Raw genomic sequence first — 47,127 nt, 5'->3', positions numbered from 1 at the left:
ATGGCTATGTCAGTCCAGAAGCATTTGAACTAAAGAACATTGCTTAGTGACGTGTCCAGTTTTAGTGCTAGGGATCATTCTTTTGCCGCCAAACAACAAAATACAGGTCAGTTACCGTCTGCAAATAGACCTCACCCCCAACTCAAGTTATCATAGCGCTATTATTTATTGCTTGAGTTGTGCCCTTGTTAAGCTATCGCCATTCCTACCATGCTGGCAATTTTGCCGATGTACTAAAACACCTTGTTGCGCTGCGTATTTTTCGTCATTTAAATGCCAAGCCTAAGCCCTATTTGTATTTAGACACTCACAGCGGCCCCGGCGGTTATGCCCTTAACTCTGAGCATGCACAAAAAACGCAAGAATACCTCACTGGCATTGCCAAACTTTGGCAACAAGGGAATTTACCCGAGCCATTGCAAGACTACGTTGACCTAATCAAAGACTTTAACGAAGGCGGCGAACTAGCCCACTACCCTGGCTCACCATCTATTGCCAAAGCTGTGCTGAGTGAACACGACAGACTAAACCTGTTTGAGCTACACACCACTGAGATTGAATTACTAAAACAAACCTTTCCTCGTGAGCGTCGCACGGCGGTTGAGCATGGCGACGGCTTTAAAGGCTTAATTGCCAAAGTGCCGCCAAAAGAGCGCCGCGGCTTTGTGTTAATCGACCCGCCGTATGAGATAAAATCTGACTACGACAAAGTGGTAAGCACTGTAATTGCTGCTCATAAGCGTTTTGCAACGGGCGTCTATGCCATTTGGTATCCCGTAGTAGAGCGTTATCGCATTAAGCAGATGGAGCAAGGCTTTATTAACAGTGGTATTCGCAACATTCAATTGTTTGAGCTGGCGATTAAACCAGATACCAATGAGCGCGGCATGACCTCAAGCGGCATGATAGTGATTAACCCGCCATGGAAACTAAAAGCGGAAATGGACGCCTGTTTGCCCCTGCTGGCTGAGTTACTTGGCGACAACCAACAAGGTTTTTTCCGCAGCGAGCAATTGGTACCGGAATAATTTACTAGTCGCACTGGCGCGTTTGCCTACAACGCGCCTTGCTGTTCAGCGGTGACAGAGGAAATTAAATCGACGATGAAAACTGCTGGTTAGGCCATTTCACAAACAGGTTAGCGCAGCTTGAATTGCGCAGCTGTCATGCCGTATAACACTCGGTCATCAAAGCCAGTATCTACTTTATAATAATTTTTTTGTGTTCCTTCTAAGGTGTAGCCACACTTTTCCATCACTTTATAAGAGCCCACATTACTCAGGTAGCAGTCAGCGGTTACTTTATGAGCGCCTAGCTCTGTAAACGCAAGCTTGGTCATAAAGGCACACACTAAAGACGCAATACCTTGACCCCAAGCATGCTCCGCAAGTTGATAACCCACTTCAAAGTTACCTTGCATAAACATAACCTTAGGTAAGCCTGCCATCCCCATATAAGCGCCATCGAGATCTCGAATGATAGCCGTTGGACTTTCAGGCCATTCGCCTTTTGCTATCGCTTGTTGTACGTTTTCGATGATCGGGTTAAAAAAACCTTCATATAATTCAACTGGCGCGGGTGCGAAAAAAAGATATTTAGTTACATTTGGATTATCCAACATAGCAATAATGTCTTTAAGATCGTCTTGAGTGATCAGCTTGATCGTTAGTTTGTCACTTAGCGGGACGGCTTTACCTTGTTTGAATAGTGATATAGACACTGGCTGTTTCCTTGGCTTTTGAATATGGGCCAAGGATAATGGGCGATTGTTGTCGAGGATTGAACATTTGCGACATTTGCGACATTTGCAGCAAGGCTAATATCCCGCAACCTAACAGCAGCCCTACTCAAAATCACCATAGGCATCAATCACTAAGTCTCGAGCATTCAAATAACCTGATGGTGTCACCCCAATAACTTGCTTCATTTTCCTGATCAAATGAGGCTGATCGCTGAAACCAAACTGGCTTGCCATTTCAGCCCAATTGGCCTTATTTGGCTGTTGATGCAAATGCATAAACAGCGCTTCAAACTTGACGATGCTTTGATACTGCTTAATGCCTATCCCTACCGTTTTCTTAAACGCTCGCTCTAACGTTCGCTTTGTTGTAAAGCACTGTTGAGCCAAATTATCGCTGGTAAATAAACCATTATGTTGCTCTATTAAGGCTAATGCTTTTTCAACAAGAATAACCGACCTGTCCCTTTGAACCGATTTCATCAGCGGCTGTAGATCTTGCTCTACACGCTCCAATATGGCCGCTTTTTCACCCTCCACAATCAGTGACTGGTAATCACTTGACGAGAGTAGATGAGCAAGCCAATCAAGCTCTAAACATTGGTCAATCACCCCCGACTCTTGCTGTTGCAGCTGATATAGCGCCGTTGGTGTAAATCGAATGCCCAACCGAGTTAATGGAGCGTCATCATTTAAGATAAGGGTTTGTGTACTGGGTGTAATAAGGTGGGAGCCGGTCCCGACAAAGTGACTCACTTTGTTCTGGTAATCATAAGTTTGAGTTGAAGGCGTGATAATGTAATGTGCGTTCACATTCGGTATCAACTGGGGCATAAACGCTATCGACTCGCCCTGCTTTACCTCTAGGTACCAAACCCAATCAACAAGGTGTTTAATCGACTCAATTTGATGTTTCCAAGTAATCATGAGGCTCCCTTAACGACGTATCAGTATATACCCAATCTACTTGAAGATGCATGTTTCAGGTTGATTAGATACATCGACCATCAAGAGTCAATCAATTAACGCTTACCCCTCTGTTACTTAACCTCAGTTTTGCTTAAGCCTATTACGAATGGATAAAGTATATTTTTACTGCAAAATTTCGTTTTCAGGGATAAAAACGCAAAGCGTATAGGGACATATTTACCGCGTTTTTGCAGGGGAAATATACTATTTTGCTTACCCAGAACTCGGGTTACTTATTTTGTCTCCGTAATGATGAAATGATATCGCGCTTGATTTTTCGTTGGGAGAACTTATCTTAATAAAATATGAGCAAATATTGTTGGCGTTATTGTGCAACAGTAAAATTGATGAAGGATAGGCCGGGTTTTATGCACCACACCATACGAATAGAAAACGAGTGGTTAACAAAGCTTATGTTTAGTAAATCAATCTTAAAATGTTGTTAGATTATAACCCAATGCAAGGCGCTGTCGCTGATGACCGCGCGTATATAACGCGGCAACCGCTCCCCCCATTAAATCGTTGGGTGCAATCATACTGGCAGCTAAAAGTAGCTAAAGGTCAATTTTTATATCATAGCGTGCCAGATAACTGTGTAGATTGGATAATTAATCTAAACAGCGCCAGCGATAACTTTCTTGTTCCACCGTTTCTCTCATCTACCTTGTTTCATATCGACGGGCCGGCGTCCTTTTTTGGCATTCGTTTTCGAATTCTCGGCCATCGTGGCCTGATTGCTATCCCATTAGGAGAATGGGGAATGGCAGGTAGTGTAAAAGCGGCAGACTTATTACCCACTGCGATTGTTTGTTCGGTATTTGAGTCCCTTGAAAATTCAAAGTGCTTTGACGAATGTTGCAATAACCTGTCGAAAGTCATGCTGTCTGCAGTCAAGTTTGCCGATGTTGATGTTCGTCTGGCGCGCTACATCAGATACTGTTACAAAAATGTTAGCTCCCACCTTGATCTATCAGATAGCCAGTGTGCTGAGTTTGGCGTGTCTGCACGCCAGCTAAGAAGGTTAACCAAGCAACACCTTGGACTGCTTCCTAAAGACTTTGGCAAGGTAATGAAATTTCAGAGCACTCTCAAAGGGATGAATACACTGGCGTGTAACCAAGCATACCTAGATCATTTTTACGACCAACCGCATTTCATTCGCGAGTTTAAACGTTTGTCTGGGGTAACTCCTACTCAGTTTTTAAAGATGTCCGTTTTATACAATCACTTCTCTGTTGATTGAAGAATAATGTATTGCACTTAATCAACAGTTAGAGAGAGTAAGTAAGATGATTGAAATTGAAGCGATGTTCCCTGTGATGGTAACGACAAACTTGGAAGCGGTGAAAACGTTCTATGAATCTGTGTTTGGATTTAATGCTGTGTTTTTTGACGCTGACTTTTACTTGCATTTGGTATCACCAAGCTCAGGCGTCCAGCTTGGATTCTTAATGCCGGAGCATGCAACTCAACCTGAGTTTCTGCGGCCACTGATGTCCCCTGAGGGATACGTGATATCGCTAGAGGTTAAAGATGCCGCTCAGGCATATGCCGAAGCACAAAAAATGGATTTGACAATTGCGATGGCGCTAAAAGAAGAAGTTTGGGGACAAGTACATTTTATGCTACAAGACCCAAGCGGTTTTCGAATTGATGTCGTTCAGCATTTAGAAGCTTCAGGCAATTAGTCAGCTCAAAAATCCATACCAATAAGTATATACCCAATCAACTTGAAGATGCATGTTTCAGAGCGCCACCGTGTTTTCAATACTAGGCACGCTAATGCAGGAATGTAGGCACCTTTTAAATTAGCGTAACAACGTAGTGGAAATACGGTGGCGCTCCCAAAGGGCAAGTTTTACACGCGTTTATGCTGTGTTATTGATTTTGATAAGGGGAAGCCATTACCTGCAATCAATGCCTTGCCTAAACGTGTGTAAAATCTTGCTGAAATCAAGCATCTCCAGGTTAATTGGGTATAGGTGTCGCGAAGCCGACATTTATACTTAATTCAGCCGTTTGCAGCGCAAATTATGTTCGGTCGTTACCGCGTTAGCCAAGCAGCCAATCGATTTTACCTCTGATATGTAAATAGAATACGTTAACTCAGCATGGGACTTGATCACTCCCACATTTCCAGCGGAGTATAAAGCCATTGCTGACTCGCGCGCCTAAATCGCCTAGACTAATGCGATGAACAATTAACTCACTGAGAAGGTTATGATTTTAGACTTTGCTAAGCTTTCGCCAAATCAGATTTATCACACTTTAACTCAAACCATCGTGCCGCGCCCGATAGCTTGGGTGTTGTCGAAAAATGCTCAAGATACGCTTAATTTAGCGCCATTTTCGTACTTCACCGCCATTAGCTCAAACCCGGCTATTTTGATGTATGCCGTGGGTAAAAAACCTACTGGCGAATATAAAGACTCCGCCACCAATGTGGAGTTAAACCAAGAGTTAGTGATCCACATTGCCGATACCAGCTTGGCTGCAGTGGTCACTGAGTCAGCCTCTTCATTGCCAAACGATGAGTCAGAGTTACAACTAGCCAACTTAACCCACCTTAATCTGGTGGAATTCACCGGCTCAAGTTTGCCGCGTATTGAGCAATGTAAAATTGCTTTCGCGTGTAAACTACACAAGGTAGTAGAAATGGGCGAGTTGCCAATGAAGTTGATGTTTGTGGAAGTGACACGCGCTTATCTTGATCCGCAAGTGGCCACTCTTAGCGAAGATGGCCGCCATAAAATAGATGCCCTCGCACTGGATCCCCTCGCCCGTTTAGGCGGCGCAGAATACGCAAATTTAGCCAGTGTATTTAAATCAGAGCGACCTAAATAGCCGATTAACTTTTAAATATTAACGAGTAAAATGCGCCATCGCTGATCATGCCAAACGGCATTCACATCAGCGACTGCGCATTAATAGGAAAATAAAATAGCCACCGCCGATTATCGAGACCAAAATACCGGCAGATATTTGTCCCGGATAAACAACAATTTGTCCTAGCCAATCTGCGGTTAGCATTAATAATGCTCCCAATAATGCAGCAACTACTAGTTGCGGCTTAACTTGTTTAGCACCCAGCATAATGGCCATGTGCGGAGCCAGTAAACCCACAAATGCCACGGGTCCCATCGTCGTGGTGACAATAGCACATAACATGGCGACACAGCTCAACAGTAAGACATAAGCCCAACTTACATTTAACCCTCGGGCAGTGGCAAAGCTTCGTCCAACAGAAATCAACGTAAGCCAGCGCGATGCGCTTATGCTCAATCCAGCTAACACCAGCACCACAGCAAGTAACATTAATGCGTGTGAGCCTTGCGCTCGATAGGCTGAGCCAGATAGCCAGGTTAAAATAACGTATTCGTCTTCACCGCCGCGCGTTAACGCAAAATGCACCAATGCTTCGATCATCGCGGTTAATGAGATTCCCGTTAAAATCAGCATTGACGGCGCATACTGGTGCTTTTTGCCCAAGAGTAGCAACAAAGCCAGCACCAGCATGCTGCCACTGAATGCCACCAATGGCCCGGATTCATGAATGGAGACACCAAACAATAAACTACTGCCCACTAAGGTAAATGTGGCGCCGGCACTGATCCCCAATAAGTCAGGGCTGGCTAAAGGGTTGTACACTAAGCGTTGCAACATTGCTCCCGCGATGGCTAACCCTGCTCCAGCGGCTAAGGTGGTGACCATTCGCGGCCAACGAACCGACCAGACAAATTCATTTGGCAAGAGCAATGAAACGCCATTGCCACTGTAGCTAAACAAGGTATATAACAATGTTGCTAGTACCAAGCATGCGCCTAACAACCAACCCGTATAACGCCCCAAATGCGCGCGGCCGTCAGGTAAACTAATGGATAAGTTGTCTTGCGCCTTAAAATGATGACGGGCGATCCAAATTAATGCAGGTGCACCAATCATCGCGGTCGCGGTGCCACTAGGAATAATGTCGACACTGTAAGCTCCTACCCAGAGAGCCAAACTATCGGTAGCACAGAGTAATATCGCGCCCAGCATTAAGCTAAACCAAAGCTCATCTCTTGCGGTGCGAGCACCTAATATTCGCGCAACATTGGGCGCTAATAAACCAATAAAGCTAATAACGCCAACCGCGGTGATCACACTCGCGACGAGCCATAAACCAATCGCAATAAAGCCAAGAAACATTGGCACCACACTTACGCCACGCGCAGTTGCGCCTTGCTGGCCGAGTTTAAGCACCGTTAGCAAACGCGGGGCAAACAACAAGATAGCCAGGGCAACGGTAATTTTAGGCAATAACCACTGTAGCCAAGACCAACCATTTTGCCCTAAATCGCCAGCGCCCCAAATAAATAAATTTTTCGCGTACTGATCATTAAGTAAAATAATCGCGCTGGCTATCGCGCCCAATAAAATGTTCACCGTCATGCCCGCCAATACAATCGGCAGGCCACTCACATTACGAATTCCCACTATTGCCAGCACCAACAGCAGCGTTAACACCGACCCCATTAATGCCGCTATGGCACTGTACTCTCCCACCCAACTTGGGAAAAAGACATTGATAATCACCAACGCAAGCCAAGCGCCAGACGCCGTGCCCAAGGTCAAGGGCGACATTAACGGGTTTTGTGTTAGCTGCTGCATTAAGCTACCAACCAAACCTAACATTGCACCGACAATTAGCCCCATCAACCAACGCGGTAACTGCACGTAGTAATAGTTAATTTCGGTAAACGATTCAGCAGGTGTACCAAACAAAAGTGCGCTTTGTTCGAACAATGTCAGAACATGACCATTAAAAGAGGTATCACTGGCCATACCACCTAGCTGCAGGTGGAGAAAAGAAATGACGCACAAGGCCACCAGCGTCATGGTGTAACGTATTATCAACGGGGAGCAAGCTCCAATAAACTTTGACTTAATGCTTCGGCGTTATACAAGATAGACATCGCACCACCATAGCTCCATGTTGCTGCTACGCGGTTAAAGCGCTGCTGTTGTACAAATGGCATGGCTTGCCAAACTCTAGATTCCGCTAACTTGTCACGGTATTCAAAGGGCTCAAAATACAGCACAGTATGCTGAGAAAATTGCTGTAATGCAGTGATCCGCTTTTGCGCGATGCCCCATTGTGTTCTTGGCTGCACCTCTGATTCCACCACCCCCAATTTACTCAAGGCATACTGAGGAATAGAGTTTTCGCCATATACATAAACCGAGTTAACACTGGCAAAGCGAATGGCTTTCACTTGTGGTAAGTTGCCATCATAAGCCGTTAGCAATGCTGATCTAAGTTCATCCAAGCGCGCTTCCATCGCCTGCAATTTTTGCTCTGCCAGCGCGGTTTTATCAAGCAGTTGCGCTATTTTTCGAAAGTTATCAACAGCCGCGGCAGCGTTATCATGAGACTCACTGTAAGTTTGGTAAAATAAAACGGGGGCAATTTTTTCAAGTCGCGACGCCAAATCTTTTTGCGGTGCGGCAATCAAGATAACATCGGGCTTTAATGCCATTAATTTTTCAATATTGGGCTCTATCCGAGCGCCTATATCTTCAACGCCTTCGGGTATGGCTGGCGTCACCACCCACTGTTCATAACCTGTAAGATCGGGCATCGCAATCGGTGTTACGCCAAGTTCAATCACTTGCTCCGCAATGTCCCAATTTAACGCGGCGACACGCACAGGATGGCTGGTAAAAGAGTGCTTTCCATCACTGTCTTCAACCCAAATTTCAGCCTTAATTGACCAAGAAAAAAGTAAACAAAACACTAAAGTGGCAAGCGTAATAGATTGAGTAAACTTGTTTTTTGACTTAAGCCAGTCAATAGGTGCAAGGTATTTAATTAGCATACAACAGCGACCTTTTTATCTTTTGTCGGGTGATTAATAAGTTGGATATTGGCTTGGTATAAGTCAGACAACTGCGCTTCGTTAAGTAAGCTTGAATGGTCTCCTTGAAACACAACTTTACCTTGCTTTAACGCGATCACGGCATCGGCATAACGCAAGGCTAAATTAATATCATGTAAAATAATGACAACCCCTTTGCCTGTGCTGCGATTAAGCCGCTGTAATAACGCTAACAGTTGATATTGATGCCCCACATCCAGCGCCGAAGTTGGCTCATCAAGTACCAGAACGGGCGACTGCTGCGCCAATAGCATGGCAATCCACGCCCGCTGTCGCTCGCCACCTGAGAGCTGATCGGCCAATACCTGCTTGAAAGCCAATATGTCGGTGTCGGCCATGGCTTGGTTCATGATGTCTTGATCGCGTTTGCGAAATCGACCGAAGGTTCCTAACCAAGGAAAACGCCCCAATTTTACTAACTCTGCCACGGTTAAACCGGACGCCGCGGGTAAACGCTGAGGTAAATACGCCACCTGTTGCGCCAGTGCTCGCGCTGACAAGTGCACTAAAGCTTGGTTATTGAGTAACACTTGGCCAGAGTCTGGTTTTAATTGCCCGGCTAATATATTGACCAATGTCGATTTTCCTGAGCCATTGTGGCCCAAAATAACGGTTAATTTATCCGTGGCGATCGTTAATTCAGGCAAAGACAAAATGTCTCGTCCATCACGTCGAACATTAACTTGGTTTAGTTGGAACATTGGCTGATCGTCTTCTTTTCAATACAAGTAATTCAAGTGGGTAAACAGCGCGATACCTTATTAGCTTTCGGGCAATTGGCGCAATAATCACCGTCATTACGCCGGTAATGCATGCAGCAACTTTTGCGCGTGAATGCCAGCATTTGAGTGGCTTGATCAACAAAAAAAGCAGTTGGCGGCGTTGCCGGCAACTTTAGCTCATTCTGCCAACAAGCGATCTGATCCATTAGCTCGCTATGGCTCAAATCATCCCGTAAGTGCTGCATTCTTAACGCACTCGCAACGAGATCATCGGCTAATAAGGATTTAATCAACCCCGGCCTTAAACGGATCTGTTGGTCAAATTGCTGCTGTAATTGCGACAACAATTGCCATAACTCATTCGTAGCGTTACGGATCAACATGGCCTGATCCCCTCGATATACAGAGGCATTCGCGATGGAAAAACCAGCCACTAAGCCTTGTTCAAGGTGCAAGGTTTGGCTTAAGGCGCGTAACTCGGGCACGGCTTGGATGCCGTAAACACTCAACAAGGACAAGTAAATAGGTTGCCAGCTTAACATTGTCCAACTTCGCGTTAACCAGTATAACGGCCCTGCCTCTGGGTGTTGTTGCTGCCAATAGCCATAAAGCTGCGAAAGCAAAGCCCCCGATGTATCCTGCTTCTTCTCGTCAGTCGCCGAAACAGCACGTAATAACGGTTGCTCACCGCCGCAACTGCCCTGCATTAGGGGGGCAATTTGCTCCGCTAGCGCAATTAACGCAGCATGAGCAGGATCGTGACTGTCACTGGCAACGGTCGAATTTAATCGGGAGAGAGCCTTTGGCTGACTCGTCATACTTTACTCACCACATCGCTAGTGGAACACAAATTAAAACGCCAATAACCATTGGCGTCAGGGACACTATTTACCATTAAAATGTCAGGCTCACGCTCGCTTCAACACTACGCTCTTCGCCAAACCAGCAGTTTGCTTGGTCATAACAAGAGTAATATTCTTTGTTTAACAAATTAGTCGCCGCTAACGAAGCTTTCGCTCCAGCCAGCGAAGTACTGACATTGGCCAGATCATACGACAAGGTTAAATCGACCAAGGTATAACTCGGTACTGTGTCGGTGTTCATCGAGTCCATTTGCGTTTCCCCGACATAGCGCAGACCCGTACCAATTTGCGTGCCACTTAACGCACCTTGATAGAATTGGTAATTCGCCCACAAAGAGGCGGTTTGTTCTGGTACCCAAACCGGTGTTTTACCTTGGAGACCAGTGGTATCTTTGGTGATCTCCATGTCAATCCAAGTATAATTAAGCGCGATCCCAAGGTTATCGGTCAGCTCATGTTGGCTCTCAAATTCAACGCCTTTTGACACAATCTCACCGGATTGCATCTTCGGCCCGTAAATATTATTCGGGTCAGATACCAGCGAATCCTCTTTGGTGATATGAAATACGGCCAAATTTGCTGTGTGCGCTAAACTCTCATCGCTATATTTCAGCCCGGCTTCCCACTGGTGCCCGGTCGTTGGATCAAACCCACTACCCGCTTTATCAATACCTGAAACTGGCTCGAAACTTTCGGCATAACTAATATAAGGGGCAAAGCCGTTATTAAATTCATACAATCCCCCCACTCGGAAAGAGAGGTTATCTTGGTCAACTTTGTCACGACTTGAGCTTGCATTACCGCTGTAAACCGAGTTAGCTTTTGTCTCAGATGTGAACTTGTCATAACGAACGCCAGCAATAACAACCCACTGATTAAAACGCATTTGGTCTTGTGCGTAAAAGCCTAATTGGCGCGTTTCCAGCTTTACATCTGAACCATAATTAAAGGTTAAAGAATCGCGGTCAATGGCCTGGTGATTTGGCTGAAACACATCCACCATCAAGCTGTAGCCATCACTGGTATCTTTGTAGATAACATCGGAAGACAATGCTTGGTAATCAATACCCAGCAACAGATGATGCTCCATCTCTCCAACCGCAATACGACCAGATAGTTGGTTATCAATGGCTAAACTATTTGAGGTTTCATCGGTTAAATAGGCATGACGCCCAATCGTACTTTGGTCTAGGGCTAAACCTGCGGGATTGTTGTACATATTTTCTTGATACGCACTTGCATCCATGTAGCGCGTATTTTGTAAAAACTGCCAATTGTCATTTAAATCATGCAGTAACTTATACCCTAGCAATAAAACTTCTCGCTCGTAGGTATTCCAATTCTCATCACCCAAGAAGGTACTAGGCGAAAGATTTCCCATCGGATGTGGCTTCACCGAGCCTGCAGCAGGTACTGTGGTATAGATGCCAGCACTGGGATCGTTTTGGTAATACATGTTCACATTGAGTAAAGTGCTATCGCTCATCTGCCAATCTAATGATGGCGCGAATACCCAGCGCTCTTCTTCTGAAGTGTCGGCTTGACCCTCTTTTTGCCGTACTAGCCCCACCACGCGATAAGCTAAATTACTTTGCGCAATTTGACCCGTGCTATCAAACATCAACTCTTTACGTTGATAACTGCCTGTCTTAACACTAATACCGTGTTTCGCCTCACGTTGCGGCGACTTAGCGATCATGTTAACCATGCCGCCAGGCGGCGTACTACCATACAAAACAGACGTTGGGCCTTTGAATACTTCAATTTGCTCAAGCATCACAGGATCGATCTGCGGCTGTAAATTCCAGCCGTTATACATCAAAGGCAAGCCATCATAGAAGTTTTGGTAATTATCAAAACCACGAATATTAAATAAATCAAGTCTGGTCACTGCGCCGCCACGTAACTCTGTATTAACCCCCGGCACATAGCGTAATGCTTCTGCTACTGAGCTAACATCTCGCTGCTCTAACATTTCAGCATCAATGACCGAAATAGCCTGTGGCGTTTCGTACACGTCTAGAGATGTTTTTGTTGCCGTGTTCCGGTAGGCCTGACCCAATACCGTCATGGTTTGCACCTCTTCAGCTGACTCCCCTGTGGCATTGTTAGTCGTCCCCTGCTCAGCATAAACTAGCGGTTGATACAAAATTGTCGATATCATACTAGCCAAGGCAGTACGTTTATAAATGATGGGAAATGGCATGTGCATCCTCTAAACAACTAGAATAAATGGTAATAGATATCATTTGCATTCTATATGGATTCGCCAATAAAAGTTAACAATTTGGGGCATGTTGCGACATTTATCCTAGAGACTCTCCTTTCGCCATCACAGGCAGCCAATATTCCATGCAAGCCTGCTCAGCGGATCCATCATATTTGACGGGATATACTTCTAATTCATAACCGTCTAAGCCCCGATAGCCTGATTCCGGTAGCCAATTTAATAAAAACCACTCAATGGTCGCCGCTAACTGCCTTATTGGGCCTCTATGTGTCACCACCGCATACGTTTGTTCCGGTACATATTTGGTTTTAAACGGCGTGATAATCTGGGAGATAGCAGACATGTCAGCTGAACTCATAGAATGACCAAGTGCTGCCCAATAACGAAGGTTGCCGCCAGCAAGGTTAACTTGCGTCGTATCAATGACTCCTAGCATCGCATCAAGATAAGTTGGCTTAAATGGCCATGCGTCTTTCACATCTGCCAATGAATGATGAAATTGTTGCCACACTAAAGGCACGCGCTGTTGGAAGTTAGGCTGTGGCGATAATACCCCACTGATCTCAACGTCGATGCCACTGAAATGAAATCCTGCTCGCGTTTCAATTCGCACTTGGGTTAAGCGCTTCCCTCCTTTAGGTAAGTGATGCACTTTTGTCACTTCTAATGGTTTTCTTAGCCCAGTTAACACCCCCCTTTTTTTATAGGCCCTTGGACTTAAGTCAAACATATTCTTAAACGCTCGACTGAAGCTCATTTCAGAACCAAAACCCAGCAGCAAAGCAATGTCTATCATGCGTAATTCCGTCGCCACCAATAGTTCGGCAGCTCGGCTAAGCTTAATTTCACGGACATAGTTGGCTACAGAAAAACCCGTTTCGTGTAAAAAAACCCGTTGCAACTGCCAACGAGACCAACAACTTTTTGCCGCCAATTGTTCAACTGATAAAGGCTCATCCAAGTGCTGATGTATATATTCCAGAACGCGAATGATGCGAGATAAAGGCGGACGGTCAGTGACGATGGGAGCTATTTTAGACATCTATTTGAACAAACCATTAACTAAGCAGAAGCGTATTTTGCCACAAAAAAAAGTAAAAACGATACTTATTATCATTAACGAGTTCCATTATGGCCGATCCCGCCTCTGTGATATCAGTCAACCACAGCATAGTACCGACACAAAAACGGCATTGCAGAGTGATATACCCAATCAACCTGGAGAGGCTTGATTTCAGCAAGATTTTACACGCGTTTAGGCAAGGCATTGATTGCAGGTAATGGCTTCCCCTTATCAAAATCAATAACACAGCATAAACGCGTGTAAAACTTGCCCTTTGGGAGCGCCGTCGTGTTTCCACTACGTTGTTACGCTAATTTGAAAGGTGCCTCCTGCATTAGCGTGCCTAGTATTGAAAACACGGTGGCGCTCTGAAACATGCATCTTCAAGTTGATTGGGTATAGATGAGCTGGCTGGTGTTAAACACGTAAGGTTTACATTGACTTTGACCTGAAGCTATCGTTAATTATGTCAATAAAGTTAGATGATTATGAATGTTAACCATCTGGGCTTTAGTTAGGTAAGTGTTTTGCAACCTAACATTGCAAACACCTATCGCAGAATGAAACAAGCCTCATAAGCTAAAAATGTTATTAAACATCGGAGTATTGAATGAGAATCCTATTACCAAGTTTGTTGTTTATGAGTTTAACCGGGTGTTCAAGCTTGACGCCTAGCCAAGAAAGCACATCCACTCATCTACCGACAGAATGCAAAGGAAGTGTCGCCTTACCTACAAATATTGCCGCCAATTTTGAAGCGATTGAAGATCAAGCTCTGTTAGAGAGTGCACTAGGCGAACCAGAACAAGGTAAGTTGTGCCAAGGACAAGTTTACAAAAGCCGTCAGGCCACTGAAGTTGTGCTATTTAGAGCGTGGAATAGTACCAATCCAAACAGCCAATTTGGCCAATGGTGGGCGTTTGATAAACCCAATGGGAAAGTATCGACTTACCGCTCAAATTATGAAATATGCTACCAATGGTCGCCATTAGATAAACTCGTTCGCTGCACTCTTAAGCCGGGTACAAAAGTCGTTGTCGGCAACGGACAGAGTGCGAAATGCTCTGAGTATTTGACCTATGATGTTTCAGAGACACAGCAAATTTATATTTCTGATGCTGCTAATTCAGTAACAAACTGCAGTGAATATGACGGAACATTCAGCTGGCAGTAAAATGCTTGTTACCACCTCATTACTCATACCAGCCAAGAGTAATGAGGCCTATGCTGTACTATTTACTGGGGGCGTCTTCAATTTTTTTACGCATCAGCTCTAGTAACTGTCCTGTCATCATTACCACTGACATATGCAGCATGCTACGTTTTTTATCCGCCGCTTCGGTATGTTTATAAGCTAATTTTTGTAGCTCAGATTTCGCTTCTTTAATTTGTTCTTTTATTTGTTTTATTTGCGCTTCTCGAAACTGCTCTTCCCGAGACAAGCCGCTCGTGCTCTCGCTTTCTTTTCCGCGATTAAGTAACAAGTTTTTGGCTTGTTCAAGAGCCTGTTGTTTTTGTTGTTCGAGATGCTCTTGTTGTTGATTAGCGTAACGCTCTTTCGCTTCATCTGACAGGGTAATTTTGTCACCCTGCGCGACTAAACCTCCCGCTAGTTCACGTGTTGGCAGATCAGCTTTTGGCAGCGGCTCTTCCTGCTTAGTCAACGCCGTGCTTGCGCGAGTGTCATAACTCTTACTAGCATTAAGATTTATCGCCATCTCGTGCTATCCCATCTGTTGTGAGCCTATCATAGAGTATCGGCCAACCAGGCTAAAAGTTAAACTAAGTGGCGATAAATTGCCATTTAGCCATATCGTAAACAGCTCATCGAATGCGCTTTAATAAACCTTATTCAGGTCTGAAAGTAAGCTGATTATTGTTTGACTAAACCCAATTTCCTTGCCAATGGTTCAATTGCACCGCCTTGAATAAAGACCGAGAACAACACGATAAAAAACACCATGTGCATCATTTCTATTGCACCAGGTACGCCTGCGGTTGCAGGGATCAGAGCAAAAACTATCGGAGTAGCCCCCTTTAAACCAATCGCCGAGATAAATATACGCTTTTTCCAACTGGCGTTAACAAAAGGCAAATAGCACAGCTGAACCGCAAGGGGTCTAGCAACAAATATGAGTAAAATTGCAGGTAGAACTGACAGCCAGAATACTTCAACGAGGTTTTGCGGGAATATTTGCAATCCTAATACAACAAACATTAACGACTGCGCCAACCAAGAGAGGCTGTTATAAAAATGTTTACTGATTTCATGGCCCCGCAATAATTCATTACCCACAATGACCCCAGCCACATATACCGCGACTAGCACATTGCCCCCCAACAATTCATTGCTATAAACAACAATAAGAAAGCAGGCCAAGATATAAACAGGGATCAATCCTACTTCGTCTAGTTCTATTTTGTTCAGTACCCAAACGGCTGATTTGCCAAGCGCAAAACCTAATCCCGCCCCGACCAGTACTTGCTGGGTTAACATTAAACCAATACTGGCAAAGCTAGGGCTAACGCCAGTGCTATTCACAATTAAGTCCGTTAATAGGATGACCATTAACAATGCCACGGGGTCGTTAGTTGCCGACTCAAATTCCAACACGGTATCAGTATTTTCTTTTAGCTTTAATTGCTTAGATTGAAGAATTGAAAATACTGCAGCCGCATCAGTTGAAGAAACCACTGCAGCAAATAATAAGCAAGTTAAGAGATCGAAATCGAGCAAATAATACAAGATCACTGCAAAAATTAATGTAGTGAACAACACCCCTAAACTCGACAAAGTGCCCCCCTCACGCCAAGCCACCCTAATACTTTTGGTTGACGTGTTTAGGCCACCAACAAATACAATCACATTCAAAGCCATGCCGCCAATCAACGAGCTAAGCACTATGTTGTCATAAGTAAAGTCAAATTCGCCGTTACCAAAAGCTAAGCCCACTACCATAAAAATTAATAGCGAAGGGATCCCTAGGGTTTTGGATGGATGGTGCAATAAAATGCCGATTACCACCAGCAACGCAATTCCAATCATGCTCATTTCAAACGACAAGTGTCCTCCCCGCCATCTCAGCCTAAATAAAGGTCTAATTATCGGTTACTTTTCAATTCTTTTATACACTTCCTTAACGTAACCGTCTTGCTCAGCAAAACCAAGCATACGCAGTGGATAAGGGCCTTGCTGGGTCAGTGTGTCGCCGTCCAAGGAGAGAGAGAAGCTAATGGCTTTGCCCTCATAATTGGGGTAACTACAAAATTCAACCCACTCGGTGTAGGTTTCGCCCTCTAAAGTAAAGCGTCCTCCACCTGTATCTAAGGTTTTACTCGCTGCTAAGCGCTCTTCATCTGTCACACTTGCGCTAAATGGAACGCGGTCGGCAGTTTTAGAATAAAAGTAAAAATGACCCGATTCCGTAAAATGTTTGATCATCTCACGGTTAGGATCAAAGCTATCCGTCATTTTATCGGCAATGGTCATTTCAGCAGCGATAAGTTGCCAACGGCCAATCAAATTTTCTTTGGTCAACATATTGGTTACTCCTTGATAGTCATGAGCCGTTATCATGTATTTGATTTATCTTTGAGTCGAGAACATTTGTCGCTATCACTGTGCCCTGTCGGTATTTTAGTTATACTCACTACAACATTTATGCCTAACGGTTCGTCTATGCCCGATTCAAAATCACTAACTAACTCTATTCCATTACCTCGGCCTGCTGAAATTATAACGCTACCTAGTTATAAAAATTGCCATGATCACCAATACACACAAGTGGTTATTGGCCTTAAAGGACAAGTAGAATTTGAAGTGGCTGGCCGTGGTAACATCGTTGGTCCAGGGCAAGGTTGTGTCGTAGTGGCATGCTCTGACCACGCATTTGGCGGCATTGCCTGCCAATCGGATATATTGGTTTTAAACTTGCCGACACCACAACGGCACGATCCCTTAATGCTACAAAAAATCAATCAATTAGCTCACTGCGACACTTATTTTCAGCTCGATGCGCAAATCCAAAAATTAATCCAAATGTTAGTGCAAGAAATGCAATCTAACCCTGATGACTTATTGCTCAGCCGCGCTTGTAACGATACCGTTATCGCTTTATTACAACGCCACATCAGTGCATTTCAAACCGGGAAAAAAGAGTCGCGCTTTGACTTAGAAACCCTTGACCGTTACATAAATCAACACCTTAGTCATAAAATTTCCATTGCTCAATTAGCGGGCAGTGTGTTCTTAGGTGAAAGCCAGTTTCATCTCATGTTTAAAGAACAAATGGGGATTACACCTCATCAATACGTATTGAACAAACGTATTGATTTAGCCAAAAAACTCATTAACCAAGGTCACTTAAATTTAAGCCAAATATCCGAACTGGTCGGTTTTTCAAGTCAAAGTTCTTTCACTCATCGCTTTACACGTGCTTTGGGTATCTCTCCTTCGCAGTATAAAAAACAATATAGTCCCAGCTAGCTAACAAATGTCAAAATATAATGTTAATTTTAAATTAGTGACTATGTTTAAATTTTGTTAATCAATGTACTTTCAGACAAATACACCGTAGTTTTTGACAAGTAATACTCTGCCACCCAAAATACACTGACAGCCATTGTAATTTTCTCGGTTTGTTTATTAAACGAGTCGATAGTGAAATCAAAGGAGAAGGCATGTTTACTGCCACGGATGTGTTAAAAGCAGCGTTTCATGAGCAACCTCTTGACCAACTTTGGTCGCTGATTTCGCCATTATATATGGTGGATGAAACCCAATGGCTAACTGAGCTGTTACCCTTAGCAACCCCTTCGGCCGCAGAAAAAGCGCAAATCGCCGATAAAACCAGCCAGCTCATCAAAGCTATTCGCGCCGATAAAAACGCAATCCAAATGATCGATGCTCTGCTACTGGAATACAGCTTAGACACCCAAGAAGGCATTTTACTCATGTGTTTGGCCGAGGCCTTAATGCGTATTCCCGACTCAGCGACTGCTGATGCGCTGATTAAAGACAAGCTCAGCGTTGCTGATTGGCAATCGCATTTGGCCCATTCAGACTCAGTTTTTGTTAACGCTTCAACTTGGGGCTTAATGCTAACAGGCAAAGTCATTGGTCTTGGCAATCCGGCACCACAAAGTCCCACCCAAGCACTCAATAAGTTAGTGAACAAACTGTCTGAGCCAGTGATCCGGCAAGCCATGCATCAAGCCATGAAGGTGATGGGCCATCAATTTGTGCTTGGTCGCAATATTAATGAGGCGCAGCACAAAGGTCGCCCAATGCGAGACAAAGGCTTCACCTATTCATTTGATATGCTTGGAGAAGCAGCGTTAACCAGCGCAGACGCCAAGAAATACTATCAGGATTACTTAACCGCCATTGAAGCCGTTGGCAAAGATCAATACACCAGTAAAACCAGCCCTGCACCGTCGGTGTCCATAAAGCTATCGGCATTACATCCGCGTTATGAAGTGGCGAACAAAGCCCGAGTTCTTACTGAGCTTTATGAAACCCTTAGTCAATTACTGCGCCGCGCCGTTGAACTAGATGTTGCGATCACCATCGATGCCGAGGAAGCCGATCGGTTAGAGTTGTCACTGCAACTATTTGAAAAGCTATATCGCAGTGATGTGGTCAAAGGCTGGGGTAAGTTTGGTTTGGTGATCCAAGCCTATTCTAAGCGTGCTTTACCTGTTTTAGTTTGGCTCAACGCGTTAGCTAAAGAGCAAGGGGATGTGATCCCGCTACGGTTAGTCAAAGGGGCCTATTGGGACAGTGAAATTAAATGGTCGCAACAAGCGGGCTATGCCAATTACCCTGTTTACACCCGTAAAGAAGCAACTGATGTAGCGTATTTAGCCTGTGCTCGATTTTTGTTAAGCGATCTTGTGCGTGGCAATATTTTTCCACAGTTTGCCAGCCATAATGCGCAAACCGTCAGCGCCATTGCGGTCATGGCTAATCATAAAGATTTTGAGTTTCAGCGCTTACACGGCATGGGCGAAGCCCTTTATAACCACGCCATGGCAGCTTATCAACAATCTGTGCGTATTTACGCTCCAGTTGGTAGCCATAAAGACTTACTGCCTTACTTAGTGCGCCGATTACTTGAAAATGGCGCCAATAGTTCTTTTGTGCATCGCTTGGTGGATGCACGTTGTCCCATCGACACCTTAACACAGCATCCTGTAGATATGCTGACAAGCTATGACAGCTTCAATAACACTCAGATCCCGTTACCAGGACAAGTGTTCCCTGATCGCGCCAACTCACTGGGTATCAATGTCGATATTATCAGTGAAGCCGAGCCATTTGAGTCTCAAGTCCATCACTTACTCAGCAAGCAATGGACAGCAGGGCCGGTCATTAATGGTGTGGCACTGTTTGATCAGTTATTCCAAACCAATGACGTTCATATTGAAACCATTACGGCTCCTTATGATCGCCGGATTCAAGTCGGCAGTGTCGCCTTTGCTAGCCAAGAGCATGTGACCGCCGCCATCTCCGGAGCAGAAGCCGCCTTTCCTGCTTGGCAGCAGACGCCAGTGACTGAAAAAGCAGCCATGTTGGAAAAACTGGCAGACTTACTGGAACAACATTTGGCAGAGTTTACTGCGCTTTGCCATCAAGAAGCCGGTAAAACCATTCACGACAGCATTGATGAAGTACGTGAAGCCGTGGATTTTTGCCGCTACTACGCCAAACAAGCCCAGCAGCTAACACCGCAAACCTTAACGAGTTTTGATGGCGTTACCCGTACCAGCACACGTCAAGGTCGCGGAGTATTTGTCTGTATTAGCCCATGGAACTTCCCTTTGGCTATCTTCCTTGGTCAAATCAGTGCGGCATTAGTAGCGGGTAATACAGTGGTTGCTAAACCTGCCGAGCAAACCAGTTTAATTGCCGCGCGCGCTGTTGACTTAATGGCTGAGGCTGGCTTTCCTGCTGGCGTCATTCAATACCTACCGGGGCGCGGTACAGATATCGGTCATGCCCTTACGAGTCACCCCGCTATTGCTGGCGTGGCATTTACTGGCTCTACCCCCACCGCCCAGCGCATTAATATCTCTCTTGCCAGCCGCACCGCGAAGCCAGTGCCATTTATTGCTGAAACGGGTGGCCAAAATGCCATGATCGTCGACAGTACCGCGCTACCAGAGCAAGTGGTACGCGATGTTATTCGCAGTGCATTTGCTTCCGCCGGTCAGCGCTGCTCCGCGCTGCGCGTACTATTTATACAACAAGACATTGCTGAGCGCGTCATTACGCTGATCAAAGGAGCGATGGAAGAACTCAACGTCGGCCTACCCTATTTACATCAAACTGACGTAGGCCCAGTGATTGATAGCAACGCCAAACAAAAACTGCTTACTCACATTGAGCACATGAGCCAAACCCAGCGTAAAGTAGCCCAACTACCATTGAATAATGCCTGCGCTGAAGGTGATTTTGTGCCACCAACAGCCTTTGAAATTGACGATATCAGTTGCTTAACCCAAGAGCATTTTGGCCCAATACTGCACATAGTACGCTTTAAAGCCAGCGAGCTAGCCCAAGTGGTTGAACGAATCAATCAAACAGGCTTTGGTTTAACCATGGGGATACACAGCCGTAACGAAACCACCTACCGCTGGATTGAGCAACACGCACGAGTCGGCAACTGTTACATCAACCGCGATCAAGTAGGCGCGGTAGTTGGGGTACAGCCTTTCGGTGGGCAAGGCCTATCCGGTACAGGGCCCAAAGCCGGAGGCCCACATTACTTGTATCGCTTCACGGAACAGCACATAACCGAGCAGCAAATCATTAGCGAAGCCAAGGCATAAGGAGCAATATCATGATCAATCACGTGACACGTTTTACCGATGCCCAGCAAGCTTGGGAGCAATGGAACTTAGCCCCATTTGACCATAAGTTGTCACAATTACAGGCTTTTAGTGCGGCTTTACAGCAAGGTAACGCAACCTTGGCTAAGGTTTGTCAATATCAACTTGAGCAAGGTAAAAAATGGTTAGCCCAGCCTCATCGCTTAATCGGCCCAACGGGTGAAACCAATGAACTCTATACCGCTGGGCGCGGTGTTGCCCTGCTCATTTTAGACAATACCGACCATTACCAGCAAGCTCAGCAAAGTATGATGGCGATGCTCAGTGCTGCCATGTTGGCTGGCAATGCTGTACTGCTATGCAGTGACGATATTACATTTAATAACGCTGTTAACAATGCCATGCAGCAAGCTCAATTACCTGCGCATTTACTGCACATTATCGCTTTCGACGCCTATCCGGTTTTACTAGGTTGTGATATTCGCAGTGCAGGTTACATAGGATCATCACAGGTTGAATTAAGCCTCAACTTGCAACTGGCTAAGCGCGACGGTGTTATCGTCGGCTTAGTATCCGAAACGGATCTGCCAGCGATGTCCCTCGCTCACGATCCACTCTTGGCGCTACGCTTTATTACTGAGCGCACGCGCACTATCAACATAACCGCGGTGGGCGGCAATGCAACCTTGCTTGAGCTTGGTAGCGCTGCCCACTAGTTTTCTTGGTTACTCGGGCGTGATTAAACTGCCTGAGTAAATGCCCAAGTATGATTTTTAAAACAGAGGTTTACACCAAGCTGTTTAAAATTGAGTTCTTGGGGCACGGAAAGCAACTAACCATAATGAGGACTATCGAATGATAGAAAATAGTTTTGCAATCACGGCAACCTTTATCGCCTACCTGATAATGATGCTAGCCATTGGTGCGATTGCCTATATGCGCACATCAAACTCAAGTGATTATTTTTTAGGTGGCCGCCGCTTAGGGCCTTGGCCTGCCGCACTCTCTGCCGGGGCCTCCGATATGAGTGGCTGGCTGTTACTGGGCTTACCCGGTTACGCCTATGCCGCCGGTATTGAAGCATTTTGGCTAGCAGGTGGCTTGTTACTTGGCACATGGGCTAACTGGCTGGTGAATGCCAAGCGCTTGCGCACTTACAGTATTACGACTGACTCAATCACGTTGCCCGATTTCTTTTCGCGTCGCTTTAATGATACATCGAAGCTGATTCAAACCATTTCTGCTTTTTTCATTTTGCTCTTTTTCTTGTTCTACACCAGTTCAGGCTTAGTAGCAGGTGGGAAATTGTTTGAAACCGTTTTCGGTTTAGATTACAGCATTGCCGTTATTATTGGCACGGCTTGCGTGGTGTCCTATACCTTGTTTGGTGGCTTTTTAGCCGTATCTTGGACCGATTTAGTGCAAGGCTTGTTGATGTCAGCCGCACTATTGATAGTGCCTATTGCGGCGTTAGATGGTGGCTTTGGCCAACTGTCCAATGACTTATCTGCCATTAACCCTGAATTGCTCACCCTTTGGAACGACGTCAAAGGCGAGCCTCTCAGTGCTATTGCAATCATCTCACTGGTCGCTTGGGGCCTAGGTTATTTTGGTCAGCCGCATATTTTGGCGCGTTTTCAAGCCACTCGCACTAACAAAGATTTAGTCGTTGCACGTCGTATTGCTGTCATTTGGACCGCGCTTTCAATGACAGGTGCGTTACTCGTTGGTTTAGTGGGCTTGGTGTATGTTAACTCAGGCACTATCGAGCTAGCCGATGGCGAAAAAATATTCATGATACTGGTTAACGCCATGTTCCATCCAGTGATTGCAGGTATTTTACTTGCCGCAATTTTGGCCGCCATCATGAGTACCGCGGATTCACAATTACTAGTTTCTTCTTCTGCACTTGCGGAAGACTTTTACAAACAAGTGGTTAAACAAAATGCGTCTACTGAAGAGATTGTTAAAGTTGGCCGCTTCGCGGTGATCCTTATCTCTTTAATTGCACTGGCTTTAGCCATGTCTCCCGATAGTTCAGTATTAGGTTTAGTCTCTTATGCTTGGGCAGGTTTTGGCGCGGCATTTGGTCCTGCACTGGTGTTAAGTTTGTACTGGCGTCGCATGAACCGTAATGGTGCGTTGGCAGGGATCATCATTGGCGGGGTAACGATCGTGATATGGAAACAACTTACTGGTGGTTGGTTTGACGTATACGAGATTGTTCCTGGGGTTATCTTTTCAACACTGGCCATTATTGGCGTAAGTTTAGCCACTGCTGAGCCTAACGAAGTGGTTAAAGCGCAACATGCCGATTTTGAGAAAAAACTGGTTGAATTTGAATAAATAACGCATTTAATTTAACCCAAAGTGGCGCCCTGTTGGGCGCTACTTTATTACTTTACCTCGCTGTGCCCCACTTCAATAACGAGAAACAGTTGCTTCTTCTACTGGAATAAAGAGCATGCCATCCATGATCTCCGCAGGTGTAACATATTGCGCAGCGCCACCGTGAAAAGCTAATTTAAACTTGCCAGAAAATATCAGGTTTGAACTGTTCGTTTCATTGAAGTCTATGAACGCATTGGGGATCCCTGCAGAGCCTAGCAAATAGTTGACCGTGTCTTTATCACGACTTATAGCAAATGCATCCTCTGCCCAAGTTTCATATTGCGGAACGTAAGGCGCATACATGCCGCCATTATCTATCACGCCCATTACATAACTAGTCAATTCAGGTTGCTGTTTTACCAGTGCTTGCGGCACCGTATGCTCAACTTTAGTAATATGAATATTGTGCGACCAGATAGCAGTCTGTCCGCGAGTCTTAAACCAGACATCTCGAAGCCAACGTAAGTTATCTGCAGAGCGAACATCAGCCTTAGCATAATCTAAATCATTGACCTGCATTTGAGCGTGCCCTTGCATACCTTTAACAACTTGCAGCCAAAAACTGGCATATTGGCGAAAATTTCTTGGTGTTGTCGGATCATACTCCGGGATGACTTCCAGTTTAGCTTGTTGTTCAAGTACCTTTTCAAGGGCGACTAGGGCAGACATGAGTTGTTGATGTAAAGCTTGATTATGGTTGTAGGTCACATCCGGGTTGTGCCATGAGCACATCATCACTGGCGCAATAGTGTAAACATCCATTAAGTTGTCTACTGATAAGCTGCTGTCCGTCAAATACTGGTCAAGCTCTTGTAACATAATACTAGTTACGTCACCTTCTTTAACGAGGCAAGCAGGATCACTGTTTATTCTTGAATCAAACCCCGCCAGTATCAACGGCGAATTCACTTGGTCAAGATCGTTAATATAATTAACAATTTGCGATACACCTTTACTATGCCGCTGCATATACATAAAGTTTGCATGAGGCCCTGTGATGGCTTCAATTAAAGGTTGTTTGCCCGTTAAGTATTGCTCCCAAGCCACCAGTCCATCATAAAAACCCGCCTCAAATACAACAAGATCGAGTTTTCCTTCCTGATGCAACCCTTGCAAAATTCGACTTTTAATAAAATGCACGACAGAGCCATTATGAGATGGCTCGCCTAAGCTCACTAAATCATAATCTTTAACGCGATCGATAATAGGCTTTATATCGGTATTGTCTGAACTCATTTGCGTGCTGGTAATCTCACTGTATTCTAGACCAGCAATTTCTGTGAGCGTAGAGGTCGCATTCCCTCCTCCACCGCCACCACATGCAGCTAACACGATGGCACTACTTAACAGCATCAGTTTACATTTCATTTCTTACCCCCTGATAGAATACCCACAAAAAACATCATGACGTTTTTAGCGAAATAAGTCTGTGACCCACCGGGCAATAAAATATAAAATATATAAAAGTCAATAAGTTGAAGAATTTATCACACTCACGCTCAGCCGTATGAACGAGAATGTTTTAGAACATAACTAAGTTGTTTGCGGGTATGTTGCTTAAAGGTTTCTAAAACGCAGTCGTTTTGTTAAGCGCATCGGGTTTACAGCCCTACCCGCACAAGTTGCCTTGACGAAAAAAGGCTGCAACAGTTTCACCTTTGTTAAAATAGCTAAACTTCTTCAAACTGATAGCTTTCTGGTACCACCACCACCCCTTTTTCTGAAATGTTAAATCGCTTAGCGTCTTCCGCTTTATTAATACCAATTTGAGTGTTGGCGGGAATATCAACATGCTTATCGATAATACAATTCGCAAGCTGACACCCCTTACCTACCCGCACCCCATCAAATAGAATACTGTCAACTATGGTTGCACCATCGTTGATCCTAACGTTGGTTGAAATAACCGACCGTTGCACTGAAGCTCCAGAATTAACCACGCCATTGGCGATAATTGAGTTAATAAAAATACCTTCGTTACCCGTATCAGAAGAAACCGTTCGCGCTGGCGGAAATTGCACTTCAAAGGTGCGTACAGGCCAGTCGGGTTGATATAAGTTCAAGGGGGGCACGGGCTCAAGTAAGTCCATATTGGCTTCATAAAATGAATCTATGGTTCCAACATCACGCCAATAACAATCTTTCGCGACCCTGCCTTTATCATTGCCAAATTGATAAGCATAAACACTCTCTCGATCAATCAGTTTTGGAATGATATCTTTGCCAAAATCATGACTAGAATGATGATTCTCTGCATCTTCTATCAAAGCTTGAGTTAACGTGCTGATGTTAAAAATATAAACTCCCATTGATGCAAGGCTACGATCGGGATCGTTGGGCATGGTCGGTGGATTGCTAGGTTTCTCAACAAATGACACGATGCGCTGCTGGTTATCTATCGCCATCACGCCAAACTCTTTTGCTTCTTCTTTTGCAACCTCCATACAGGCAATGGTCAACTCTGCGTTATTCGCTTTGTGCTCTTCAAGCATTGGCGCGTAATCCATTCGGTAGATATGATCGCCAGACAGCACCACCACATACTTAGCACCACTGCGTGAAAGCAACCACAAGTTATGATAAATGGCATCGGCTGTGCCTTCATACCATTTACCACCTTTACGCATTTGCGGCGGGACCACGGTAATGTATTCACCCAGTTCAGGATTAAAAATAGACCAAGCGTCGCGTAAGTGTTTTTGCAATGAATGTGATTTGTACTGGGTCAACACCAAAATTCGGCGCAAGCCAGAATGCAAACAGTTGGTCAGAGTAAAATCAATAATCCGGTATTTACCGCCGAATGGCACTGCGGGTTTGGCACGATCATCGGTCAATGGGCTCAGTCTCGAACCCATTCCACCAGCTAAAACCACTGTTAGCGTATCTTGCATCTGTTCTCTCCCAAATATAGTGCAACAAAAATTAGCCATATTTAGAACATGGAGCAATATTTAAGCCAAAATACTACCTTTTGATTTATATAGACTTTTAAAAAATCACAGACAAGGCTGCACCATCATGAGGAGTGCCGCTAAACCATTTGTGCATAAGTCGTGCACTGACTCTCTGCTAGCTTTACCCGTTAAACCTTATTTTTAAGCTTTGCTACAATATCGCTCGCAAGCACCACTCGTTGTGTTTTGGCAAGGGCGAAACCAAGACTCGCGTGCCAATTCACCCCAGCAACTGCTGCATCAAACGCAGATAAGCCTTGCGCCATTAAAGCGCCTATTATTCCCGCTAAGCAATCGCCCATACCTGCGGTGGCCATGGCTGGTGAACCGACGTGGCAGAATATTAGCTTTTTCCCCTTACATACTAATGTGCCCGCGCCTTTTAGCACCACCACAGTTTGATACTTTAAGCTTAACGCCAATGCCGCTGCTGCCCTATCTTGTTGCACGCAGTCAATCGACCAGTCGAGTAAATCAGCTGCTTCACCTTCATGGGGCGTTAACACCCAATTGGTTGCATTAAAATTAGCTACCTTTGCGATATATCTAAGTGCATCTGCGTCAAGCACCCCACGCCAAGTTGTTGAATGGTGATCGGGGTACACAAAAGGTTTCAGTACTTGAGTGGCATTTAAATCACGCCCTAAACCGGGACCTATTACCCAAACGGATTGACTGTCATGAAGATCGATATGATCTAACAACATAATTTCTGGTCGATGCGATACGCTAGCAGCAAAATAACGAGGGTCACAATGGATATACACTCTGCCCGCCCCAGCATTCAATGCGGCTTGAGTGGCTATCAACGCAGCTCCGGCCATATTCTGATGACCACCTACAACGCTGACCTCGCCATATTTACTCTTGTAAGTATTACCAAAACGATTTGGTAGCACTACGGCAGAGTTTTTCTTCCAGTCACCTGTCGATGTGATGCCTAAATTATCGAGTGTTAGCTGACCACAATAAGCAGGCCCATCACCAGTAAGTAAACCAGGCTTCCAAGCAATAAAGCTACGAGTGGCACTCGCATTAACAGCAACGGGCATGGCTTGTCCCGTATCAGCATCTAATCCACTGGGAACATCAACCGAATAAATGGTCGCAAACTGGCTATTTATCTGTTGCACCCAATGAATACACTGTGAACTTAAGGTGCTTGATAGGCCACTGCCAAACAAGGCGTCAATGGCGACATGCGCTGAGTTATCATCTAAGGTTTCAGGCAATTCAGACAGCACCCTGCCACCTGCATCGCGAAAACATTGCGCCGCACGCTCTGCATCAATCCCAGCCTTGGGCGCACCAAATGGGGCAATCAAGCTAACATTAACACCTGCGTCCAATAACAGCTTACCAATGTAATAACCATCACCACCGTTATTGCCGCAACCCACCACTATAGTTATCTTAGGTAAGGGGCTGTGTTTCCCTTGTTGATAAATAGAGGGGAAAAAGTGGCGCACAAAACTTTCACTGGCACAAACCATTAGCGGCCAGGTCTCGCCGCCATGCTGGTTTGCCCATGCTTGTTCCGCTTGCTTAACCTGTAACGCACTGAGTACGGTGTCGTTTTTCACTGTCACTTCCCCTCTAGTCATATTGCTTAGTATAGTTACTGAACAGCGCTACGAGCTAAAATGTCACAAATACAACAACACTAAATCACAGCGCCAAACACTCAAAGCGCACTATGCTTAACATTAAACTACCAGTAAAACGAGGTCCCAATGAGTAACAAACCAACCCAAAAACATGGTCTAGCCATCGGTATTGATCGTATCGACCAACAAATATTTATGACCTTAACCGCCACGGGTAAATTAACCCACCAAGATTATGAGTTGATCACTCCCATGCTCGAGGCAGCGATAAAACAAGTGCCCAATGCCGATGTTAAAGTGCTGGCCGATATCAGTCAGTTTCAGGGCTGGGAGCTAAGAGCGGCATGGGACGATTTTAAGCTTGGCCTCAAACATGGAGCGCAATTTAGTAAAATAGCCATTGTTGGACATAAAGACTGGCAAGACTTGGCAGCTAAAGTTGGAAGCTGGTTTATTTCCGGTGAAATTAAAACATTTCATGACGAGCGCACCGCGTTATTATGGCTACATGCTAAAGCAGAATAATCAGACGGAGCCTAAATGACTCGATTTACCTTAAGTACTTGGCGCTATTTAATCCTTAGCCTTTGCTGTTTTATTGCAGCCTGCTCTGATAGCGGTCAGCAAATTAACTTAACCCGAGACAGTGTTGTTGTGGCTTTCGGTGATAGCTTAACCCAAGGGGTTGGCGCCAGTACCAGTGAAAGTTATCCAAGTATACTTAGCCAGCAACTCGGCATTACGGTTATCAACAAAGGAATTTCAGGTGAAACCAGTGCGCAAGGCTTAGCCCGTTTGCAAAGTATCCTTGACGAGACAGCGCCCGATTTAGTGATCCTTTGCTATGGCGGTAACGATTTATTACGTAAATTGCCTTTGTCCGCCTTAGCGCGCAACTTAGAGCAAATGATTAACCTGATCAAATCTTATCAAGCTGACATCATCTTAGTGGGTGTGCCTAAACCAGCGATCTTTTTAGATCCCGTCCCTTTATATGAAGAGCTGGCCAAACGCCATCAGTTAGTCGCAGAGCTTAATGTATTAAGTGACTTGCTGGATAACAAAGCAATGAAATCCGATGCGGTGCATTTAAATAGCCAAGGCTATCAAGCATTCGCATCCGCGTTGGCCAAAAAAATACATATTATGTAACCTGCACATGGTTGTTACAGCCAAAACGTTAGTTTTGGCTTAGTCTGCTCCCTTCATCAAATCACCACAAAACGTTAACCAAACTGACTTATCTAGATAAGCCCACTGTCATATTTCCCCCTTAGTTTATAACCAAACCCAAGACGGAATTGAGTTATGAATAAGCAGGTCATCTCAGTACAACAACTGAACAAGCATTTTGCCAACAACCATGCCTTAAAAAATGTGGACTTAAGTGTTGAACAAGGGGAAATGGTTGCACTTTTAGGCCCATCTGGCTCTGGTAAGTCGACCCTTTTACGTCATTTAAACGGCTTAGTTTGCGGCGACAAAACCATCAATGACAAACCAAGTAACGGTTATATTGAAGTGCTAGGTGTGCCAGTACAGAAAAACGGAAAATTTTGTAACACCGTGCGCGCCAGTCGCTGTCAAACTGGCTACATTTTTCAGCAATTCAACCTCGTTACCCGCCTAAGCGTGCTACAAAATGTGCTAATTGGCGGCTTAAACAGCACACCTCTATGGCGTAGCTTAACCGGACGCTTCACCTTAGCGCAAAAACAACAAGCCATGAACGCCCTTGAACGCGTTGGCCTCGCTGATTTTGCCTCACAACGGGTTTCTAACCTATCAGGCGGCCAGCAGCAACGCGTCGCTATTGCCCGCGCGTTAATGCAACAAGCCAAAATCATTCTCGCTGACGAGCCCATTGCTTCCCTAGACCCTGAATCATCTCGCATCGTGATGGACATTCTCAGTGACATCAATAAAAAAGAAGGCATAGCGGTAGTGGTGACCTTACACCAAGTTGACTACGCCGTTCGCTATTGCCCTCGCGTAGTGGCGTTAAAAAAAGGCGAAGTGTTTTTTGATGGGCCTAGTGAGCAGCTCGACCAAAGCACCCTTGCCGCCCTCTATGGATCCAAAGTCACGCCAACCAAAAGCATCGAAACAAACCAACCAGTACCACGACTCTGGGCTCAAACAGCCTAATTAAAAATAAAAAGGAAATGTTAGACATGTTAAAGCTGATCAAAAAAACCGCTATTGCCACCACCTTGATTGCAAGCGCTGCGACAACTACTGGCGTATATGCTCAAGAGCAAATGGACACCATCAACTTCGGTATCATTTCGACTGAATCACAGCAAAACCTAAAAACCTCATGGCAGCCGTTTTTAGAAGCGATGGAACAAAAAACCGGTTACAAGGTAAAAGCTTTTTTTGCCCCCGATTATGCAGGCATCATCCAAGGCATGCGCTTTAACAAAGTGGATGTGGCTTGGTATGGCAACAAATCAGCGATGGAAGCGGTAGACCGCGCTGGCGGTGAAATTTTTGCGCAAACAGTTGATGTAACAGGTAACCCTGGTTACTGGAGCGTGCTCGTCACCCATAAAGACAGCAAATTAAACAACCTCGCTGACGTGTTAGCCAATCGCCAAGACCTCATTTTTGGTAACGGCGATCCAAACTCTACCTCTGGCTTCTTAGTGCCTTCTTACTATGTTTTCGCAAAAAACAATGTCTCTGTTTCAGAATTTAAACGCTCAATGAACTCAAGCCACGAAGCTAACGCACTGGCCGCTGCGGCTAAGCAAGTGGATGTGGCCACAGGCAACACTGAAAACATGGATCGCCTTAAAGAGACGGTGCCAGACAAATTTGCTCAGCTGAAAGTTATCTGGAAATCACCGCTAATCCCTTCAGATCCTATCGTATGGCGTAAAAACTTACCTGAAAACGTCAAAGACAAGGTTTATGACTTCTTCATGAGCTATGGCACCACAGGTGATGCCAAAGAGTTAGCCATTCTTAAAACGCTGCAGTGGGCACCGTTCAAAGCCTCTAGCGACCTACAACTGCTGCCTATTCGTCAATTAGTGTTGTTCAAAAACCGCATCCAAATCTCAAACGATACTGAGATTGATGAAGCGAAAAAAGCCACTCAATTGGCCGTTATCGACACCGAGTTAGCAGAGCTAACACGTCAACAAAATGCACTAACGGCAATGGCGCAGTAGTCCATCGCCAAACCAAAAGCTGAGCGTCAGCTCGGCTTTTTTAGACTTTAAGTTATCTAGACAAGTAAGGCAGTTATCATGAATTCAGCAGCCGCAGACCCTTTATCACCGCCACGTACGTCTTGGTTTACCTTGATCATGTGGGCACTCGTTATCGCCGTATTATCTTGGTCATGGCAAGGGGCAGAAATTGCACCAATGAAAATAGTCAAAGACGCCGGCAACATGGCCGAGCTTGCTGCTGACTTTTTTCCACCTGACTTTAAAAACATTTCTTATTACCTCGAAGAAATGTTGATCACCCTGCATATCGCACTATGGGGTACGTTATTTTCTATTATTTTGTCTGTGCCCCTAGGCTTAATGTGCGCTGAAAATATGGTGCCAGCTTGGGTTTATCAGCCTACCCGCCGACTGATGGACGCGGCGCGTGCCATTAACGAAATGGTCTTTGCTATGTTGTTTGTCGTCACCGTGGGACTGGGACCATTTGCTGGTGTGATGGCGTTATTTATTCACACCACCGGGGTACTGGCAAAATTGTACTCCGAAGCCGTTGAAGCCATCGACCCCGGCCAAGTTGAAGGGGTGCGAGCAACGGGCGCTAACAAGCTTGAAGAGATTGTTTATGGCGTGATCCCGCAAGTGTTACCACTGTGGATTTCATTTTCACTGTATCGCTTTGAATCCAATGTGCGCTCAGCAACAGTGGTCGGCATGGTCGGAGCTGGCGGGATTGGTGTGATTTTATGGGAAAGTATTCGTGGCTTTATGTTCCCGCAAACTTGCGCCGTGATGCTGATCATTATCGTTACCGTGAGTTTGTTAGATTTTGGCTCGCAACGTATTCGTAAACTCTTTATCTAACACTGATTAATCGAGAATTCAGATGGCACGTTATCAAGAAATCGCACTGAGTTTAGAGCAGGAAATAAGCCAAGCTTACCACGCTGGCCAATACTTGCCTGCCGAGCAACGCTTAGCCGAGCGTTATCAGGTTAATCGCCATACCTTGCGCCGCGCAATTGACGAGCTAGTAGGCAAAGGGTGGTTACTGCGCCAGCAAGGTAAAGGGGTAATGGTGCTCAGCAAGCCAGTGCGCTATCCCCTGCACGCTGGCGCTAAGTTTACCGACAACTTACTTAACATTGGCGCGGCGCCGACTAGCCAATTACTTAACTTATGTCGCGTTGATGCCAGTGAACGCATTAGCGAAGCGCTGCAAATACCGATTGCTAGCCAAGTGGTGCAACTAAAAACATTGCGCTTTATTGACGACACGCCAGTAAGCCTCGTGTTTCACCATTTTAAATTAGGTGAACATGAAATCGCCTTAGGCCGCTATCAAGAAGGTTCGGTGCATCAGTTTTTAAAACAGCATTGTCACATCACTCTTAAGCGTCAGCACACGGTTATTGGCGCGCAATTACCCAGTGCTAACGACAGTGCCTGCTTGCAAGTGCCCAGCAAAACCCCGCTACTGCGCTTACAAAGCATCAATGTTGATCAGCAACATCAGCCATTTGAATTTTCCGTTTCACACATTAGAGCTGAGCTGGTCGAGCTTAGCTTGGAGCATCCATTATGAGCATTTCAACCCCAATAGAGACTACCAACATTAGTGCCAGACAACATTGGCTCGCCGTCATCGCCAATGCACCGTACGAGCAACTATTACAACATTGGCAACAACTTGAGTTAGACCCGCCTTGCGAAGTGATCCGCCAACCTGAAATTGGTCTTGCCCGCATTCAAGGCCGCATTGGCGGTGCTGGCGAGCGCTTTAACTTTGCTGATACCACCATTACCCGCGCCGCAGTGCGACTAGAAGATGGCACCACTGGTTACGGCTATTTACAAGGCCGCCACAAACGCCATGCGCTACTTGGCGCCATTGCTGATGCTTTATTGCAACAACCTGAATACAACTTACGTTTACAGGCGGGGCTCATTCAACCTCTTGCCGAATTAATTCAACGCCAACAACGCCAAACCAGTGACCAAGCCGCCGCCACTAAGGTGGACTTTTTCACTGTCGTCAGAGGAGAAGACGAATGAGCATTATCGCCCCCGGTTTTAGCCAGCCAGTAGAGCATAGCCAGTCGTGCTTTCGCCAAGTGCTCAAAGCCCTTAGCGAGCCTGGTCATATTGTGACCTTAGACAAGCACCTTGGCTTTGCGCCCCTGTGTGCATCCGCGACTCAAATACTGATGAGCTTATGTGACCAACATACGCCGCTGTATTTAAGTCCGCGATTAGAAGAAATAGACGGAGATGCCACCATCAATCAAGCGCAGCGCAATCTCACGTTTCATTGCAATACCAAGCCCAGCGCGTTAGTGAATGCCGATTTCGCCGTGGTCAGCCACAGTGAAGGAGTCAATATGGCAAAACTAAAATGTGGCACTGATACCAGCCCTGAATCAGGCACTACTTTATTAGTCCAAAGCAACGGCTTTGATCGCGGCCCAGAATTTAAATTAACCGGCCCCGGTATTGAGCATTCTCGCACCGTGCAACTTGGTAACTTAAGCCAAAGCTTAGTGGAATACCTGATTAATCCTTGCCACACCTACCCGCTAGGCATTGATATTTTGCTGTGTCACCAGCAGCAATTATTAGCCATTAGCCGAACCACCAAAGTGGAGTTAATCCCATGTATGTAGCAGTAAAAGGCGGTGAGAAAGCCATTGCCGCCGCGCACCAATTGCAGGCTAAGCGCCGCCGTGGTGATGTCAATATTACCGAGCTCAGCGTTAAACAAATAGAGCAGCAACTCAGCCTTGGGGTTGAGCGCGTGATGACCGAAGGCGGTATCTACGACCGCGAATTGGCCGCATTGGCCATTAAGCAAGCCAGTGGCGATCAGGTTGAAGCGATTTTTTTGCTGCGTGCATATCGCACCACCTTGCCAATGTTAACAACTAGTCAGCCTCTTGATTGTAAGAAAATGCGCGTGCAAAGGCGTATTTCAGCCATTTACAAAGACTTACCCGGCGGACAGCAACTTGGTCCGACTTACGATTACAGCCATCGTTTATTAGACTTTAGCTTGTTAGCAGAAGGCGTGATGAATGATCACGAACCCGATCAAGAAGCAGCTAAATCCGCCAGCGCGGAGAGCAATGCGGCGCCTTTTAGCAAGGTATTTGATCTATTAGCGCAACAAGGCTTTGCCGAAGCTGAATCGGACAGCGGTGAAATCCCAGCTGACATTACCGAGCAAGCGATCAGTTATCCTTGTTCACGCGCAGCCCGCTTACAGCAACTTAGCCGTGGCGATGAAGGGTATTTATTGTCATTAGCTTACTCCACCCAGCGTGGTTATGGCCGTAATCACCCGTTTGCGGGTGAAATTCGCAGCGGCGAAGTGCCCATTGAAATTTGCCCCGAAGAGCTCGGTTTCAATATCGAGATAGGCAGCGTATTGCTAACTGAATGTGAAATGGTCAATGGCTTTATCAAACCAGAAGATGCACCAGCGCACTTTACCCGCGGTTACGGCTTATCGTTTGGCTTTAATGAACGCAAAGCCATGGCCGTGGCGCTACTTGATCGCGCCTTACAAGCCAAGCAATACAACGAGCCGGTGACAGGCCCCGCCCAAGATGAAGAATTTGTTTTAGCCCACGCCGACAACGTTGAAGCCGCGGGTTTTGTGTCGCACCTTAAACTGCCCCACTACGTTGATTTTCAATCGGAATTAGAGCTACTTAGAAAAATGCAGCAACCTGCCCACGCAGAGGACTCCGCTGACAAACACCACAAGCAAAGCCAGGAGCACAATGATGCAGTCCTTTAATCAAATCGTTAGTGCCACTGAGCCTGAGCAAGACTATAACTTTGGTTATCTAGACGAGCAAACCAAGCGCATGATCCGCCGCGCCATTTTAAAAGGCGTCGCCCTACCCGGCTATCAGGTCGCGTTTGGTGGCCGCGAAATGCCCATGCCCTACGGTTGGGGCACGGGAGGCATCATGTTAAGTGCCTCTATCTTAGGTCAGGATGACGTATTTAAAGTGATAGACCAAGGCGCCGATGACACCACCAATGCGGTATCGATTCGTCAGTTTTTTGCCAAGGTATGTCACTTGGAAACCACCACAGAAACCGCCAAAGCGAGTGTGATCCAAACCCGTCACCGCATTCCTGAGCAACCATTGCGTAACGACCAAATATTAGTGTTTCAGGTACCGATCCCTGAGCCGCTGCGCTTTATCGAGCCAAGAGAAACCGAAACCAAAAAAATGCACTCGCTGGGCGAGTATGGCTCGATGCAAGTGAAGCTTTACGAAGACATCGTCAAATACGGCTACATCGCCACTAGCTATGCCTACCCCGTGATGGTGCATGGCCGCTATTTAATGGATCCCTCACCGATCCCTAAATTTGATAACCCAAAAATGCATCAATCAAATGCATTAATGCTGTTTGGCGCTGGTCGTGAAAAACGCATCTATTGCATTCCACCCTATACCGATGTGGCGAGCCTCGATTTTGAGGACCATCCCTTTAGCATTCAGCAATGGCAAGCACCCTGTAGTTTATGTGGCAGTGAAACGAGCTTTTTAGATGAAGTACTCATCGACGATCAAGGTCAGCGCATGTTTGTTTGCTCTGACACCGATTATTGCCAAGGACAACTGGCAAAAAACGCAGCTGAGGAGGCGCTTCATGGATAATTTAGCCCAAGCATTACCCGCGCAATTCAACGACCCAGCCGAGGCGCCATTACTGCGCGCCGAAGGACTCAGTAAACTTTACGCGCCCGGTAAAGGCTTTGAACCTGTGAACCTCAATTTATTTCCCGGTGAAGTATTGGCCATTGTCGGTGAATCTGGCTCAGGCAAGACCACCTTACTTAAAACCTTGTCAGGTCGACTTGAGCCACAGCAAGGCGAAGTCATTTATCAAGGCAATAGCCAAATGCCAGCAGCCAGCTTGTATCAAATTTCAGAAGCGGCAAGACGTCAGCTGATGCGCGCGGATTTTGGCATTGTCCACCAGCACCCAATGGATGGCTTACGGCCACGAATTTCCGCTGGCGGTAATATCGGCGAGCGCCTAATGGAAGTGGGCGCGCGTAATTACGCCGACATTCGTCGCCAAGCATTGAACTGGCTAACGGCCGTAGAGATAGGCGCGGATCGCATTGACGACCTGCCCATTACGTTCTCAGGCGGCATGCAACAACGCTTACAAATTGCTCGTAATCTGGTCACTCATCCTAAATTAGTGTTTATGGATGAGCCTACTGGCGGCTTAGATGTGTCGGTACAAGCGAGATTACTGGATTTGATCCGTAACCTGGTGACTGAACTTAATTTAGCCGTCGTCATAGTGACCCATGATCTCGCCGTGGCACGCTTGCTCGCTCACCGCATTATGGTGATGAAGCAAGGTCAAGTCGTTGAAACGGGTCTAACCGACCGCGTGTTAGACGATCCACAACATGCCTACACCCAGTTACTGGTGTCATCGGTGTTGCAACAATAGCCACAAGAGAAGGAGTCACCTCATGGAACCTTTCATGGTTGCAAAAAACATTAACAAAACCTTCGTTTTACATAACCAAGGAGCGGCCAGCTTAGCGGTGCTGCAACAGCAAAACTTAGCCATTTATGCCGGTGAATGTGTGGTTCTCAATGGCAGCTCTGGCTCAGGTAAGTCGAGCTTATTGCGCACCCTATATGGCAACTACCAAGTTGACCAAGGTGAACTATTGATCCGCCAGCCAGCTCATCAGCAAAGTGATCAAACTGAGTCAACCTGGCTTGATATGGCAACAGCCAGTCCGCGCCAAATAATCAAACTGCGCCAACAAACTATCGGCTGGGTGAGTCAGTTTTTACGAGTCATACCCCGTCTTTCAGCCCTTGATATCGTGATGCAACCACAACTTGAAAATGGCATACCACGTGAGCAAGCCAAGGAAAAAGCGCAGCATTTACTGCATACATTAAATGTGCCCGAACATTTATGGCAACTCGCACCGGCAACATTTTCAGGGGGTGAACAGCAACGGGTCAATATTGCACGTGGCTTTGCCGTTGATTATCCCTTGCTGTTGCTCGATGAGCCGACCGCGTCACTCGACCAACACAACGCTGAGCAAGTCATCATGCTAATCAATCAAGCTAAAGCACGCGGCGCCGCCATTGTTGGCATTTTTCACGACACTTGGGTGCGTGACCAAGTCGCTGACCGCTTACATCACATGTCCAGTGGCACTGACTCAGCTGTCTCTCAAAATCAAACTGAATTTCAATCAATTAGCGACCGCGTAGGATAATTTCATGATCATCACAAATGTAAAAATGGTACTGGCCGATCAAATCATCACCGGCTCATTAGAAGTGCGCGACGGTAAAATTTGCACTCTAAGTGATACGCAAAGTAGTCTGAGTAGCGCCATTGATGGACAAGGTGCTTTTCTACTGCCAGGGCTGATTGAACTGCACACCGATAATTTAGAAAAGTTTTTTACCCCGAGACCAAAAGTGAATTGGCCGGGCCATTCCGCCATGGCCAGCCACGATGCCTTAATGGTTGCCAGCGGTATTACCACGGTGCTAGACGCAGTCGCCATTGGCTACATTAACGATCAAGGCACCCGCTTAGCCAACCTTGATCGCATGTTAAGTACCATAGTCAGTACCCAGCAAGCGGGCCATAATCGCGCCGAACATTTACTGCATTTGCGCTGCGAGCTACCCAATGCCGACACCTTTGAAACCTTTGAAACCTTAGTCAATAAATTTACCCCGCAAGGCACAGCCAAAAGCCCGATTGCCATGGTGTCGTTAATGGATCACACCCCAGGCCAACGCCAATTTATTGATAGCGAAAAATACCGGACTTACTACATGGGTAAATATGGCTTAAATGTGCAAGAAATGGCCGCCTTTGAAGCCGAACAAACCCAAGCTTCGCTGCTGTGGTCAGATAAAAACCGCCAAGCCATTGCCGCTTCAGCTCGCAGCCATGGCTTTGCCCTCGCCAGCCACGATGATGCGACCGTTGCACACGCTCAAGAGTCTGCGGATTTGGGCTGTTGTATTGCCGAATTTCCCACCACAGTGGCGGCAGCTAAAGCTTCTCATGCGGCTGGCTTACAGGTAATGATGGGCGCACCGAACATTGTGCGCGGCGGGTCTCACTCTGGTAACGTGGCTGCAGCAACCTTGGCCAGTGAAGGCGTATTGGATATTTTATCGTCAGATTACTATCCTGCCAGCATGCTCGATGCCGCCTATCAAGTGGCACTGGATAGCAATAATCAATACGACCTTTGCCAAGCCATTCAAATGGTGAGCAAAACGCCAGCGAAAGCATTGGCAATGGACGATCGCGGCTGTATCGAAGAAGGCAAGCGGGCAGATTTAGTGCTGGCAATGCCTAATGAGGATCGCCTACGAGTAATGCAAGTATGGCGCACAGGCGAACGGGTGTTTTAATGCACACAACTAGCCTCAGCGCAAACAATAGTGCAAGCGCTAACCACAGTGCCAAACTATTCTATCTGGTCGGCCCCTCTGGGGCTGGCAAAGACAGCTTAATCAATGCGTTGCGCAAGCAACCTTTAAGCTGTTCTTTGTATATTGCGCCCCGGTATATTACCCGGGCCCCAGATAGCACGGCCGAAGATCACATTGCCTTATCGCCAACCGAGTTCAGTGAACAAAAGCAACAAGGGTTATTCGCCATGCAATGGCAAGCCAATGGCTACCAATACGGCGTCGGCAATGAAGTTAACCGTCAACTCGATAATGGCGTCTCGGTATTGTTTAATGGCTCACGTGCACACATTTCATTGGCAAGGCAATTGTTTGGCGCTCGCCTGCGCATGATCGCGTTAGAGGTATCTGCTGACGTATTAGCCGAGCGGTTGCGCCGGCGCGGGCGTGAGTCTGAAGCCGAGATAATGGCAAGGCTAACCCGTAATCAGCATTACCAAAGCAGCTTACCACTGGACTGTTGGCGCTTAGACAATAATCACAGCCTAACCGAGACCACTGCGCGGTTAATAGCCTATATCCAAAGCCAAACCACTGAGCAAAGTTTATCAAACAAGCAGCAACGGGAGCTCTGTATACGATGAAATTCACCTTATTAGGCACCGGCAGTGTGCAAGGCGCGCCAGTTTATGGCTGTGAGTGTCAGGCTTGTCTCAATGCCCTTACCGAGCCTAGTTTGGCGCGTAAGCTGTGCTCCGGTTTACTTGAGGTTGAGGGTAAAACCTTGTTATTGGATGCAAATCATCCACAGCTGATGCAGCGTTTCCCCGCCGGCACCATTAACGTTATCTTGCTCACCCATTACCATATGGATCACGTACAAGCCCTGTTTGAGCTACGTTGGGGCTTAGCGCCCAACATTGCGGTTTATCACCCGAACGACCCAAATGGCTGCGATGATTTATATAAACACCCGGGCCTGCTCGCATTTCAAGCGCCGAATCAACACGGACAAACCTTTCATATTGATGGCTTAGACAAGCTCGCTATCACGCCACTGAATATGCAACATTCAAAACCTTGCCATGGCTATTTATTTGAATACCAAAACCATTGCTTGGCCTATTTAACCGACACGGTGGGCATTCCAGACGAGACTTGGCAAATACTGCTGGATAAGTCCCCCAGCCACATTGCCATCGATTGCAATTACTCGCCTTTGGTTGAAAACAGCAACCATAACAATTTGCGCCAAGTATTAGCCTTAGCCAAGCAGCTACCACACTGCCATTGGCTACTGACTCATATTAGCCATGAGTTAGATTTGTATTTACTAAGCGCGACAGCCCCCCTACCCGATAATGTCAGCGTTGGACATGATGACATGGCGTTAACTTTTAACTAAATCCACGAGTATGATAATGATGAATAGCAAAGTTGAACCAAGCGTAAAAGTAAATAAAGGGCAATCACTTTCCAGTGCGCCAAGTGTCCATGACAGCGCATCAATTCACAATTGCACCCTAGGCATTTGGACCGAAATTGGCGCCCGCAGTCTCTTAGACAATGTACAATTTGGCGACTACAGTTATGCCCAAAACGACGTTGACTTAGCCCTATGTGAAGTGGGTAAATTTGTCTCTATTGCGTCAAACGTAAGGGTTAACCCCAGCAATCATCCTTGGTGGCGACCCACCTTACACCACTTCACCTACCGGCCACAAAAATACGCCATGCCAGCCCCAGCAGAAAGCGGCGTTGACCCCGAAATTTTTAATTGGCGCGCTGCAAATAAGGTGCATATTGGCCATGACGTATGGATTGGTCACGGCGCCATTATCATGCCGGGTATCACCATAGGTAACGGCGCCATTGTTGGCGCAGGCAGCATAGTGACTAAAGACGTGCCGGCGTGGCACATTGTGGTTGGCAACCCCGCCAAGGTGCTGCGGCCACGCTTTGAACAAACAGATATAGGCCCGCGCTTAGATAAACTAGCTTGGTGGGATTGGCACCATGAAAAAATCAGCTCGGCACTGCCTTTATTCCAACAAGATTGCTTGGCGTTTTTAGCCCACTATGAATCAATAGATAACCTCAGTTCTGTTTAAGCCTAATACAGCAAAATAAAGTATGTTTTACGGCAAAATTTCGTTTTCAGGGATGAAAACGCAAAGCTTATAGGGACATATTCACAGCGTTTTTGCAGAAAAACATACTATATTCGCTTATCCAAGATTCGGGTTAGATAGATAAGCAGCAAACACGGACCCGCTTTGACACCTTCGTCAAAGCGGTCGCTTTTAATATTCCGTTAGCGCTTCACTCAACAAATCGATAAAACAACGCACTTTAGGTGACAAGTGTTTGCGGCTGGGATAAACCGCATAGACATTCACTTCCGGTTGAATAAATTCAGGGAACAACGCTTCAATTTGTTCATTAGCAAAGGCGGAATCTAAATAAAAGCCCGGTAGACGACAAATGCCCTGGTCGGCTAGCACCATGTCTAACTCAGCTTGACCATTGTTGCAGCGCATTTTTTCTTTTACATCGACACTAAAATGCTCCCCGGATTGCGAACTGAACTCCCAGCGCGTTGGATTTTTTAAATTGCTATAGCAAATACAATGGTGTTTATTTAATTCTCTAGGGTGATAGGGACGGCCTTGTTTTTCGAGGTAACCTTTCGATGCGATGACGTAAGCCTTAGTTTTAAAAATACGCTTACAAATCAAGCTCGACTCTGCCAATTGTGGTGTGGCGCGGATCGCTAAATCGTAACCATCAGCAATCACATCAATATGCTTATCACTTAAATCCAAATCCAGGCGTACATTGGGGTAAAGGTCCAAAAACTGAGCCAAAATGGGTTGCAGATAATGAGCGCTAAAACCTATCGGGCAACTGACCTTGAGCGTACCTTTAGGGTCAATACTGTTTTGTGTAATGGCGGCGATGGCGGACTCAGCATCCTGCAACAGCTGAGTACAATACTGATAATAGGCTTCCCCTTCGGGTGTCAAGGCGATTGAACGTGTGGTTCTATTTAATAAGCGAACCCCCAAACGCGTTTCCAGCTTAGTAATTTCCTTACTCACGTGGGAGCTGGAATGGCCCAATTGCTCTGCCGCCGCGCTAAAACCTTGGCTCTTTACAACTTGCACAAATATTTCAATGCCTTCAAACAGCTTATTACCAGTCATATGGAAACAGTTAGTCCACTTTTACCGTATTAATCAATGAGAGTAACAGATATAGAATGAGTTTCATCAGTTCAAGACAGTTGACACCATTTTGTGACGCTGCGCAGAACATACAATAACGTCATCACATTTAGGAGCAATATCATGAAAGTATTAGCCTTTGCCGCAAGCAGTTCAAAACAGTCTATCAATAAACAATTGGCTAGTTATGCCGCCTCTTTGGTTAAAGATGCTGAAGTAGAACTGCTAGACATTAACGATTACGAAATGGCGATTTACAGTAGCGACCGTGAAAATGAGACCGGTATTCCATTAGCCGCCCAACAATTCTTCAAAAAAATCGGCGCGGCAGACGCCATCGTTATTTCATTTGCTGAGCACAACGGCTCCTATACTGCCGCTTATAAGAACTTATTTGATTGGACTTCACGCATTAACATGAAAGTGTTTCAAGGTAAGCCGGTGATCATGCTTGCTACTTCACCAGGCCCAGGCGGCGCGCAGTCAGTGCTTAATGCGGCCACAACATCAGCGCCCTATTTTGCTGCCGATGTTAAAGGGAGCCTATCCATTCCAAGTTTTTACGACAATTTCGATCTTGATACACAACAACTAACGTCACCCGAATTATTCGATAAACTTGCATCAGTAATGGCGACGTTAAATTAATCAACCCAAGTCCCCTCTAAGAGGGGAAACTAAACTTGCTATTTGAGAGCGCTTATCATTAAATAATAACCCGTTATTGAAAGTGTTAAGGCAAGTGACATAATGAAAATAAAGTTAATCGCAGTGCTCATCAGCGTGTTTGGTCTCACCGCGTGCAGCAGTTTCGTTAGTAACAAGGTTGGTAAAAATACGGTTTCAAGTAGCTTGGTTGACTTTTTATACCCCGACCCCGAAAGCCGTACACAACACCAGCCAGAATTACCCGTGCTCACGTTACCGGTCAAGGTGGGCATCGCCTTTGTGCCACCAACGGGCTATAGCCGTAACCCCATTCATGAAAAAGACCAAATAGCATTGCTCAATACAGTTAAATCATCATTTACAGGTTATGAATATATTGACCACATTGAAGTGATCCCAAGTACTTATCTGCAAGGTGGCCAAGGCTTTACCACCCTTTCACAGGTGGGAAGGCTATATGATATCGACGTTATTGCACTGGTCTCTTACGATCAAGTGACGCAATCACTGGAAAACAACGCCGCCCTGCTTTATTGGACCATTGTTGGCATGTATATGATCCCCGGCAATCAAAACTCAGTGCAAACCTTTGTCGATACCGCTGTATTTGATATTAACAGCCAAAAAATGCTGTTTCGCGCACCAGGTGTAAGCCAACTAGAGCGTTTAAGTACCGCCATTGGCGTTGACGATACCCTTAATGACAAATCACGCGAAGGCTTTAGCTTAGCCGTTGCAGACATGACTAAAAACCTAGACGCTGAACTCGCGCGCTTTAAAACCCGAGTAAAAGAAGAAAAAGTTGCGAGAATAGAGCACAGCGACGGCTACAGTGGCGGTGCCATGGGTTGGTTGATCATGCTTATGCTCCTAGTAGGAGTCGTAAGAAAATTTAGCAGATAATTGCACGCTAGCTATCACTAATACAAGAACATGAGTTTTAAGTAATTTGAGAGCTTTTCTTAGCCTAATATCTACCGCAAGGAAGCGGAAGTTAAATCATTATGGATATTTTTACGGCGCTTAATATAAGAAAATGTCACGTTGTTCGCTAGGTTATTTATATTTTTTGCATGCATGCACTCACCCAGACTTATCAATTAACAGGTGGAAAAATTATTTGATTCACTTCTTTCGGTAACGTTTAAAGTCACTATTAGTACAACATTTCATTTAACTTATTGTTAGATTCCCTCCGATCCATTCTAATTATTATTAGTAATTTTCTAATGCTAAATTCAAATTTATGTATGCTATAAATGCCTGTGACTAGGGTGACCGATAATGACACACCTTCCATCGACACTAGTTTCTACTAACATAAGTACTTCCCGTAAAAATTATTAATCGAGAAAATAATATGAAAACCATTTCGTTTAAGAAGACATTATGTAATATAGCATTGCTAAGCTCTATGGCACTTCCTGCTTTTCAATCTGTTGCGCTTGAGTTATGTGAACCAGGCCATTCTGAAAACCCAGCTACGATACCTACGCCTCAGGGTGAAAGTTTATCATTACGGGGATTTGTTAATTGGAGTGACGCGGCAGAATTTACAGTGAGTGTTGAATGGACTGGTAACAGTATTCAGTATCTTTCTAATCGTCATTCAGAAGATGTTATGTTTTCTGCTTACATTCCTGGCGTGTACGAGTTAACTAAAACAGTAACCAGTAACCTTGGTAATACATCTGTTATACCATATACCGTAGAAGTCATTCACTCGCCATTACCAGCCGTTACTTTTTTTGAAAATAGTACTCCAACTAAACTAGTCACGGATTATGGTATGCATCCAAATGACGACATTGATGATTCGGTAGCGTTTGAGAGATTATTAGAAAACCTAAATGATGGTGATGTTATTGAATTTCCAACTGGAACATTTATTTTTGAGAAATCAGTCAAAATATTTTCTGGCTTTGCTAAAAATGTGACCATTCAAGGTAACACTGGAACGGTCATCCAAAAAACAATTGCACCTGGCAGTAATCCAGACCTCCGTGATTCATTAATTTTCATTGATAAAAGTGAAGGTTTAATTATACAAAACTTAAGCTTTATTGGTGTATTTAATTCACTTGAAGAAACTGCCACATGGAATCATCATGGTTTATACCTTGGGAGTGCAAGTGATGCAATTATCAGGCAAAATACTTTCTTTGGTTTTGGTGATGCATGTTTGAGAGTAACGACTTCACCATACCATGACATTGGTGGAGTTCACTCTAACAATGTATTAGTTAGTAATAATCTATTCGAACAGTGTACACAAATTTCTAGCACTATTAAGAAGGATGAATTTGGCAGCGTTAATAACCTTGAATTCTCTGACAATACCTTTAAAAATATGAGAGGGCCACTAAAACTAGCCACAAGACAGCCGGCATTTGGTCTAAAAATTCTTAGAAACAAGTTCATAAATGGATACTATGACGCAATTAACATCATTGGCTATAGTGATGTAGAAGTGAAAAACAATATTATTAAAGACTATCCCAATGGCTATTTTCTAAATATGCGACCTAATAGTGAATCCAATATAACTGTGGAAATAAAAAACATTAACATTAGCGAAAATGCAATTGTGAATACAGGGAAAGGTTTAAGGATTCAGCCTCTAGATCTTGGTGATGAACTAATTCCAATGTCAAACGTCAAGGTTGAACGTAATTATTTTGAAAATACGCGAATCACCGCGAGCCCAACAATTAGAACTATTAACATAGCTAATTATTACCTTGATATAATCACAGGGCTAAAAATAAACGAAAACATATACTGGAACCCTGAAAATCAAGATTTCGATATGTTTTTAGATATGCAAAGGGTCGATAGAGCGGCAGATGTATGGGAAGCTGAAAATAATATTAATAATAAATTAAACATTGAAACATTGCGAGTTCCCAATATTTAGACTAAGGCAAACGCATGAATATTGGTTGAGCAATGTAATGTTTTCTAAGCCGAATACTGCCGTAAGGAAGCGGCTGTTGAGCCATCAACAACTTTTGAAGGATGATTTCGCGGCACTTTGTATAAAAATGTTGCTTACATTCTCAGATTGCTTAATTATTAATCATTAGTTCGCTCATCTTGGAAGTAAAACATTACCACACTCGCAACAAGTTTCACGCGAGTGTGGTGGTGTCAAGTGTTTACACATAACCCCTCTTATGTCGGAAATATTCAATACCTCGTGTTACGCAAAAAGCTATTGTATTTCTTCACCATCATTAAGGAGAAAAAACAATGGCTTCACGTGCAAATTACATGGGCTTAGCGGCCAAAGCGATGCAAATTTTGATGGCGCAAGAAAGCTATCTACGAGAGCAGTTCAGCACCTCAGATACAGTTACACTAGCGGTGTGGGAGTTAGTAAAATTGCGAATATCACAGATTAATCAGTGCGCTTTTTGTATTGACATGCACAGTAAAGAGGCAATGGCTCAAGGAGAAACTTCAGAGCGTATTATCGGTTTAAATGCATGGCGTGATATGCCATTGTATACTCATGTTGAACTTGTTTCGCTCGAGCTAGCAGAGCATTTAACTTCTGGTAAGCCGGTAGACGATAAGATTTATAGCAATGCGGTTGAGACGTTAGGTGAACAAGGGTTAGTTGATTTAACCATTGCTATCAATGCAATCAATAGTTGGAATAGAATCGTTAAAACATTCAAGCCAGAGGTAGGCAGCTATAAGCCACAATAAATCCCCCAATGTATCGTTAAATTTTGAGCTGTCCCACCCCACGGGACAGCTATCCGCATTATTACAAGGCATATGGTCAGCCTCTGTCTCTGAATTGCAATCTGAACCAATAACAAAGTCTCTGTATACCGATGCCAGCAGTGGCATACTTTTCCACCTTGCCGGAGACATCAAGATAGGAAGCAAATTGCTGCCACCAGGCGTTATTTTTCAACCTGTCAGCAAGGTCTCCGAGCAAATTAGTCTTTTCCCCGGCACACAACTGGCAGGTTTACGTTTTCATCCTGCCATTGGCTATGGCGTCTTAGGTCAACATTTCGATCATCCAACACCACTAACTGCGAATATTGACTATTTTGACGACCTTAAAGCGCTTTATTCAGACTTACAGCTTATAAATAATAACCAAAGCCGAATCGACACTCTTTGCCGCTGGGCGAGAGAGCACATGGCGCTTAAGCAAGTCATTCCTGAATCATTGCAACTCGCTTTAAAACATATTGCTCTTGATGCGTAACCTTTCACCAACCCCAGCTTGACTAATCCGATATCAACCCAAACACATCTGGGTATTCACCCTTTTTCATCAC

45 protein-coding genes are annotated in these 47,127 nt (G+C 45.3%); 30 read left to right on the top strand and 15 right to left on the bottom strand.

Features of this window, described 5'->3' with window-relative positions:
- The first annotated feature begins 185 nt into the window (after positions 1–185).
- Positions 186–1,028, top strand: a complete 843-nt coding sequence (locus Q4519_RS16535) for a 23S rRNA (adenine(2030)-N(6))-methyltransferase RlmJ (protein ID WP_303514149.1) — start codon at positions 186–188, stop codon at positions 1,026–1,028.
- A gap of 110 nt (positions 1,029–1,138) precedes the next feature.
- Here the strand turns inward: Q4519_RS16535 and Q4519_RS16530 are convergent, their stop codons facing one another.
- A complete protein-coding gene (locus Q4519_RS16530) occupies positions 1,139–1,720 on the bottom strand; it encodes a GNAT family N-acetyltransferase (protein WP_303514146.1) in 582 nt (193 codons plus the stop codon).
- A gap of 123 nt (positions 1,721–1,843) precedes the next feature.
- Complete coding sequence (locus tag Q4519_RS16525; RefSeq protein WP_303514143.1) at positions 1,844–2,665, bottom strand: AraC family transcriptional regulator; 822 nt, start codon at positions 2,663–2,665, stop codon at positions 1,844–1,846.
- Positions 2,666–3,143: 478 nt separating this feature from the next.
- Here Q4519_RS16525 and Q4519_RS16520 point away from each other — a divergent pair, with 478 nt between their 5' ends.
- The 3 genes from Q4519_RS16520 (at position 3,144) to Q4519_RS16510 (ending at position 5,551) form a co-directional block, all read left to right on the top strand.
- Complete coding sequence (locus tag Q4519_RS16520) at positions 3,144–3,950, top strand: helix-turn-helix domain-containing protein (protein ID WP_303514140.1); 807 nt, start codon at positions 3,144–3,146, stop codon at positions 3,948–3,950.
- Between the two features lie 46 nt (positions 3,951–3,996).
- A complete protein-coding gene (locus Q4519_RS16515; protein ID WP_303514137.1) occupies positions 3,997–4,395 on the top strand; it encodes a VOC family protein in 399 nt (132 codons plus the stop codon).
- Positions 4,396–4,927: 532 nt separating this feature from the next.
- On the top strand, positions 4,928–5,551 hold the full coding sequence (locus Q4519_RS16510; RefSeq protein ID WP_232801331.1) for a flavin reductase family protein: 624 nt from the start codon (positions 4,928–4,930) through the stop codon (positions 5,549–5,551).
- 66 nt (positions 5,552–5,617) lie between these two features.
- Here the strand turns inward: Q4519_RS16510 and fhuB are convergent, their stop codons facing one another.
- The 6 genes from fhuB to Q4519_RS16480 form a co-directional block, all read right to left on the bottom strand.
- Positions 5,618–7,603 carry a Fe(3+)-hydroxamate ABC transporter permease FhuB gene (gene fhuB / locus Q4519_RS16505; RefSeq protein WP_303514132.1) on the bottom strand — a complete coding sequence of 662 codons (1,986 nt, stop codon included), beginning with the start codon at positions 7,601–7,603 and terminating at the stop codon, positions 5,618–5,620.
- Positions 7,600–8,565, bottom strand: coding sequence for an iron-siderophore ABC transporter substrate-binding protein (locus Q4519_RS16500; protein WP_232801333.1), 966 nt, complete (start codon positions 8,563–8,565; stop codon positions 7,600–7,602). The genes fhuB and Q4519_RS16500 overlap by 4 nt, the downstream gene beginning before the upstream one ends.
- The gene (locus Q4519_RS16495) at positions 8,559–9,326 is read right to left on the bottom strand and encodes an ABC transporter ATP-binding protein (protein ID WP_232801334.1); all 768 of its coding nucleotides are present in this window, start codon (positions 9,324–9,326) and stop codon (positions 8,559–8,561) included. The genes Q4519_RS16500 and Q4519_RS16495 overlap by 7 nt, the downstream gene beginning before the upstream one ends.
- Before the next feature lie 32 nt (positions 9,327–9,358).
- On the bottom strand, positions 9,359–10,165 hold the full coding sequence (locus tag Q4519_RS16490; RefSeq protein ID WP_303514128.1) for a siderophore ferric iron reductase: 807 nt from the start codon (positions 10,163–10,165) through the stop codon (positions 9,359–9,361).
- Between the two features lie 76 nt (positions 10,166–10,241).
- Positions 10,242–12,416 (bottom strand): TonB-dependent siderophore receptor, encoded by a 2,175-nt coding sequence (locus tag Q4519_RS16485; protein WP_303514125.1) that lies wholly within the window; start codon positions 12,414–12,416, stop codon positions 10,242–10,244.
- 100 nt (positions 12,417–12,516) lie between these two features.
- Entirely contained in the window at positions 12,517–13,482 is a 966-nt protein-coding gene (locus Q4519_RS16480) for an AraC family transcriptional regulator (RefSeq protein ID WP_303514123.1), read from the bottom strand.
- 631 nt (positions 13,483–14,113) lie between these two features.
- Between Q4519_RS16480 and Q4519_RS16475 the strand changes: the two genes are divergently transcribed.
- Positions 14,114–14,677 (top strand): hypothetical protein, encoded by a 564-nt coding sequence (locus Q4519_RS16475; protein ID WP_303514120.1) that lies wholly within the window; start codon positions 14,114–14,116, stop codon positions 14,675–14,677.
- Between the two features lie 58 nt (positions 14,678–14,735).
- On the opposite strand, the gene Q4519_RS16470 is transcribed toward Q4519_RS16475, so the two are convergent.
- The 3 genes from Q4519_RS16470 to Q4519_RS16460 form a co-directional block, all read right to left on the bottom strand.
- Positions 14,736–15,221 (bottom strand): hypothetical protein, encoded by a 486-nt coding sequence (locus tag Q4519_RS16470; protein ID WP_303514117.1) that lies wholly within the window; start codon positions 15,219–15,221, stop codon positions 14,736–14,738.
- A 155-nt stretch (positions 15,222–15,376) separates the two neighbouring features.
- On the bottom strand, positions 15,377–16,567 hold the full coding sequence (locus tag Q4519_RS16465) for a potassium/proton antiporter (RefSeq protein WP_232801340.1): 1,191 nt from the start codon (positions 16,565–16,567) through the stop codon (positions 15,377–15,379).
- A gap of 45 nt (positions 16,568–16,612) precedes the next feature.
- Positions 16,613–17,044, bottom strand: a complete 432-nt coding sequence (locus Q4519_RS16460) for a lipocalin-like domain-containing protein (protein WP_232801341.1) — start codon at positions 17,042–17,044, stop codon at positions 16,613–16,615.
- A 21-nt stretch (positions 17,045–17,065) separates the two neighbouring features.
- Between Q4519_RS16460 and Q4519_RS16455 the strand changes: the two genes are divergently transcribed.
- The 4 genes from Q4519_RS16455 (at position 17,066) to putP (ending at position 23,682) form a co-directional block, all read left to right on the top strand.
- On the top strand, positions 17,066–17,989 hold the full coding sequence (locus Q4519_RS16455; protein ID WP_303514115.1) for an AraC family transcriptional regulator: 924 nt from the start codon (positions 17,066–17,068) through the stop codon (positions 17,987–17,989).
- 194 nt (positions 17,990–18,183) lie between these two features.
- Positions 18,184–21,336 (top strand): bifunctional proline dehydrogenase/L-glutamate gamma-semialdehyde dehydrogenase PutA, encoded by a 3,153-nt coding sequence (gene putA / locus Q4519_RS16450; protein ID WP_303514112.1) that lies wholly within the window; start codon positions 18,184–18,186, stop codon positions 21,334–21,336.
- 11 nt (positions 21,337–21,347) lie between these two features.
- Positions 21,348–22,052, top strand: coding sequence for a hypothetical protein (locus Q4519_RS16445; RefSeq protein WP_303514110.1), 705 nt, complete (start codon positions 21,348–21,350; stop codon positions 22,050–22,052).
- Positions 22,053–22,191: 139 nt separating this feature from the next.
- On the top strand, positions 22,192–23,682 hold the full coding sequence (gene putP, locus Q4519_RS16440; protein WP_303514108.1) for a sodium/proline symporter PutP: 1,491 nt from the start codon (positions 22,192–22,194) through the stop codon (positions 23,680–23,682).
- Between the two features lie 75 nt (positions 23,683–23,757).
- Here putP and Q4519_RS16435 read toward each other — a convergent pair whose 3' ends face one another.
- The 3 genes from Q4519_RS16435 to Q4519_RS16425 all read right to left on the bottom strand — a co-directional run bounded on the left by Q4519_RS16435 (position 23,758) and on the right by Q4519_RS16425 (position 28,267).
- Positions 23,758–25,095 (bottom strand): erythromycin esterase family protein, encoded by a 1,338-nt coding sequence (locus Q4519_RS16435; protein ID WP_303514105.1) that lies wholly within the window; start codon positions 25,093–25,095, stop codon positions 23,758–23,760.
- Positions 25,096–25,397: 302 nt separating this feature from the next.
- Entirely contained in the window at positions 25,398–26,621 is a 1,224-nt protein-coding gene (gene glgC, locus Q4519_RS16430) for a glucose-1-phosphate adenylyltransferase (RefSeq protein ID WP_232801347.1), read from the bottom strand.
- A 191-nt stretch (positions 26,622–26,812) separates the two neighbouring features.
- Positions 26,813–28,267, bottom strand: a complete 1,455-nt coding sequence (locus Q4519_RS16425) for an NAD(P)H-hydrate dehydratase (protein ID WP_303514103.1) — start codon at positions 28,265–28,267, stop codon at positions 26,813–26,815.
- A 150-nt stretch (positions 28,268–28,417) separates the two neighbouring features.
- On the opposite strand from Q4519_RS16425, the gene Q4519_RS16420 reads away from it, so the two are divergent.
- From Q4519_RS16420 to Q4519_RS16345, 16 genes are all read left to right on the top strand, one after another.
- Entirely contained in the window at positions 28,418–28,816 is a 399-nt protein-coding gene (locus Q4519_RS16420) for an STAS/SEC14 domain-containing protein (RefSeq protein WP_232801349.1), read from the top strand.
- A 15-nt stretch (positions 28,817–28,831) separates the two neighbouring features.
- Positions 28,832–29,443, top strand: a complete 612-nt coding sequence (locus Q4519_RS16415) for a GDSL-type esterase/lipase family protein (protein WP_303514100.1) — start codon at positions 28,832–28,834, stop codon at positions 29,441–29,443.
- 156 nt (positions 29,444–29,599) lie between these two features.
- Positions 29,600–30,439, top strand: a complete 840-nt coding sequence (gene phnC, locus Q4519_RS16410; RefSeq protein WP_303514097.1) for a phosphonate ABC transporter ATP-binding protein — start codon at positions 29,600–29,602, stop codon at positions 30,437–30,439.
- Positions 30,440–30,465: 26 nt separating this feature from the next.
- Positions 30,466–31,470: a phosphonate ABC transporter substrate-binding protein gene (phnD, locus tag Q4519_RS16405; RefSeq protein ID WP_303514095.1), complete on the top strand. Its 1,005-nt coding sequence runs from the start codon at positions 30,466–30,468 to the stop codon at positions 31,468–31,470.
- A 78-nt stretch (positions 31,471–31,548) separates the two neighbouring features.
- The gene (phnE, locus tag Q4519_RS16400) at positions 31,549–32,337 is read left to right on the top strand and encodes a phosphonate ABC transporter, permease protein PhnE (protein ID WP_232801353.1); all 789 of its coding nucleotides are present in this window, start codon (positions 31,549–31,551) and stop codon (positions 32,335–32,337) included.
- A 22-nt stretch (positions 32,338–32,359) separates the two neighbouring features.
- Positions 32,360–33,058 carry a phosphonate metabolism transcriptional regulator PhnF gene (phnF, locus tag Q4519_RS16395; RefSeq protein WP_232801354.1) on the top strand — a complete coding sequence of 233 codons (699 nt, stop codon included), beginning with the start codon at positions 32,360–32,362 and terminating at the stop codon, positions 33,056–33,058.
- On the top strand, positions 33,055–33,528 hold the full coding sequence (gene phnG, locus Q4519_RS16390; protein WP_303514090.1) for a phosphonate C-P lyase system protein PhnG: 474 nt from the start codon (positions 33,055–33,057) through the stop codon (positions 33,526–33,528). Before phnF ends, phnG begins: the two co-directional genes overlap by 4 nt.
- Entirely contained in the window at positions 33,525–34,136 is a 612-nt protein-coding gene (gene phnH, locus Q4519_RS16385; RefSeq protein ID WP_232801356.1) for a phosphonate C-P lyase system protein PhnH, read from the top strand. The genes phnG and phnH overlap by 4 nt, the downstream gene beginning before the upstream one ends.
- The gene (locus Q4519_RS16380; protein ID WP_303514087.1) at positions 34,127–35,272 is read left to right on the top strand and encodes a carbon-phosphorus lyase complex subunit PhnI; all 1,146 of its coding nucleotides are present in this window, start codon (positions 34,127–34,129) and stop codon (positions 35,270–35,272) included. Before phnH ends, Q4519_RS16380 begins: the two co-directional genes overlap by 10 nt.
- Positions 35,259–36,152 (top strand): alpha-D-ribose 1-methylphosphonate 5-phosphate C-P-lyase PhnJ, encoded by an 894-nt coding sequence (locus Q4519_RS16375; protein ID WP_232801370.1) that lies wholly within the window; start codon positions 35,259–35,261, stop codon positions 36,150–36,152. Before Q4519_RS16380 ends, Q4519_RS16375 begins: the two co-directional genes overlap by 14 nt.
- The gene (phnK, locus tag Q4519_RS16370) at positions 36,145–36,966 is read left to right on the top strand and encodes a phosphonate C-P lyase system protein PhnK (RefSeq protein ID WP_232801358.1); all 822 of its coding nucleotides are present in this window, start codon (positions 36,145–36,147) and stop codon (positions 36,964–36,966) included. Before Q4519_RS16375 ends, phnK begins: the two co-directional genes overlap by 8 nt.
- A 22-nt stretch (positions 36,967–36,988) precedes the next feature.
- Entirely contained in the window at positions 36,989–37,762 is a 774-nt protein-coding gene (gene phnL / locus Q4519_RS16365; protein WP_303514083.1) for a phosphonate C-P lyase system protein PhnL, read from the top strand.
- A gap of 4 nt (positions 37,763–37,766) precedes the next feature.
- Positions 37,767–38,927, top strand: coding sequence for an alpha-D-ribose 1-methylphosphonate 5-triphosphate diphosphatase (gene phnM / locus Q4519_RS16360; RefSeq protein ID WP_303514080.1), 1,161 nt, complete (start codon positions 37,767–37,769; stop codon positions 38,925–38,927).
- The gene (phnN, locus tag Q4519_RS16355) at positions 38,927–39,571 is read left to right on the top strand and encodes a ribose 1,5-bisphosphokinase (protein ID WP_303514077.1); all 645 of its coding nucleotides are present in this window, start codon (positions 38,927–38,929) and stop codon (positions 39,569–39,571) included. Before phnM ends, phnN begins: the two co-directional genes overlap by 1 nt.
- The gene (gene phnP, locus Q4519_RS16350) at positions 39,568–40,332 is read left to right on the top strand and encodes a phosphonate metabolism protein PhnP (RefSeq protein WP_303514075.1); all 765 of its coding nucleotides are present in this window, start codon (positions 39,568–39,570) and stop codon (positions 40,330–40,332) included. The genes phnN and phnP overlap by 4 nt, the downstream gene beginning before the upstream one ends.
- 16 nt (positions 40,333–40,348) lie before the next feature.
- Entirely contained in the window at positions 40,349–41,038 is a 690-nt protein-coding gene (locus Q4519_RS16345; RefSeq protein WP_303514072.1) for a DapH/DapD/GlmU-related protein, read from the top strand.
- 192 nt (positions 41,039–41,230) lie between these two features.
- Here Q4519_RS16345 and Q4519_RS16340 read toward each other — a convergent pair whose 3' ends face one another.
- Positions 41,231–42,133 (bottom strand): LysR family transcriptional regulator, encoded by a 903-nt coding sequence (locus Q4519_RS16340; protein ID WP_303514069.1) that lies wholly within the window; start codon positions 42,131–42,133, stop codon positions 41,231–41,233.
- Positions 42,134–42,277: 144 nt separating this feature from the next.
- Between Q4519_RS16340 and Q4519_RS16335 the strand changes: the two genes are divergently transcribed.
- The 5 genes from Q4519_RS16335 (at position 42,278) to Q4519_RS16315 (ending at position 47,054) form a co-directional block, all read left to right on the top strand.
- Positions 42,278–42,802 (top strand): NADPH-dependent FMN reductase, encoded by a 525-nt coding sequence (locus Q4519_RS16335; protein WP_232801365.1) that lies wholly within the window; start codon positions 42,278–42,280, stop codon positions 42,800–42,802.
- A 102-nt stretch (positions 42,803–42,904) separates the two neighbouring features.
- Complete coding sequence (rhlP, locus tag Q4519_RS16330) at positions 42,905–43,726, top strand: rhombotarget lipoprotein (protein ID WP_303514067.1); 822 nt, start codon at positions 42,905–42,907, stop codon at positions 43,724–43,726.
- Between the two features lie 457 nt (positions 43,727–44,183).
- Positions 44,184–45,740: a glycosyl hydrolase family 28-related protein gene (locus Q4519_RS16325; protein WP_303514064.1), complete on the top strand. Its 1,557-nt coding sequence runs from the start codon at positions 44,184–44,186 to the stop codon at positions 45,738–45,740.
- Between the two features lie 335 nt (positions 45,741–46,075).
- Entirely contained in the window at positions 46,076–46,537 is a 462-nt protein-coding gene (locus Q4519_RS16320; RefSeq protein ID WP_232804247.1) for a carboxymuconolactone decarboxylase family protein, read from the top strand.
- A gap of 187 nt (positions 46,538–46,724) precedes the next feature.
- Positions 46,725–47,054, top strand: a complete 330-nt coding sequence (locus tag Q4519_RS16315) for a hypothetical protein (RefSeq protein WP_303514061.1) — start codon at positions 46,725–46,727, stop codon at positions 47,052–47,054.
- Positions 47,055–47,127 lie beyond the last annotated feature (73 nt).

Origin of the sequence: Motilimonas sp. 1_MG-2023 (genome assembly GCF_030547455.1) — a bacterium.
Taxonomy (GTDB): Bacteria; Pseudomonadota; Gammaproteobacteria; order Enterobacterales; family CBDFNC01; genus Motilimonas.
Note: the sequence above shows the minus strand (reverse complement) of the source record. Positions and strands in the feature narration are given on the sequence as shown.

Excerpts from the sequence above, each read along its gene's own strand:
- Q4519_RS16525 (WP_303514143.1), bottom strand. The coding sequence starts at position 2,665 with ATGATTACTTGGAAACATCAAATTGAGTCGATTAAACACCTTGTTGAT.
- Q4519_RS16520 (WP_303514140.1), top strand. The coding sequence starts at position 3,144 with ATGTTGTTAGATTATAACCCAATGCAAGGCGCTGTCGCTGATGACCGC.
- Q4519_RS16515 (WP_303514137.1), top strand. The coding sequence starts at position 3,997 with ATGATTGAAATTGAAGCGATGTTCCCTGTGATGGTAACGACAAACTTG.
- Q4519_RS16510 (WP_232801331.1), top strand. The coding sequence starts at position 4,928 with ATGATTTTAGACTTTGCTAAGCTTTCGCCAAATCAGATTTATCACACT.
- Q4519_RS16500 (WP_232801333.1), bottom strand. The coding sequence starts at position 8,565 with ATGCTAATTAAATACCTTGCACCTATTGACTGGCTTAAGTCAAAAAAC.
- Q4519_RS16495 (WP_232801334.1), bottom strand. The coding sequence starts at position 9,326 with ATGTTCCAACTAAACCAAGTTAATGTTCGACGTGATGGACGAGACATT.
- Q4519_RS16490 (WP_303514128.1), bottom strand. The coding sequence starts at position 10,165 with ATGACGAGTCAGCCAAAGGCTCTCTCCCGATTAAATTCGACCGTTGCC.
- Q4519_RS16485 (WP_303514125.1), bottom strand. The coding sequence starts at position 12,416 with ATGCCATTTCCCATCATTTATAAACGTACTGCCTTGGCTAGTATGATA.
- Q4519_RS16480 (WP_303514123.1), bottom strand. The coding sequence starts at position 13,482 with ATGTCTAAAATAGCTCCCATCGTCACTGACCGTCCGCCTTTATCTCGC.
- Q4519_RS16475 (WP_303514120.1), top strand. The coding sequence starts at position 14,114 with ATGAGAATCCTATTACCAAGTTTGTTGTTTATGAGTTTAACCGGGTGT.
- Q4519_RS16470 (WP_303514117.1), bottom strand. The coding sequence starts at position 15,221 with ATGGCGATAAATCTTAATGCTAGTAAGAGTTATGACACTCGCGCAAGC.
- Q4519_RS16460 (WP_232801341.1), bottom strand. The coding sequence starts at position 17,044 with ATGTTGACCAAAGAAAATTTGATTGGCCGTTGGCAACTTATCGCTGCT.
- Q4519_RS16455 (WP_303514115.1), top strand. The coding sequence starts at position 17,066 with ATGAGCCGTTATCATGTATTTGATTTATCTTTGAGTCGAGAACATTTG.
- putA (WP_303514112.1), top strand. The coding sequence starts at position 18,184 with ATGTTTACTGCCACGGATGTGTTAAAAGCAGCGTTTCATGAGCAACCT.
- Q4519_RS16445 (WP_303514110.1), top strand. The coding sequence starts at position 21,348 with ATGATCAATCACGTGACACGTTTTACCGATGCCCAGCAAGCTTGGGAG.
- putP (WP_303514108.1), top strand. The coding sequence starts at position 22,192 with ATGATAGAAAATAGTTTTGCAATCACGGCAACCTTTATCGCCTACCTG.
- Q4519_RS16435 (WP_303514105.1), bottom strand. The coding sequence starts at position 25,095 with ATGAAATGTAAACTGATGCTGTTAAGTAGTGCCATCGTGTTAGCTGCA.
- glgC (WP_232801347.1), bottom strand. The coding sequence starts at position 26,621 with ATGCAAGATACGCTAACAGTGGTTTTAGCTGGTGGAATGGGTTCGAGA.
- Q4519_RS16420 (WP_232801349.1), top strand. The coding sequence starts at position 28,418 with ATGAGTAACAAACCAACCCAAAAACATGGTCTAGCCATCGGTATTGAT.
- Q4519_RS16415 (WP_303514100.1), top strand. The coding sequence starts at position 28,832 with ATGACTCGATTTACCTTAAGTACTTGGCGCTATTTAATCCTTAGCCTT.
- phnC (WP_303514097.1), top strand. The coding sequence starts at position 29,600 with ATGAATAAGCAGGTCATCTCAGTACAACAACTGAACAAGCATTTTGCC.
- phnD (WP_303514095.1), top strand. The coding sequence starts at position 30,466 with ATGTTAAAGCTGATCAAAAAAACCGCTATTGCCACCACCTTGATTGCA.
- phnE (WP_232801353.1), top strand. The coding sequence starts at position 31,549 with ATGAATTCAGCAGCCGCAGACCCTTTATCACCGCCACGTACGTCTTGG.
- phnF (WP_232801354.1), top strand. The coding sequence starts at position 32,360 with ATGGCACGTTATCAAGAAATCGCACTGAGTTTAGAGCAGGAAATAAGC.
- phnG (WP_303514090.1), top strand. The coding sequence starts at position 33,055 with ATGAGCATTTCAACCCCAATAGAGACTACCAACATTAGTGCCAGACAA.
- phnH (WP_232801356.1), top strand. The coding sequence starts at position 33,525 with ATGAGCATTATCGCCCCCGGTTTTAGCCAGCCAGTAGAGCATAGCCAG.
- Q4519_RS16380 (WP_303514087.1), top strand. The coding sequence starts at position 34,127 with ATGTATGTAGCAGTAAAAGGCGGTGAGAAAGCCATTGCCGCCGCGCAC.
- Q4519_RS16375 (WP_232801370.1), top strand. The coding sequence starts at position 35,259 with ATGCAGTCCTTTAATCAAATCGTTAGTGCCACTGAGCCTGAGCAAGAC.
- phnK (WP_232801358.1), top strand. The coding sequence starts at position 36,145 with ATGGATAATTTAGCCCAAGCATTACCCGCGCAATTCAACGACCCAGCC.
- phnL (WP_303514083.1), top strand. The coding sequence starts at position 36,989 with ATGGAACCTTTCATGGTTGCAAAAAACATTAACAAAACCTTCGTTTTA.
- phnM (WP_303514080.1), top strand. The coding sequence starts at position 37,767 with ATGATCATCACAAATGTAAAAATGGTACTGGCCGATCAAATCATCACC.
- phnN (WP_303514077.1), top strand. The coding sequence starts at position 38,927 with ATGCACACAACTAGCCTCAGCGCAAACAATAGTGCAAGCGCTAACCAC.
- phnP (WP_303514075.1), top strand. The coding sequence starts at position 39,568 with ATGAAATTCACCTTATTAGGCACCGGCAGTGTGCAAGGCGCGCCAGTT.
- Q4519_RS16345 (WP_303514072.1), top strand. The coding sequence starts at position 40,349 with ATGATGAATAGCAAAGTTGAACCAAGCGTAAAAGTAAATAAAGGGCAA.
- Q4519_RS16340 (WP_303514069.1), bottom strand. The coding sequence starts at position 42,133 with ATGACTGGTAATAAGCTGTTTGAAGGCATTGAAATATTTGTGCAAGTT.
- Q4519_RS16335 (WP_232801365.1), top strand. The coding sequence starts at position 42,278 with ATGAAAGTATTAGCCTTTGCCGCAAGCAGTTCAAAACAGTCTATCAAT.
- rhlP (WP_303514067.1), top strand. The coding sequence starts at position 42,905 with ATGAAAATAAAGTTAATCGCAGTGCTCATCAGCGTGTTTGGTCTCACC.
- Q4519_RS16325 (WP_303514064.1), top strand. The coding sequence starts at position 44,184 with ATGAAAACCATTTCGTTTAAGAAGACATTATGTAATATAGCATTGCTA.
- Q4519_RS16320 (WP_232804247.1), top strand. The coding sequence starts at position 46,076 with ATGGCTTCACGTGCAAATTACATGGGCTTAGCGGCCAAAGCGATGCAA.